The 55120-nt window shown below is 63.6% G+C and carries 59 protein-coding genes and 1 other RNA gene (1 of these 60 cut by a window edge); 49 read left to right on the forward strand and 11 right to left on the reverse strand.

Annotated features, from left to right (window positions below; translation table 11 throughout):
- Nucleotides 1-94: 94 nt before the first annotated feature.
- The gene (locus tag AB6B38_RS00515; RefSeq protein WP_371393675.1) at nucleotides 95-607 is read left to right on the forward strand and encodes a hypothetical protein; all 513 of its coding nucleotides are present in this window, start codon (nucleotides 95-97) and stop codon (nucleotides 605-607) included.
- Nucleotides 608-609: 2 nt separating this feature from the next.
- Here the strand turns inward: AB6B38_RS00515 and AB6B38_RS00520 are convergent, their stop codons facing one another.
- Nucleotides 610-1434, reverse strand: coding sequence for a tetratricopeptide repeat protein (locus AB6B38_RS00520; RefSeq protein WP_371393677.1), 825 nt, complete (start codon nucleotides 1432-1434; stop codon nucleotides 610-612).
- Nucleotides 1435-1556: 122 nt separating this feature from the next.
- Between AB6B38_RS00520 and AB6B38_RS00525 the strand changes: the two genes are divergently transcribed.
- Both AB6B38_RS00525 and AB6B38_RS00530 read left to right on the forward strand, forming a co-directional pair.
- On the forward strand, nucleotides 1557-2927 hold the full coding sequence (locus tag AB6B38_RS00525; RefSeq protein ID WP_371393679.1) for a M17 family metallopeptidase: 1371 nt from the start codon (nucleotides 1557-1559) through the stop codon (nucleotides 2925-2927).
- Nucleotides 2920-3702: a C40 family peptidase gene (locus AB6B38_RS00530; protein WP_371393680.1), complete on the forward strand. Its 783-nt coding sequence runs from the start codon at nucleotides 2920-2922 to the stop codon at nucleotides 3700-3702. Before AB6B38_RS00525 ends, AB6B38_RS00530 begins: the two co-directional genes overlap by 8 nt.
- Nucleotides 3703-3775: 73 nt before the next feature.
- On the opposite strand, the gene AB6B38_RS00535 is transcribed toward AB6B38_RS00530, so the two are convergent.
- Nucleotides 3776-4513: a cytochrome c family protein gene (locus AB6B38_RS00535; RefSeq protein WP_371393682.1), complete on the reverse strand. Its 738-nt coding sequence runs from the start codon at nucleotides 4511-4513 to the stop codon at nucleotides 3776-3778.
- A 170-nt stretch (nucleotides 4514-4683) separates the two neighbouring features.
- Complete coding sequence (gene nudC, locus AB6B38_RS00540; RefSeq protein WP_371393683.1) at nucleotides 4684-5550, reverse strand: NAD(+) diphosphatase; 867 nt, start codon at nucleotides 5548-5550, stop codon at nucleotides 4684-4686.
- A 300-nt stretch (nucleotides 5551-5850) separates the two neighbouring features.
- On the opposite strand from nudC, the gene AB6B38_RS00545 reads away from it, so the two are divergent.
- From AB6B38_RS00545 to AB6B38_RS00565, 5 genes are all read left to right on the forward strand, one after another.
- Nucleotides 5851-6369, forward strand: coding sequence for a porin family protein (locus AB6B38_RS00545; protein WP_371393684.1), 519 nt, complete (start codon nucleotides 5851-5853; stop codon nucleotides 6367-6369).
- Between the two features lie 143 nt (nucleotides 6370-6512).
- Complete coding sequence (locus tag AB6B38_RS00550; protein ID WP_371393685.1) at nucleotides 6513-6743, forward strand: hypothetical protein; 231 nt, start codon at nucleotides 6513-6515, stop codon at nucleotides 6741-6743.
- A 45-nt stretch (nucleotides 6744-6788) separates the two neighbouring features.
- Nucleotides 6789-6887: signal recognition particle sRNA small type (ffs, locus tag AB6B38_RS00555), an RNA gene on the forward strand.
- Between the two features lie 87 nt (nucleotides 6888-6974).
- Complete coding sequence (locus AB6B38_RS00560) at nucleotides 6975-8753, forward strand: DNA polymerase III subunit gamma/tau (RefSeq protein WP_371393686.1); 1779 nt, start codon at nucleotides 6975-6977, stop codon at nucleotides 8751-8753.
- A complete protein-coding gene (locus AB6B38_RS00565) occupies nucleotides 8750-9085 on the forward strand; it encodes a YbaB/EbfC family nucleoid-associated protein (RefSeq protein ID WP_371393687.1) in 336 nt (111 codons plus the stop codon). Before AB6B38_RS00560 ends, AB6B38_RS00565 begins: the two co-directional genes overlap by 4 nt.
- Here the strand turns inward: AB6B38_RS00565 and AB6B38_RS00570 are convergent.
- On the reverse strand, nucleotides 9082-10242 hold the full coding sequence (locus tag AB6B38_RS00570; protein ID WP_371393688.1) for a Fic family protein: 1161 nt from the start codon (nucleotides 10240-10242) through the stop codon (nucleotides 9082-9084). The genes AB6B38_RS00565 and AB6B38_RS00570 overlap by 4 nt on opposite strands.
- Before the next feature lie 100 nt (nucleotides 10243-10342).
- Here AB6B38_RS00570 and recR point away from each other — a divergent pair, with 100 nt between their 5' ends.
- The gene (recR, locus tag AB6B38_RS00575; protein WP_371393689.1) at nucleotides 10343-10945 is read left to right on the forward strand and encodes a recombination mediator RecR; all 603 of its coding nucleotides are present in this window, start codon (nucleotides 10343-10345) and stop codon (nucleotides 10943-10945) included.
- Nucleotides 10946-10954: 9 nt separating this feature from the next.
- Here the strand turns inward: recR and AB6B38_RS00580 are convergent, their stop codons facing one another.
- A complete protein-coding gene (locus AB6B38_RS00580; RefSeq protein ID WP_371393690.1) occupies nucleotides 10955-12100 on the reverse strand; it encodes a PQQ-dependent sugar dehydrogenase in 1146 nt (381 codons plus the stop codon).
- A 185-nt stretch (nucleotides 12101-12285) separates the two neighbouring features.
- On the opposite strand from AB6B38_RS00580, the gene rmuC reads away from it, so the two are divergent.
- Genes rmuC through AB6B38_RS00595 form a run of 3 tightly spaced genes read left to right on the forward strand, consistent with a single transcriptional unit; the run spans nucleotide 12286 to nucleotide 14972 of the window.
- The gene (rmuC, locus tag AB6B38_RS00585; protein ID WP_371393691.1) at nucleotides 12286-13647 is read left to right on the forward strand and encodes a DNA recombination protein RmuC; all 1362 of its coding nucleotides are present in this window, start codon (nucleotides 12286-12288) and stop codon (nucleotides 13645-13647) included.
- A gap of 39 nt (nucleotides 13648-13686) precedes the next feature.
- A complete protein-coding gene (gene def / locus AB6B38_RS00590; protein WP_371393692.1) occupies nucleotides 13687-14205 on the forward strand; it encodes a peptide deformylase in 519 nt (172 codons plus the stop codon).
- On the forward strand, nucleotides 14202-14972 hold the full coding sequence (locus AB6B38_RS00595; RefSeq protein ID WP_371393693.1) for a hypothetical protein: 771 nt from the start codon (nucleotides 14202-14204) through the stop codon (nucleotides 14970-14972). Before def ends, AB6B38_RS00595 begins: the two co-directional genes overlap by 4 nt.
- Nucleotides 14973-15054: 82 nt before the next feature.
- On the opposite strand, the gene AB6B38_RS00600 is transcribed toward AB6B38_RS00595, so the two are convergent.
- The 3 genes from AB6B38_RS00600 to AB6B38_RS00610 form a co-directional block, all read right to left on the reverse strand.
- Complete coding sequence (locus AB6B38_RS00600; RefSeq protein ID WP_371393694.1) at nucleotides 15055-16200, reverse strand: GNAT family N-acetyltransferase; 1146 nt, start codon at nucleotides 16198-16200, stop codon at nucleotides 15055-15057.
- A 104-nt stretch (nucleotides 16201-16304) separates the two neighbouring features.
- Entirely contained in the window at nucleotides 16305-17174 is an 870-nt protein-coding gene (locus AB6B38_RS00605; RefSeq protein ID WP_371393696.1) for an SDR family NAD(P)-dependent oxidoreductase, read from the reverse strand.
- A gap of 100 nt (nucleotides 17175-17274) precedes the next feature.
- Complete coding sequence (locus AB6B38_RS00610) at nucleotides 17275-18225, reverse strand: hypothetical protein (RefSeq protein ID WP_371393697.1); 951 nt, start codon at nucleotides 18223-18225, stop codon at nucleotides 17275-17277.
- Between the two features lie 269 nt (nucleotides 18226-18494).
- Between AB6B38_RS00610 and guaB the strand changes: the two genes are divergently transcribed.
- Genes guaB through AB6B38_RS00630 form a run of 4 tightly spaced genes read left to right on the forward strand, consistent with a single transcriptional unit; the run spans nucleotide 18495 to nucleotide 22349 of the window.
- A complete protein-coding gene (gene guaB, locus AB6B38_RS00615) occupies nucleotides 18495-19985 on the forward strand; it encodes an IMP dehydrogenase (protein ID WP_371393699.1) in 1491 nt (496 codons plus the stop codon).
- A complete protein-coding gene (locus AB6B38_RS00620) occupies nucleotides 19985-21298 on the forward strand; it encodes an RsmB/NOP family class I SAM-dependent RNA methyltransferase (protein ID WP_371393700.1) in 1314 nt (437 codons plus the stop codon). Before guaB ends, AB6B38_RS00620 begins: the two co-directional genes overlap by 1 nt.
- Nucleotides 21299-21307: 9 nt before the next feature.
- Nucleotides 21308-22078 (forward strand): abortive infection family protein, encoded by a 771-nt coding sequence (locus AB6B38_RS00625; protein ID WP_371393701.1) that lies wholly within the window; start codon nucleotides 21308-21310, stop codon nucleotides 22076-22078.
- Nucleotide 22079: 1 nt separating this feature from the next.
- Nucleotides 22080-22349 carry a DUF2442 domain-containing protein gene (locus AB6B38_RS00630; RefSeq protein ID WP_371393702.1) on the forward strand — a complete coding sequence of 90 codons (270 nt, stop codon included), beginning with the start codon at nucleotides 22080-22082 and terminating at the stop codon, nucleotides 22347-22349.
- 3 nt (nucleotides 22350-22352) lie between these two features.
- On the opposite strand, the gene AB6B38_RS00635 is transcribed toward AB6B38_RS00630, so the two are convergent.
- Nucleotides 22353-22682, reverse strand: a complete 330-nt coding sequence (locus AB6B38_RS00635) for a metalloregulator ArsR/SmtB family transcription factor (RefSeq protein WP_217980066.1) — start codon at nucleotides 22680-22682, stop codon at nucleotides 22353-22355.
- 4 nt (nucleotides 22683-22686) lie between these two features.
- Entirely contained in the window at nucleotides 22687-23325 is a 639-nt protein-coding gene (locus AB6B38_RS00640) for an SRPBCC family protein (RefSeq protein WP_371393703.1), read from the reverse strand.
- Between the two features lie 223 nt (nucleotides 23326-23548).
- Between AB6B38_RS00640 and AB6B38_RS00645 the strand changes: the two genes are divergently transcribed.
- The 4 genes from AB6B38_RS00645 (at nucleotide 23549) to AB6B38_RS00660 (ending at nucleotide 27019) form a co-directional block, all read left to right on the forward strand.
- Nucleotides 23549-24250: a hypothetical protein gene (locus tag AB6B38_RS00645; protein WP_371393704.1), complete on the forward strand. Its 702-nt coding sequence runs from the start codon at nucleotides 23549-23551 to the stop codon at nucleotides 24248-24250.
- Between the two features lie 49 nt (nucleotides 24251-24299).
- The gene (gene guaA / locus AB6B38_RS00650; protein WP_371393706.1) at nucleotides 24300-25865 is read left to right on the forward strand and encodes a glutamine-hydrolyzing GMP synthase; all 1566 of its coding nucleotides are present in this window, start codon (nucleotides 24300-24302) and stop codon (nucleotides 25863-25865) included.
- A gap of 75 nt (nucleotides 25866-25940) precedes the next feature.
- A complete protein-coding gene (locus AB6B38_RS00655) occupies nucleotides 25941-26372 on the forward strand; it encodes a RusA family crossover junction endodeoxyribonuclease (RefSeq protein ID WP_371393707.1) in 432 nt (143 codons plus the stop codon).
- Entirely contained in the window at nucleotides 26372-27019 is a 648-nt protein-coding gene (locus AB6B38_RS00660) for a hypothetical protein (protein ID WP_371393709.1), read from the forward strand. The genes AB6B38_RS00655 and AB6B38_RS00660 overlap by 1 nt, the downstream gene beginning before the upstream one ends.
- A 90-nt stretch (nucleotides 27020-27109) precedes the next feature.
- Here the strand turns inward: AB6B38_RS00660 and AB6B38_RS00665 are convergent, their stop codons facing one another.
- Nucleotides 27110-27700, reverse strand: a complete 591-nt coding sequence (locus tag AB6B38_RS00665; RefSeq protein ID WP_371393710.1) for an NADPH-dependent FMN reductase — start codon at nucleotides 27698-27700, stop codon at nucleotides 27110-27112.
- 168 nt (nucleotides 27701-27868) lie between these two features.
- On the opposite strand from AB6B38_RS00665, the gene AB6B38_RS00670 reads away from it, so the two are divergent.
- From AB6B38_RS00670 to AB6B38_RS00810, 29 genes are all read left to right on the forward strand, one after another.
- A complete protein-coding gene (locus AB6B38_RS00670) occupies nucleotides 27869-28387 on the forward strand; it encodes an A24 family peptidase (RefSeq protein WP_371393711.1) in 519 nt (172 codons plus the stop codon).
- Nucleotides 28388-28397: 10 nt separating this feature from the next.
- Nucleotides 28398-28781 carry a PadR family transcriptional regulator gene (locus tag AB6B38_RS00675; protein WP_371393712.1) on the forward strand — a complete coding sequence of 128 codons (384 nt, stop codon included), beginning with the start codon at nucleotides 28398-28400 and terminating at the stop codon, nucleotides 28779-28781.
- Complete coding sequence (locus tag AB6B38_RS00680) at nucleotides 28744-29289, forward strand: hypothetical protein (protein ID WP_371393713.1); 546 nt, start codon at nucleotides 28744-28746, stop codon at nucleotides 29287-29289. Before AB6B38_RS00675 ends, AB6B38_RS00680 begins: the two co-directional genes overlap by 38 nt.
- 232 nt (nucleotides 29290-29521) lie before the next feature.
- Nucleotides 29522-32290 carry a hypothetical protein gene (locus AB6B38_RS00685; RefSeq protein ID WP_371393714.1) on the forward strand — a complete coding sequence of 923 codons (2769 nt, stop codon included), beginning with the start codon at nucleotides 29522-29524 and terminating at the stop codon, nucleotides 32288-32290.
- 80 nt (nucleotides 32291-32370) lie between these two features.
- Nucleotides 32371-34953, forward strand: coding sequence for a TonB-dependent receptor domain-containing protein (locus AB6B38_RS00690; protein WP_371393715.1), 2583 nt, complete (start codon nucleotides 32371-32373; stop codon nucleotides 34951-34953).
- A 158-nt stretch (nucleotides 34954-35111) separates the two neighbouring features.
- Complete coding sequence (locus AB6B38_RS00695; RefSeq protein WP_371393716.1) at nucleotides 35112-35927, forward strand: type II secretion system protein N; 816 nt, start codon at nucleotides 35112-35114, stop codon at nucleotides 35925-35927.
- Nucleotides 35924-37852 (forward strand): type II secretion system secretin GspD, encoded by a 1929-nt coding sequence (gene gspD, locus AB6B38_RS00700; RefSeq protein WP_371393717.1) that lies wholly within the window; start codon nucleotides 35924-35926, stop codon nucleotides 37850-37852. The genes AB6B38_RS00695 and gspD overlap by 4 nt, the downstream gene beginning before the upstream one ends.
- 8 nt (nucleotides 37853-37860) lie before the next feature.
- A complete protein-coding gene (gene gspE / locus AB6B38_RS00705; RefSeq protein ID WP_371393718.1) occupies nucleotides 37861-39336 on the forward strand; it encodes a type II secretion system ATPase GspE in 1476 nt (491 codons plus the stop codon).
- The gene (gspF, locus tag AB6B38_RS00710) at nucleotides 39323-40555 is read left to right on the forward strand and encodes a type II secretion system inner membrane protein GspF (RefSeq protein WP_371393719.1); all 1233 of its coding nucleotides are present in this window, start codon (nucleotides 39323-39325) and stop codon (nucleotides 40553-40555) included. Before gspE ends, gspF begins: the two co-directional genes overlap by 14 nt.
- Nucleotides 40556-40573: 18 nt before the next feature.
- Nucleotides 40574-41020, forward strand: a complete 447-nt coding sequence (gene gspG, locus AB6B38_RS00715; RefSeq protein ID WP_371393720.1) for a type II secretion system major pseudopilin GspG — start codon at nucleotides 40574-40576, stop codon at nucleotides 41018-41020.
- Entirely contained in the window at nucleotides 41017-41523 is a 507-nt protein-coding gene (locus AB6B38_RS00720) for a GspH/FimT family protein (RefSeq protein WP_371393721.1), read from the forward strand. Before gspG ends, AB6B38_RS00720 begins: the two co-directional genes overlap by 4 nt.
- Complete coding sequence (gspI, locus tag AB6B38_RS00725) at nucleotides 41513-41881, forward strand: type II secretion system minor pseudopilin GspI (protein ID WP_371393722.1); 369 nt, start codon at nucleotides 41513-41515, stop codon at nucleotides 41879-41881. The genes AB6B38_RS00720 and gspI overlap by 11 nt, the downstream gene beginning before the upstream one ends.
- Nucleotides 41878-42516, forward strand: a complete 639-nt coding sequence (gene gspJ / locus AB6B38_RS00730) for a type II secretion system minor pseudopilin GspJ (RefSeq protein ID WP_371393723.1) — start codon at nucleotides 41878-41880, stop codon at nucleotides 42514-42516. The genes gspI and gspJ overlap by 4 nt, the downstream gene beginning before the upstream one ends.
- Nucleotides 42513-43499: a type II secretion system minor pseudopilin GspK gene (gspK, locus tag AB6B38_RS00735; protein ID WP_371393724.1), complete on the forward strand. Its 987-nt coding sequence runs from the start codon at nucleotides 42513-42515 to the stop codon at nucleotides 43497-43499. Before gspJ ends, gspK begins: the two co-directional genes overlap by 4 nt.
- The gene (gene gspL, locus AB6B38_RS00740) at nucleotides 43496-44716 is read left to right on the forward strand and encodes a type II secretion system protein GspL (protein ID WP_371393725.1); all 1221 of its coding nucleotides are present in this window, start codon (nucleotides 43496-43498) and stop codon (nucleotides 44714-44716) included. Before gspK ends, gspL begins: the two co-directional genes overlap by 4 nt.
- A complete protein-coding gene (gene gspM / locus AB6B38_RS00745; RefSeq protein ID WP_371393726.1) occupies nucleotides 44713-45204 on the forward strand; it encodes a type II secretion system protein GspM in 492 nt (163 codons plus the stop codon). The genes gspL and gspM overlap by 4 nt, the downstream gene beginning before the upstream one ends.
- Nucleotides 45201-45944 (forward strand): type II secretion system protein N, encoded by a 744-nt coding sequence (gene gspN, locus AB6B38_RS00750; RefSeq protein WP_371393727.1) that lies wholly within the window; start codon nucleotides 45201-45203, stop codon nucleotides 45942-45944. The genes gspM and gspN overlap by 4 nt, the downstream gene beginning before the upstream one ends.
- A gap of 62 nt (nucleotides 45945-46006) precedes the next feature.
- Nucleotides 46007-46210 carry a SlyX family protein gene (locus AB6B38_RS00755; RefSeq protein ID WP_371393729.1) on the forward strand — a complete coding sequence of 68 codons (204 nt, stop codon included), beginning with the start codon at nucleotides 46007-46009 and terminating at the stop codon, nucleotides 46208-46210.
- 84 nt (nucleotides 46211-46294) lie between these two features.
- Complete coding sequence (locus tag AB6B38_RS00760) at nucleotides 46295-48217, forward strand: AsmA family protein (RefSeq protein WP_371393731.1); 1923 nt, start codon at nucleotides 46295-46297, stop codon at nucleotides 48215-48217.
- 89 nt (nucleotides 48218-48306) lie between these two features.
- Complete coding sequence (locus tag AB6B38_RS00765; protein WP_371393733.1) at nucleotides 48307-49992, forward strand: FAD-dependent oxidoreductase; 1686 nt, start codon at nucleotides 48307-48309, stop codon at nucleotides 49990-49992.
- A 135-nt stretch (nucleotides 49993-50127) separates the two neighbouring features.
- Nucleotides 50128-50457 carry a PadR family transcriptional regulator gene (locus AB6B38_RS00770; RefSeq protein WP_371393734.1) on the forward strand — a complete coding sequence of 110 codons (330 nt, stop codon included), beginning with the start codon at nucleotides 50128-50130 and terminating at the stop codon, nucleotides 50455-50457.
- Nucleotides 50454-51014 (forward strand): hypothetical protein, encoded by a 561-nt coding sequence (locus AB6B38_RS00775; protein WP_371393735.1) that lies wholly within the window; start codon nucleotides 50454-50456, stop codon nucleotides 51012-51014. Before AB6B38_RS00770 ends, AB6B38_RS00775 begins: the two co-directional genes overlap by 4 nt.
- A 70-nt stretch (nucleotides 51015-51084) precedes the next feature.
- Nucleotides 51085-51669 carry an NnrU family protein gene (locus AB6B38_RS00780; protein WP_371393736.1) on the forward strand — a complete coding sequence of 195 codons (585 nt, stop codon included), beginning with the start codon at nucleotides 51085-51087 and terminating at the stop codon, nucleotides 51667-51669.
- A gap of 47 nt (nucleotides 51670-51716) precedes the next feature.
- Complete coding sequence (locus AB6B38_RS00785) at nucleotides 51717-52118, forward strand: hypothetical protein (RefSeq protein ID WP_371393737.1); 402 nt, start codon at nucleotides 51717-51719, stop codon at nucleotides 52116-52118.
- 26 nt (nucleotides 52119-52144) lie between these two features.
- On the forward strand, nucleotides 52145-52687 hold the full coding sequence (locus tag AB6B38_RS00790; protein WP_371393738.1) for an RNA polymerase sigma factor: 543 nt from the start codon (nucleotides 52145-52147) through the stop codon (nucleotides 52685-52687).
- Nucleotides 52684-53022 (forward strand): hypothetical protein, encoded by a 339-nt coding sequence (locus AB6B38_RS00795; RefSeq protein WP_371393740.1) that lies wholly within the window; start codon nucleotides 52684-52686, stop codon nucleotides 53020-53022. Before AB6B38_RS00790 ends, AB6B38_RS00795 begins: the two co-directional genes overlap by 4 nt.
- Nucleotides 53023-53089: 67 nt before the next feature.
- Nucleotides 53090-53917 (forward strand): 3-methyl-2-oxobutanoate hydroxymethyltransferase, encoded by an 828-nt coding sequence (gene panB / locus AB6B38_RS00800; RefSeq protein WP_371393742.1) that lies wholly within the window; start codon nucleotides 53090-53092, stop codon nucleotides 53915-53917.
- Between the two features lie 83 nt (nucleotides 53918-54000).
- Nucleotides 54001-54759 (forward strand): tetratricopeptide repeat protein, encoded by a 759-nt coding sequence (locus AB6B38_RS00805; protein ID WP_371393744.1) that lies wholly within the window; start codon nucleotides 54001-54003, stop codon nucleotides 54757-54759.
- Nucleotides 54756-55120, forward strand: the 5' portion of a protein-coding gene (locus AB6B38_RS00810; RefSeq protein ID WP_371393745.1) for a PQQ-binding-like beta-propeller repeat protein. The gene runs 1051 nt beyond the window's last position; the window shows 365 of its 1416 coding nt (coding positions 1-365); the start codon lies at nucleotides 54756-54758; its stop codon lies beyond the right edge, outside the window. Before AB6B38_RS00805 ends, AB6B38_RS00810 begins: the two co-directional genes overlap by 4 nt.

The raw sequence follows: 55120 nt of genomic DNA on the forward strand, positions 1-55120 counted from the left end.
TCCGGGGCGTGCTGGCAGCGCGGGGTGCTGAAGGCTTCTTCTGCGTGGCGGCATGCTATAGGCTGGAGAGTTCCAGCCATCAGGGGCTAAAGTCATGTTTGGTGGACGCAAGGCTGAGGAACGCCGGCGCGACGAGATCCGTCTGGCCAGGTCAGCGTGTGACAACGCGCTGGCGGCCCTGCGTGCCGATGATATTGCCAAGGCGCGCGCCGAGCTGGCGGTTGTCCCCAAGAAGATCGATTTTGCCGATGTTGGCTGGAAGGTGGAGCTGACCGCCTCCATGCTCGATCTGGCGGCTGGACGGCGCAAGCCGGCCATAACCCGCCTCACCATTATCTGCTCACGGCTCGACGAGACCGACCTGTCGCGCGATGACAAGGGCTATCTGCGCCTGTTTGCGCTCTATCGCGCCATCGAAGCGTCTAAGGACGGCAAGGCCCCGCAGGAATTGCGGGATCTGGTGGAGGATTTCCGCTTCGATCACACACTTGTTTCGCCCGAGCTGAAGGTCGGTTTCCCTCTGAAAAAGACCGAGGAAGCCGTTGCTGCGCCGCCGCCGATGGCGCGGCCGGCCAGCGCGGGCGCGGATGATCCCTTCGAGGGGTGAGATCAGTTATGGCTTCCGCGCAAGGCCGCCTCATTGAGGCTGTCCCAGCGGCGCGGGCTGGTAATCATGGCACGTACATAGGCCATGTTGGCGGCTGCCATTTCCGGTGTGGAATCGATCATGGCAATGCGCTCGGCCTCATCGAACCGACCCTGCAGGGCCAGTACGAGTGCAAGGTTCTGGCGCACCTGCGCAGAGGCCAGATCATTGTCCATGGCCCGGCGCAGGAGAGGTTCAGCCTGTTCCGGTTCACCGGCCAGGGCGTGTGACAGCGCCAGATTGGACAGGACTGAGGGCTCTTCCGGCGCCAGCCTCATTGCTTCCTGAAAGCGGGCGCGCGCTGCCGGAGTGCGCCCTGCCTGCTCCAGCGACACGCCCAGAGCGTTTATCACACGCCAATTGCCGGGATCGGCCTGCGCAGCGCGGGTAAGCGGCTCTATGGCCTGCTGGCCGCGGCCTTCGGCGGCCAGCGCCAGCCCGTAGGCCGCCAGCAGCGCAGAATCGTCGGGGAAGAGCGCGAGTGCCTGCCGGGCGACTTCAATGGCTCTCGGCGTGCTGCCCAGCAGGCGCAGAACGCGCGCCAGCTCGGTTGCCGCTTCGCGGTCGGCCGGGTTCATCTCGTAGGCTTCGGCCCAGAAGGCGGCCTGGGTGAGTAGGTCCTGATTGGCGATGGACTCGCGCTCGGCGCGGGTGGCCGGAACGATCGAGCGCGATTCCAGTTGGAGCGCGAGGGCCGCTTCCTGCGGGCTTGGCGGCGCTGCCGTCGTGGCGCATGCGCCAAGCGCCAGCGCGCCGGCGGCGGTGAAGGCTGCAGCGGACAAACGCATGGACATGATCTAACCCTGTTAACGCGGACGTGTATGGTCCCTATCTTTCTGCCGGGCCGGTCAAGAAGCCGTTAACGCTTCTCCGCCTCCGGCGTGCCTTCGTGAGTTATCTGGAGAGTTTGATGAGTTTTGCATTCACCGACGCCGCCCACATCGCCCGCACCGTTCATCTGACGGCGCGCGCTGATCTTGATTCGGTGTTGTCAGGTGTCGGGGAAGAGGCAGCGCGTCACGCCCGTGCTTCCGGGTTTTCCGGAAAGGCCGGAGAGCTGGTTGTCCTGCCGGGAGATGGCGATGCGCTCTACGGTGTGGGTGAGGCATTATCGCCGTTTGAAGCGGGCAGTGCGCCGCTGGCCTTGCCCGAGGGTGACTGGCGGGTGGGCGGTATGCCGGGAAGCTGGGACCCGACCGTGCTGGCGACCGCGCTGGGTCTTGGCAGCTACCAGTTCACGCGCTATCGCGCCGCGCCGCGCGAACCGGCGCGTTTCCAGCTGCCTGCTGGCGCTGATGAGGCGGAAGCCTTGCGCATTATTGCGGGCGTCACCGTATGCCGCGATCTCATCAACACGCCGGCAGGCGACATGCTGCCCAGCCATCTGGAAGAGGCGGCGCGCACCATCGCCGAGCCCTTTGGCGCGACGGTGACGAGTATTGTGGGCGATGACCTGCTCAAACAGAACTACCCGATGATCCACGCGGTCGGCCGGGCGTCCACAGATGCGCCGCGCCTGATCGAGCTGGTCTGGGGTGATCCCTCCCATCCGCGCATTGCGCTGGTGGGCAAGGGCGTGTGTTTTGATTCCGGCGGCCTCAACATCAAGGGCGGCAGCAATATGCTGCTGATGAAGAAGGATATGGGCGGCGCGGCCAACGTGCTCGGCCTTGCTGCGATGATAATGGATGCCGGGCTGCCGGTTTGCCTTCACGTGCTGGTGCCTGCCGTCGAAAATGCCATTTCCGGCAATGCTTTCCGGCCAGGCGATATCCTGCCATCACGAAAGGGCCTGACGGTCGAGATCGGCAATACCGACGCTGAAGGGCGGCTGGTGCTGGGCGATGCACTGACGCGCGCGTGCGAGGACAAGCCGGAGCTGGTGATCGATATGGCCACGCTGACCGGTGCGGCGCGTATCGCACTCGGCCCGGAGTTGGCGCCGGTTTACACCGATGACGACGCGCTTGCTGCAGACATTGAGACGGCGGCCCGCCAGGTGGATGACCCGGTCTGGCGCATGCCGCTCTGGAGCGGGTATGACAGCCAGATTGACGGTGAGATATCCGATCTTTCCAATACCGGTTCCGGTCCGATGGCGGGGTCCATCACCGCGGCCCTGTTCCTGCGCCGGTTTGTCGACACGAAAGCCTGGGTGCATCTCGATATTTATGGCTGGAACCCGAAATCGCGGCCGGGCCGCCCGCTGGGTGGTGAAATGCTGGCTGCACGCGCGCTCTACCAGGTTCTGAAAGTACGCTACGGGGTGAAACATGGCTGAAGATTTTCAGGTAACAGCGGGCGTTACCGCCATTCGCCGCGAACCGCGTGATGACGCGATGATGGACAGCCAGCTTCTCGCCGGCGAGGTGTTCAGCGTTGAGCAGGAAACGAATGGCTGGGCCAGAGGCGTGTCGCGCCATGACGGGTATCAGGGTTATGTCGACATGGCAGCGCTCGCTGCGCCGGTGCTGATTCCGACCCATCGGGTGAGCGCGGTGCGCACCTATGTGTTCTCAGAGCCGGACCTGAAATCGCCACCGCGCTTTCTGGTATCGCTCAATGCGAAGATTGCGGCAGGCCGCCGCGAGGGCAAGTTTACCGAGAGCCAGCGGCAGGGCTGGATTTTCACCGGGCATCTTACAGCGCTTGATGCCAGCGAGCCGGACTGGGTGGCCGTGGCCGAGCGGTTTTTGCATTCGCCCTATCTGTGGGGCGGCAAGGAAAGCCTGGGGTTGGACTGCTCCGGTCTGGTGCAGGTGAGCATGGAAGCGGCAGGCATCCGCATTCCGCGCGATAGCGGCGATCAGGAAAGCTGGGCGCGGGCGCGCTGGAGCGCCGTGCCGGCAACCGATTCGCTCGCCGGGCTCCAGCGGGGCGATCTGGTCTTCTGGCCGGGTCATGTCGGCATAATGACCGATGCGGTGCACCTGCTGCATGCCAATGCGTTCCATATGGCAACTGCGCTTGAACCGCTCAATCTTGCGGCAGCCCGGATTGCGCGTCATCACGCGCCGATGAGCGGCGTTTTCCGCGCTCCCAACGCCAGAAGCTAGGCGCTGCAGGCACGGCAAAGAAAAAGGGCGCTTCGATCGAAGCGCCCTTTTCCATGTCTGCAGTATGTGTGGCTTATTCGCCGTCTTCGAGAATTTCTTCGAGTTCCCCGGCGAGCTCCTCATCGGGCAGCACGTCGCCCGGCTGGGCCAGTTCGCCCATATCGTCGGCAGATTCTGCGGCCGTTGCAGGTGCGTCCGGGGTTTCGGTCGCAGCCACTTGCGGCTCTTCGCCCTCTTCCTCGATGGCCGGCTCTTCGGGAAGCGGCTCGGGGAAGGGAAGCCCGGAGCTGCCCATGGCGTGCATGTAGGCGATCAGGTTGATGCGGTCTTCCTGGCTGCGCAGGCCCGCGAAGGCCATCGACGTGCCCGGCACATAGCGGCGCGGCGATTCCAGATAGTCATACATGTTCTGGTAGAGCCATTGCGTGCCGTCAGCGCCGTATTCACGCATCGCGCTGGAATAGTTGAAGCCGGATACGCTGGCGACGGCGCGGCCAAGCACGCCCCACATGTTCGGGCCGGTACCGTTGGCACCGCCTTGCTCAAACGTGTGGCAGGCGACGCAGCGGCGTGCGACACGCTCGCCGGCATCGACGCTGGCGGTCGCCAGCAAGGCACCGAAATCAACCGGTCCGGATTCTTCCTCGGTCGCGCCGGCAGGCCCTTCGAGCAAAGCCGGGTCCACCGGGAAGCCCAGTGTTTCAGGCCCGCGCGCGTCGAAGGCGATGTCGCCAATCTCGCGCAAACCCATGACGATAAGCAGGATGGCCAGAACCGCGCCCGCTACCTTGTTCCAGAACAGATCGCCCATCGACGTCCTCTCGACCAGACATGACTGTAATTGCGCCGGTGTTTGGCATGCTCCGACGCCCTGTGCAACCGCTTGGAGCGATTACCCGGCCCGCAAATAGCAGGCAGGCACATCAAAATCCCTAACAGGACAGGTCCGGCATGCCCATGGGGCAGGTCGTCGCGCTTGCCCTAGCCACCCTTCAGCCAGGTCTCGATCAGAAGGCGTGACACCGAGTAATGCGGCGGCCCCCATCGCATCATCGGCCCTTCATAGAGTTCGCGCACTTCGTCGCGTGTGAACCAGCGTGCTTCCTCGATATCATCGGCTGCCACCGGCTCGCCCGGTTCGATCTCCGCCAGCAGGCCGATCATCAGCGTGGAGGGGAAGGGCCAGGGCTGGCTGGCGATATATCGCGACGAGACGACTTTCAGCCCGGTCTCCTCTGCCACCTCGCGCGCGCAAGCCTCCTCTATCGTCTCGCCCGGCTCCATGAAGCCGGCGAGGGTGGCGAACAGGCCCGGTGGCCAGGCGGGCTGGCGGCCCATGACGCAGCGGTCCCCGCTATAGGGCAGCATGATGACGGACGGGTCTGTGCGCGGGAAATGCTCGGTACCGCAGGCGGGGCAGACAAGCTTCGTGCCGCCTTCGGCCGGAGCGTTCTCAGCGCCGCAATTGGAGCAGTAATGCCTGCGTCCATGCCAGGTCAGTATGGCGCGCGCCCGGCCCAAAATCGCTGCCATATCCGGTTCGGCGACCATGGTGGCCCGGCGAAAATCCAGACCCGGAGCTACGGTGCCGGGCTGCACGCTGGCAGCAAACCACGGCATTTCCCCCTCCAGCCCCAGAAACACGAGACCGGGAGCGTCAAGTGGCAGGTCCACAGCCTGCGCCGGGTGCAGAACTTGCGGCTCGCCCTCTGGCGACAGCATGACATCGCCGCGCGTGAGCAGAACCGTTCTGGCCATGGGGTGACGCAGACAGGCGTCGATAAAGGCGGGATCGGTCCGCTGCGGCCCGGCATGGTTCAGCGGCGTTCGGGTAAAGGTCAGATGCATGAGCGATGGCCCCTTCCTGCCCGCGTATTGCGCCCTGATGCGGCGGGCGTTGCAAGGGGGGCAGGCTTTCGCACTTGCGAACATTGCCGCCAGATTACCGGAACATGGATAAACGTATGGAGTTGAGGCGCTTTTGCCCCAATTGCCTTGTTTACGCCTTAGTCCGTGTCCGGAAAGTCACAGCGGTGTATTGCACTGCGGCATTAACGGCTGACGGCATCTTGCGCAGCGGGAAGGGACGGCCCCATCTCTCGTCGCACGGGGCCCGGGGGTCCCAAAAAAGACGAAAGGTCGAAAGAAATGAAATCTCTCCTTATTGCCGCTTCCGCTATTGCTGTTCTCGCTGGCGCTGCTTCCGCTCAGGAAGGCCCGTTCCGCCTGGGCGTTGGCACCCAGCACATCGACACCGATGGCGCCACCTTTGACACGCTCGCCCTGCGTGCCAGCTATGACTTCAATCAGTACTTTGCTGTTGAAGGCGATCTGCTGATCGGGCTGGGTGACGAGAGCGTCACTGTCGGTGGCACCACGTTCAACTCGTCCATCGATTACGGTGTGGGCGTATACGGCGTGGCCCAATACCCGCTGACCGAGCAGTTCACCGTGTTTGCTCGCGGCGGCTACATCTATGCTGACGTGGAAGGCTCCATCGGCGGTCTGACAGTCACCACTGATGTCGACGGCTGGGCGTTCGGTGCTGGCGCGGAGTGGGCCTTTGCCGGCCCGAACGCGGTCCGCGTTGACTACACCCGCTATGACTTCGTGAACGGCAACGGCAATGCTGACGCGTTCGGCATTTCCTACGTGCGCCGCTTCTAGTCTGACGCTGTAAATCTCTCCCGCTCCGGCGGGTAAAAAAGCCCCCGCGGTCATTTCGCCGCGGGGGCTTTTTTCATGTCCGGCGATTGACGCGAATGAGAATGACTCGCAAGTTTGGCAAAAACCATGGAGAGAGTCGCGCCATGAAACGTGCCGTTTGCGAGATCATCAGCCATGACCGCCTGCGTGTCGACAGCCAGCGTGAGGGCGTGCCGGGCGGCGCCCTGGAACCGCGCGTACGCGACTGGCTGGCGACGCAGTCTGTCATAGTGGAAGACTGGCTGAACCAGCTGGTTGCAGCCAATGGCGATGAACGCCTGGTCGGAGTTTTGTGCCAGCACGCCGCCTTCCTGCGCGAGGCAGCGGGCGACTGACACCGCGCTTGCGAAACCCGTCCGCGATCCCGATACTAGGAGACAGGAAGGCCGGCGGCGGACGAGCCCCTCGCCAACCCGGTCAGGTCCGGAAGGAAGCAGCCGTAACGAGTTTCGGCTCGGGTCGCCGTCCGGTCTTCCGCCGCCTTCCAACTGATTTCGCCTGAAAGGCACGGGCGCGCCATGCGGGCGTGCTGGCCAGCCCGCCGCAAGAAGGGGTCTTGCCCGTCCATGGATGACCAGGATCCAGACAGCGGCGCGCTTGCGCTGAGTGAAGATGAGCCGGGGCCGGCCCTGCCGGGCTTTGAGCCGCCGCCTGCCAGCTCCGCCTATCAGGTTCTTGCCCGCAAATACCGCCCGCAACGCTTTTCCGATCTGATCGGGCAGGACGCCATGGTGCGTACGCTGTCCCATGCCTTCCAGTCGGGCCGCATCGCGCAAGCCTATATGCTGACCGGGGTGCGCGGGGTGGGCAAAACAACAACCGCGCGCCTTATCGCCCGCGCACTGAACTACGAATCGGACGAGCGCTCCGGCCCCAGCGTGGATATTGATCCGCCCGGCCGCCATTGCGATGCCATCGCCCGCTCGGCCCATGTCGACGTGCTGGAGATGGACGCGGCGTCGCGCACCGGCGTCGGCGATATCCGTGAAATCCTCGATGGTGTGCGCTATGCGCCGGTGTCGGCCCCTTACAAGGTCTACATTATCGACGAAGTTCACATGCTGTCGAACAATGCGTTCAATGCATTGCTCAAAACGCTTGAAGAGCCGCCGCCGCATGTGAAGTTCATCTTCGCGACGACCGAGATACGCAAAGTGCCGGTCACGGTCCTTAGCCGTTGTCAGCGCTTTGATCTGCGCCGCGTGCCGCGCGATGCGCTGAGTGCGCATCTGAAGAATATCTGCGATCAGGAAGGCGCCGAGGTTGAGGCTGACGGCCTTGACGCGATTGCCCGTGCCGCCGAAGGCTCTGTGCGCGACGCGCTCTCCCTGCTCGATCAGGCCATAGTTCAGGGCAGTGAGACCGGCCCGGTTCCGGCTTCGCAGGTGCGTGAAATGCTGGGCCTGGTGGACCGTTCGCGCGTGCTCGATCTGCTGGATGCCGCCCTGACAGGCAAGGGCGAAGCGGCGCTCTCCGAGCTGGAAAGCCAGTATGCAGCAGGCGCTGATCCGCAGGTGCTGATGCGGGACCTGCTGGATTACCTGCATGCCATGAACCGGGTGAAGGCGACAGGCGGCAAGGCAGACGTCGCCGAAGCGCCGGAGACCGCCGCGCGCCTGCGCGAGTTGGCCGATACACATTCGCTTGCGAGCCTCACCCGTCTATGGAAGACGGCGCTGTCCGGACTTGATGATGTGCGCTCCGCGCCCGATCCGATGGCGGCCGTAGAGATGAGCGTGATACGCCTGATGGCGGCTGCCAGCCTGCCGGGGCCGGAAGATGCGGCTCGCCTGATCGCGGCGCTGGAGGCGGGTGCGCCCCTGCCTGCCCAGACATCGCAGGCTGGCGCAGACAGCAATGCACCCTCCGCGCAGGCAGACACTCCAGATGGTCCTGAAGAGTCTGAGCCGGCCATCAGTTCCGATCCGTCGAGCCTTGAGGATGTACTGGCGCTGCTGGACCGCGAGCGCGAAGTGCTGCTGCGCGATCAGGTGGAGCGCTATGTGCGCCTTGTGTCCATCGGGCAGGGCAAGCTGGTGTTTGAAGCGGCAAAGGGTGCGCCGGACGATCTGGCCAGCCGCCTTGCCGGTTTCCTGCATGCCCAGACCGGCGCGCGCTGGCTGGTGGATAGTCAGGGCCGGGCACCGGGCGGAGAGACGATGCGCGAGCGCCGCCGCCGAGAGGCCGAGGCGCTTCGTGAGCAGGCATTGCGTGATCCGGCCATTGTCCGCGCGATGACGCTCTTTCCTGGCGCGGAACTGGAATCGGTTACAGCGGTTGAGCCAGATCCTTCTCCTACCCAGATGTCGGACGCAGAAACCCAGCGTCAGGAGCGCAAACCATGAAAGACCTCGCCGGCCTGATGAAGCAGGCCCAGGAAATGCAGAAGAAAATGGGCGAGGCGCAGGCCCGGCTGGACGCTGTGGAGGTGACCGGCGAGGCTGGTGCCGGTCTGGTGAAGATCACCACCACCGCCAAGGGCGAACCGCGTAAAGTGTCCATCGACCCGTCACTCATAGACCCGTCAGAGCCGGAAATCCTCGAAGACCTCATGCTGGCGGCGCTGTCCGATGCCAAGCGCAAGGCCGACGAGGCGCAGGCTAATGTGCTGCGCGATGCCGCAGGCGGGCTCGGCCTGCCGCCAGGCTTCGACATGCCGTTCGGGGTGAAGTCCTAAATTTTCTCTTGATGTCCGGAGATGATGTCGAGCACCAGCGGGCTGATATACAGCTTCGGGCGGTGAAGCTTGAGTTCGCGAACCAGATCCTTCTCGACCAACCAGCCCAGATTGTTCCTGACGGTCTGGTCAGACTGTCCGATACGGTGCGCGATCTGTGCAACGGACAGGACTGGGTTTGAAAGCAACAGGTCCATGATCTGCACAAGAACAGCTGAGCGACCTCGGCCTGCCATTATCTGCTGCCGGAAAAACTCACTGCAATTTATCAATTGCTTGGTTGTTGCAATCGCAGAGCGCGAAGATTCCTCCACGCCGTTCAGGAAGAATTTTATCCAAGAAATCCAACCGTTAGAGCTGCTAACTCCATACATCAGGTCGATGTAATCATCTTTATGGCGTTCAAAATACTCACTCATATACAAATATGGGCCATCAATAATGCCGGTTGCCTGCAGGTAAACCGGGATGAGTATGCGGCCAACGCGTCCATTGCCGTCCGGAAATGGGTGTATAGTTTCAAATTGATAGTGGATGAGCGCCGCATCAATAAGCTCAAGGCCGCGGCGGTGCGGCCGGTTAATGAATGTTTCGAGTTCACCTAACGCCTTGACGGCCTCGGCGGGCGGTGGAGGCACAAAGCGAGGGCTTTTCGGCGTACCTCCAATGAAGTTTTGATGCTTCTTGAGAAAGCCGGGTTCGACAGCCGCTCCTCTGGCCTTCTTTGTTACGTTCGACAGCAGAATTTTATGCAGCTCGGTTATCAACCTGCCGCAAACGGGAAGCTCCTGCATCAGCCTGTCTGCGTGTCGGAGCGCCTTCACATAATTGTGGACTTCAACCGTATCCTGCTGCGGGTCAGAGGGGCCGCCTGCGTCGAATACCAGCAGATCGGTAAAGGTCGTGAACGTCCCCTCCATGTTGGATGAGCTAACCGCCTCACGAAGCTGCATGGGGCGGATGACCAGCTCCGGGTTGGCCAAGGGGCTTATTGCGCCCTTCAGCTCACCGAGAGCCAGGGTGGCAGCCTGCAGGTCTGGAACCAGATCGGCGACATCAATTTCTGGAGGCAGGACATCAGGAACAAATGCCTGCAGTCCGTTGACCGTAGGCACCAGCGTACCGGGTGAATCCGCGCTAAAGTCAGCCAAACGCATTTTGATTCTCCGCCTTCAATCCAAAAAAGTGGCCCTATTTTTTGGATTCTGCAATCGGTATCAAAATTTGTTTGGTTTTGGCAGCGCGGAGCATCACCCCATGGCAGGCACGGCAGGCCCGGAAATCGAGAGGCTTATACAGCTTCTGGCCAAGCTGCCGGGGCTGGGGCCGCGTTCTGCGCGCCGGGCTGCGCTGCATCTGATGAAGAAGCGTGAGGCGCTGATGGAGCCTCTGGCCGCCGCCATGGCCGAGGCAGCCGAGAAAATCCGCCCCTGCAGTATTTGCGGCAATCTGGACGTATCAGACCCGTGCACGGTCTGCCGCGATCCCAAGCGGGGCGACAGCGTGATCTGCGTGGTCGAGACGGTGGGCGATCTGTGGGCGCTGGAGCGGGCAGGGGCGTTTGCCGGCAAATACCACGTGCTGGGCGGCGTTCTGTCTGCGCTGGATGGCGTGGGGCCCGATGATCTCAATCTTGCCAGCCTGATAGAACGCGCGGGCAATGGCTCGGTCAGCGAGGTGATACTGGCGCTCAACGCCACGGTGGATGGCCAGACGACGGCCCATGTCATCGCGGACAGGCTCGCCCATACCGGCGTATCGGTCACCTCGCTGGCGCGCGGCGTGCCGGTGGGCGGAGAGCTTGACTATCTTGATGATGGCACGCTGGCCGCCGCGTTCCGGTCACGGCGGCCAACGTAGCATTCAAGCCTATTCGGCCGGCACGAGCCGTAATACGCGGCCCTCATCGCTGTCAGTGGTGATGTAGAGGAAGCCGTCCGGGCCGGTGCGGACATCGCGGATACGCTCTTCCAGGTCTTCCAGAAGACGCTCCTGACCGATCACACGGTCACCATCGGTTTCCAGCCGGGCGACATGCATGCCGGCCAGCGCGCCGACGAACAGGTCGTTCTGCCAGTGCGGGAAGGCATCGCCGGTGTAGAAGGCTGCGCCCGAATTGGCGATGGATGGCGTCCAGTACCAGATGGGCTGCTCCAGGCCGTCACGCTCGCGTTCCTCGGTGATGATCGAGCCATCATAATTGATGCCGTAGGTAATCTCCGGCCAGCCATAATTGAGGCCACCCTCGAGGTGGATATTGACCTCGTCACCGCCGCGCGGCCCGTGCTCATGACTCCAGATCGTGCCGGTCTCGGGGTGCTGGACCAGGCCCTGGATGTTGCGGTGGCCATAGCTCCACACTTCAGGCGCACCGCCATTGCCATCGGCGAAGGGGTTATCTGCAGGAACCGAGCCATCATCATTGAGGCGGATCAGCGTGCCGATATGATTGGACGGCTCTTGTGCCTCGTCCATATGGTCGCCGCCATCACCCAGCGACAGCCAGAGATAACCGTCCCGGTCAAACAGGATCTTCCCGCCATGGTGGCGGTTGGTGGCGATGTCGAAATCGACGGCAAACAGTTCTTCCACATTCTCCAGAGCGGTCAGGTTATCGCTCAGCCGTGCGCGGATCAGCGCAGTGCGGTGCGCCTCGCGGGTGCCTTGGGCGTAAGAGATGTAGACGAGGCGGTTCTGCGCAAAGTCCGGGTGGGGAATGGCATCAAACAGTCCGCCCTGGCGATTGACCACCACGTCTTGCGGCATGCCGGTCACCGGTTCGGCGCGCAGATTGCCGTCCGCGTCAATGATGCGCAGGCCCTGCGAGCCGCCATCGCGTTCGGTGACCAGCATCTCGCCAGATGGCAGAAAGCCGATGGACCACGGGATGTTAAGCCCTTCGGCGACGGTCTCGATGCGGAAATTGGCCTGCTCGGTCTCGTAAACCTCCTGCGCGGCAAATGCGCCTGCGCTGACACTGACCAGAAGGCTGGCGGCAAGAGTGGTGCGGATCATTTCAACGTCTCCCCAGGTCGATTTTCGATAGCGTGCACACGCTCACATAGGGATGGCAACGCGTATGGCCAGCCAGGGTTGCCTTGCTGACATAGATGTGAACGGTCACAGATCGCCGGAGGGCAAGTGCGGCGCGCTGGTCTAGGCTGCGTTATCGATTCGCGCGTACGCCGGGAGGGCTTCCCATGGAGATGCTCAATATCGTCCTGATTGCCGGGGGCGGTGCCATTGCTGGCATGGTGCTGACCTGGCTGTTCATGCGCAGCGCCGGTGCCGGCGCGGCCGCCCTGCAGGAACGTCTCGCCGATACCGAGCGCCGTTTCGATGCAGAGCGTGTGCAGCGCCAGGCGGAGCTGGAGGGCGAGCGTGTGGCCCGGCGCGAGGCCGAGCAGGCCGCCGCTGCCCTTAAAGCGAGGATCGATACCGAGGCCGAGGCGGTGAAGCGCGAGCGCGAGAGCCTGACCCAGCTGTCAAACGCCGTGCAGGAAAAGTTCCAGCTGCTCGCAAACGAGGCGCTGGACAAATCCCAGAAAGCCTTCCTTGAGCGCGCTGCCGAGACCTTCAAGCTCAACCAGGAAAAGGCCGAAGGCAGTGTGAAGGAGCTGGTGACGCCGATCCGCGAGAAGCTCGACCAGTTCAAGGCGACGGTTGACCATATCGAGAAAGAGCGCGCGGCCCATCGCGGCGAGCTGGGCGAGCAGATCAACGCCCTGCGCCAGGGCCTCGCCGGTCAGCAGCAGGAGACCTCAAAGCTCGTCAATGCGCTGCAGCGCTCGTCCACGACGCGCGGCCAGTGGGGCGAGCGCACGGTGGAGAATGTGCTGGAGCTGGCCGGGCTCTCCAAGGGTATCGACTATGAAAGCCAGTATCAGGCGCGCGATAGTGAAGGCGCCTCGCTCAGGCCCGACTTTGTGGTGAAGCTGCCGGGCGGCGGGCGGTTCGTGATCGATTCCAAGGTGGCGCTGACGGCCTATCTCGATGCTGTCGAGGCGCCCGATGATGCCAGCCGCAAGCAGCATTTGCGCCGCCACGCCCAGCAGGTGCGAACCCATGTGCGCCAGCTGGCGAGCAAGGAGTATGCAAAGTCGGTCGAGGGCGCGATTGATTTTGTCGCGCTCTTCATCCCCGGCGAAAGCTTCTATTCAGCCGCGATGGAAGAAGAGCCGGGCCTGTTTGACGAGGCGATTGCGAGCGATGTCATCATCGTCACGCCCTCCACCCTGCTCGCACTGGCGAAGGCGGTCGCCTATGGCTGGCGCCAGCAGGCGCTGGAGGACAATGCCCGCAAAATCGCCGCGCTGGGCGCCGAGATACATGACCGGTTGCATACCTTCACCGACCATCTGGGTCGCGTGGGAACCGGGCTGAGGACCGCAACAGGCAATTACAACAGGGCGGTAGCCTCCCTGGAAGGCCGGGTTCTGGTGTCTGCCCGCAAGATGGCCGAGCTGAACGCCGCTGCTGGTGCCAAGGCCCTGGAAGCGCCCGGTCAGGTGGAGGAAGCGCCGCGGGCGCTGACCGGGCCGGACGATGGCGAGAGCGCGTAGAGCTTGAACGAAATCCCTTTGCCCATTAGGTCTAGGCCCATGGCTGTACACCCTATACTCACGGTTCCCGACCCCCGCCTGAAACTGGTTTCAAAGCCGGTGGAGCGGGTTGATGATGATTTGCGCACGCTGATGGATGACATGGTGGAGACCATGTACGAGGCCGACGGCATTGGCCTTGCCGCTATCCAGATCGGCGTCGACAAGCGCGTGATCGTCATGGACCTTTCGGAGACGCGCGATAGCCCGCGCTATTTCGTCAATCCGGTTGTCACGCCGCTGACCGAGGAAACAAAGCCTTATAGCGAGGGCTGCCTGTCGATTCCCGATGTTTACGATGAGGTGGAACGGCCAGCACGCGTCAGCGTTAAGTATCTCGACTATGATGGGAACGAACGCGAAGAGATCGCAGAGGATCTGTTCGCGGTGTGCATCCAGCACGAAATGGACCATCTCGAAGGGGTGCTCTTCATCGATTACCTCTCGCGCCTGAAACGCGACCGGGCGGTGAAAAAGGTCCAGAAGCTTGTAAAGTCGCGAATGGAGGCTGCCGAATGACCCTGTCCCGCTATGCCACTCTGGGGGGCTCAGTCGCGCTGGCTGCGCTGCTCGCCGCTTGTGACCCTGCCGATACGGTTCCAGACCCGCAGCCGGAGCCGGTACCGGCCCCGGAACAGATGCCGGAACCGGAAACGGACGCTGACGATGTGTCAGCTGACCTTGCCGGAGAAGCGGAACCGGTCATGGACGCTGCCGCCAACGGCACGGCCGATGCCGGGGTGGATGCCCAGCCGGAAGCGGTTATGGAAGCTGGCCTGATCGAAAGCCTGTCTGAGTATTGCGGTCAGGCGTTTGAAGGCGAGATCACCAGCCCGCCGGTGGAGCTGGACGAAGCCTTTGCCGGACGCCGCCTTGTCATGCATGTGCGTGAGTGCTTCGAGGACGAAGTGCGTGTGCCTTTCCATGTAGGCGATGACCATTCGCGCACCTGGCTCATCACGCGTCTCGATGATGGCCGTCTGCGCCTGAAGCACGATCACCGCCACGAAGATGGTTCCGAAGACACGCTGACCCAGTATGGCGGCGAGAGCATTGTCCCGCCGATCTCCGCGCGCGTGGAATTCCCGGCTGACCAGTTCTCCAAAGATCTGTTCGAGCGCGAGGGCATTCCGGTGTCCATGGACAATATCTGGATCATGGAAGTCACCGACACGAGTTTCGTTTACACGCTGACGCGCCCGAACCGTCTGTTCGAGGTGACGTTTGATCTGACCAATCCGGTCGATACGCCGCCCACGCCCTGGGGCTGGGAGGACGAGGACTAGGTCCTCATTTTGCCGATCTGAGTGCGGTAAAGGCGCGTCCCTTGAAGGGGCGCGCCTTTTTCGTTGTTGCGCCGGGCGCCTGTCAGGCGCTGCGCTGCTGGCCTGACAGGATGGCGCCAGCTGCCCGTGTCAGCCCGGCCCAGCGCCCTGCCGCGCTGGTTTCTGCTGCCGCAATATGGTCGATACGGCTGTGCATCCGCCTGCCCAGATCACGCACGCGGTTACCGCACAGCGTGAGGGTTGCCATGGCCAGCTTGGTTGCGGCTTCACGCATGCGTTCTTCGAAATGGGGCGCACGCGCCAGCCCGCTGTAAAGGGCGGAACGGTGATTGGTGAAGTATTTCTTGTAGTCCTCGTGGCCGGTGCCCATCTCGTAGCGTGTCAGGCCAAACTCTTCCATCCGCGACAGGAGCAGGTAGACCAGAAGGTGACCTGGCGAATACGCCGACATTTCGGGGTCATAGGCCGCAAGCCAGGGGTGGAAGGTGCCATGACCTTCCGGGCCATATTCTGCCGCGATCAGCCGGCCACCTGCCCGCAGGGTGTAGAGCCGTCCGCGTACAGCGCCTTCCCGTCGGGAGAACAGGGCGTGCATCAGTCTGGTCGTCCAGCGCGGGGCCAGCACGTCATGGCGGCCGGTCTGGCGGTATTGCAGGCGTTTCCAGCCTATCAGCTCGTCAAGGGTTGCCGGATCGCTCGACACAGCAAGCTGTACCTCGCCATGCTCGGTTTCCAGCTTGCGCAGGCGGCGGCGGAAATCCTTGAAGCGTTTCGGGTGCTCGGCCTGCAGTTCGGCGATGAGGGCATTGGCAGTGGACCGCCTTACCGCTGCGCGCGAGGGGCCGACCGGCTCCAGCCCGGCAGCCGGTGGCTTGTCAGGCGTGAAGAGGGCAGCAAAGCGGGCGCGCGACAGGCCGGCCAGGGCCAGCAATTCCTCGTCACGCGCTTCCACGTCCGGCCGGCGCAAAATGGCATGAATGTCGGAGAAGGCAGAGCCGATGGGCCGGGCAAAGCCGCCGGGCCGGCGATGGTAGGCGAACACGGCCGCCAGCCCTTTCGCGTCGCGGAAAAGCGCGATTTCCACATCATTACGGGTGGCCGAAACGGCTTGTGCAAATTCGGGATGCAGCAGGGGCGAGGCGAGGCCGGTGGCCAGCGCCATTGCCGTCCACGCATGCTGATCCTGCGCGGTCAGGGCGACAGTCTTGATTGTCTCACAGCGCAACATGACATGGCCTCCACGTTCAGTTCGGGCTGAGACTCGCATTTATCGTGCCAGAGGCGAGCGGCTGGAGGCCGGTTTACCTGCAGGGTTAGCGAAAAGTTAATGTGTCAGCCAATGCCGTGTTCAGCCCGCCAGGCCGCCAGATCGACGCCGAGAATATCGGTGATGATCGCGGCTGTGCCGCCATTGGGGTCTGGCACTGTGCCGGTGGTAAGCCCGCCATCGACCACCAGTGCCTGTCCGGTCACGAAGCGCGCCTCGTCGCTGGCGAGATACACGGCCGCATTGGCGATATCGAGCGGATTGCCGCCGACGGGCAAAGGCTGGGCGAAGGCTCCCAGTTCTTCCAGCTTGGGCTGGGCGGCTTCGGCTGCGTCCTGATCGAGGCCGAAGGCGCGTCCGAACACGGCCGTCGCGATGAGGCCGGGATTGATGCAGTTCACCCGGATCTTGTGCGGTGCCATCCGCACCGAAACGGTCTTCGTCATGTGGATAAGGGCCGCCTTGGCGATGGAGTAGAGCAAAGGCCCGTAATTCACGCCTATCCCGGCGACGCTGGAGGTGGAGATGATCGATCCCCCTCCGGCGGCCTGCATGTGCGGTGAAGCGTGCTTGATGCCGAACAGGGCGGCGCGCAAATGCAGGTGCATGACATGGTCGAATGCGCCAGCTTCTATCTTTTCAACCGGATAGTCCGGCTCGGCGGAGCCCGCATTATTGAACAATATGTCCAGCCGCCCGTGACGCTCGATGGCCAGATCAATCAGTGCCTTGATGTCGGCTTCGTTCTTCACGTCGGTGGTGCGGAAGGCAAGCTTTGGCCCATGGAACTGCGCCATGGCCTCGCCGCGCGCGGTTTCGAGATCACCCATCACGACATGCGCGCCTTCTGCGATGAAACGCTCCACGCTCGCCTTGCCGATACCGCTCGCCCCGCCTGTGATTACTGCCACCTTGCCGTCCAGCCGTCCGCCCATATTCGCTGTGTCCCCTGTCAGTGAAATCAGGGCGTACACTGAGGCGCATTCGGCTATCGCGGCAAGCCCTTTGCCTGAGGGTCTCGAAAGCGCTTGTGGCTTACGCGCCCTCGTCCCCGCACTGGGCGAGTCTTCCAAGAGCACGTTCGACAATGGGCCGGGCTTCGTCCAGGGTGAGCTTCGCAAGGTCGGCGAGCGGCATCTCGTGCGCCGCTTCGCGCGCTACCAGCTTACCCACATAATAGCCAAAGCGTGGCGGCAGCCTTTCGTTCAGGCGGTTATTGCTGAAGAGCGCGCCATGGTCTTCCGATGCTTGCGAGTTGAACCTTTCAGCCACGGCACAGGCAGCTTCGGCCAGATTGGCGTCAACGTCCTCGCGGATGGGTTCGGGCCAATCCAGCAACAACTCCGTGTCATTGGCGCCGGGGTTCAGTGTCGCGGCGACATAGGTCGCAAGACCCTCAATCCACAAAAAGCACCACATCTCCGGACAGCCCATGAAGGATTGCTGGAAGTGATAGACGTGGAACAGCTCGTGATGGAAGAAGGCGGTCCAGTCGGTTATCGGGCTGGTCGTCATCCGGTCGGCGCCAAACACCAGCATGATGCGTTCATCGATATAGCGCGTTCCGCCGTCCATCTCCCCCAGACTGTGAAGAATATAGATATCGCCAATGGGTTCGAGGTCTGGAAATGCTTCGACGAAACTGGCATGGGCGGGAGCCAGCATATCGGCAAATTCTCGTGCCGTATGGCGATAGTCTCCGCGAATATCAGCGAAATTCTCAAGGGACCGCGCTATCCATGCGCGATAGCGGTCGTTGGATACCCCTATGCTGTTCATGCGGGCGGTGTCGTAAAAACCCGGAAAGGCTTCGTGGAGGCCCGCTTGGGTGCGCGCTATCCGCTCCTCCTCCGGCATATCTGCTGTCTGGTCGTAAATGCGGGCATAATCATCCGTGATATCAACCAGTGTATATGGCGGTGACATTTCGTCCGCCGAGCCAATACTGAGCGATGACATGGCAGTTAGTACTATGAAAAACGTCATGTGAGACCTCTTGGATAATTTGAAACTATCTAAAATTCGTGAACCTGGCACAAGGTCAGCGATATTAATTAAAGCTCATTTCGACTTTCTCTAGACCCCGATTTTCTACGCTGCGGCCTTGCCCGGCCTGCCGGACGGTGGGGGCGGGCTTCGCGGCGCGCGTTTCCAGATGCCGCCCGGTGGTAGATGTCCTCGGCTGGACACCGCCCCTTGCCTCGCAGCGGTTTCGGCGTTAGAGCGACCCCGCAAGAGAAAAGGAGGTCTCCGCCATGGAGATACGTGAAGGTCTTACCTTCGACGATGTGCTCTTGCAGCCCGGCGCATCCGAGATAATCCCCGCTGACGCAGATGTGCGCACGCGTGTGACGCGTGATGTCGGCCTGAACATTCCGATCCTGTCGGCGGCGATGGATACCGTCACCGAAGCGCCGCTGGCGATTGCCATGGCGCAGGCGGGCGGGCTTGGCGTCATTCACCGCAATCTGGAAATACCTGAGCAGGCCGAAGAAGTGCGCCGCGTGAAGCGCTATGAGAGCGGCATGGTGGTCAACCCGGTCACGATCGGCCCGGATGCGACGCTGGCGGACCTCAAAGCCCTGATGGACCATCACCGTATCTCCGGCATTCCGGTCGTTGAGGGCGGTGGCAAGGGCGGCGCAGCCGGCGCCAAGCCCGGCAAGCTTATCGGTATCATCACCAACCGGGATGTGCGCTTTGCCGACGATCTGAACGCCGCTGTGTCCAGCCTGATGACCAGGGATCACCTGGTCACCGTGCGCCCCGGCGCTGACCAGGCAGAAGCGCGCCGTCTCCTGCACAAGCACCGGATCGAGCGCCTGCTGGTCGTCGACGAGGATGGCTATTGCGTCGGCCTGATGACCGTCAAGGACATGGAGAAGGCGCAAGCCTATCCCAACGCCGCCAAGGACGCGCATGGACGCTTGCGCGTCGCTGCGGCGACCACGACCGGCGATGCCGGTTTTGAGCGCGCCGAGGCGCTGATGGATGCGGGCGTGGACGTCGTCGTGATCGACACTGCCCACGGCATGAGCGCCGCCGTGCTGGAGCAGGTGCGCCGTATCAAGCGCGCCTCCAACACCACCCAGATCGTGGCCGGCAATGTAGCGACCTATGATGGCGCGCGCGGCCTGTTTGATGCGGGCGCAGACTGCGTGAAGGTGGGGATCGGGCCGGGTTCGATCTGCACCACGCGCATCGTTGCCGGTGTCGGTGTGCCGCAGCTGACCGCCATCATGGAAGCGCGCCGCGCGGCGCAAGGCTTTGAAGGCACTGTCATCGCCGATGGCGGGATCAAGTATTCCGGCGACGTGGCGAAAGCCATCGCGGCCGGCGCGGACTGCGTGATGATGGGCTCCATGCTGGCCGGGACGGAAGAAGCGCCCGGCGAGGTCTTCCTGTACAAGGGCCGCTCCTACAAATCCTATCGCGGTATGGGCAGTGTCGGCGCGATGGCGCGCGGCTCGGCCGACCGGTATTTTCAAAAAGAGGTCACCGACCGCATGAAGCTGGTGCCTGAAGGCATTGAAGGCCAAGTGCCCTATAAGGGCCCGGTCGGCCCGATCCTGCATCAGATGGTGGGCGGGCTTCGCGCCGCGATGGGCTATACCGGCGCGAAGACGATTGCCGACTTCCAGAAGAACGCCGTCTTCGTGCGCATCACCAATGCCGGGCTTCGCGAAAGCCATGTGCATGACGTGACGATCACCCGCGAAGCGCCCAACTATCCCAGCCCGAGCTGATGCGGGATGCAGGGCGTATCGCCGCCGCCATCGAGGTGCTGGACACCATTTTGAACCGGCATCAGCCGGTCAAGGAAGCCATGCGCGACTGGGGCAAGGCCAACCGCTATGCGGGCTCTGGCGATAGGGCGTGGATTTCCGGCCTCGTGCTGGACAGTCTGCGGCGCAGGGGCTCTGTCTCATACCTGATGGGTGCCGACAGCCCCCGCGCCCTGGTGCTGGGCACGCTCGCCCATGAATGGGAGATGGGCCCCGATGCGATTGCCGCGACTTTCGAAGGCGATGAGCACGCGCCCGATCCTCTGACCGATGCCGAACGGGCGGGGATGCTGGCAAAGCTCTCCGGCGACGCGCCGCTGCACGCGCGCGCGGAAATCCCGGAATGGCTGGAGCCGAGCTTTAAGCGCGGCTTTGGCGACGACGCGGCGCTGGAAGGGGCGAGCATGGCCAGCCGCGCAGCCGTAGATCTGCGCGTCAACACGCTCAAAACCGACCCCGAAAAGGCAATTCATGCCGTGCGCGCGCAGCTCAATGCTGACCCGTCCACGCTGATCACAACCGGCATTCGCGTGCCCGGCCATGACCCGCGCGCCAAATCCCCGCCCGCTGACGCCATCCCCGCTTACGGGAAAGGCTGGGTGGAGGTGCAGGACATTGGCAGCCAGATCGCCGCGCTCGCCGCCGCGCCGGTGGAAGGGCTGCAAGTGCTCGATTTCTGCGCAGGCGCGGGCGGCAAGACGCTCTCTCTGGCTGCTTTGATGAATAATACCGGCCAGCTTTACGCCTGGGATTATGACTGGCGGCGCCTGCGCGCCATCTGGCCGCGTCTGGAGCGGGCAGGCGTGCGCAATGTTCAGGTGCGTTCGGGCAAGGAAGCAGAAGCGCTGGGCGATCTGGAAGGCAAGATGGACCTGGTCTTCATCGACGCGCCCTGCACAGGCTCTGGCACCTGGCGGCGCAGGCCGGATACCAAATGGCGCCTGAAGGACAAGGCGCTCGCCACACGCATCAGTCAGCAGGACGAGGTGCTGGCCAAGGCCGCGAAATACGTGCGTCCCGGCGGGCGGATGGTCTATGTGACCTGCTCTGTCCTGCCGGAAGAAAACGGCGACCGGATCGATGTGTTCCTCGCCGCCAATCCCGATTTTCGCGCCGTGCCGGTTATGGACGCGCTCCAACGCTCCGGCCAGCTCACCGAAGAGGGCGCGCTTACCCTTGCCGCGTGCGCTGGCGCGCACGGCGCCCTCCAGCTCACCCCCGCCCGCACCGGCACGGACGGATTTTACGTGTGCGGACTGGCGAGGGTGGGGTAATTTGGGTGTATGTTTGATTGTGATGATATCCCGGACGCACCGGCTGAGCGCGCTATGCTGCTCGAAAATATCCTAGTTGAATCCGCGACCGGTGGCGTCAGACAGGAAGATGTGTATCGCGAACTTCGCCGGTATTTTATGCAAAATGATAGATGGAAGGTCCTTCTCCCGGATTTTGTTAGGACCCATCGAAGCCTTTCATCTTTTTGGCCATATATTAAAAATCAAGCTCCCACTTACGCTGAACGGCGTGAGATTATTGGAGCGGCTCTTACGCCTCTTGTTGATTTCTTGGAGGACACACAAAGACTTCCTCTAGATGGCGAAACCTCAACTCTCCTCAAGACATTCGACTCCGATGGCGTTCATGAGGTTTGGGAAAGAGCTTTGGAACGTCGGCTTAGCGATCCTCAAGGAGCAATCACCTTGGCTAGGACTTTGCTTGAAGCGGTAATTAAAAAAATTCTTGATGAGATGGCTGTTTCTTACTCCAACACAGACGACCTCCCAAAGCTTTATGGCTTGGTTGCAGTTCATCTGAAGCTTGCGCCCAACGCCCACTCTGAAGTGCCTATCAAGTCGATCCTTGGCGGCGCACATACTGTCGTAAATGGATTAGGTACGCTGCGAAACCGGCTATCTGATGCGCACGCGCCGGGAGCCCGCCTTCGTGCAAAACCGTCTCCTCGTCATGCTGCCCTGGCGGTCAACATGGCAGGCGCGATGGCCACTTTTCTCGTGGAGACTTGGAAAGCCTCCCTAGACCCGTTGGACGCGTAGAATGATCAAAGTCATCCATATCAAGGCCACTTCCCCGGCCATGCTGCACCTGACCTTCTCGGATGGTCAGGCGGGCGAGCTGGACCTGTCGGCTCTCATCGCCCGGCCGGGCGCGATGGTGGAGCCTTTGCGTGATCCCGCCTATTTCGCCCGCGTATTCCTTGAGGAAGGCGCGCCGACCTGGCCGAACGGTTTCGATCTTGCGCCGTGGGCACTGCACAAGGACATGACAGCGCAAGACCTGCTCAAGCCTGCGGGCCGCGCGGCCTGACCCTTATTCCCCCCGCTCTTTCTTCCCCCGTGCCACTTCGGTGGCCAGCGCCTCCAGCTTGTGCGTCCAGAAGCCCTTGAAGCGGGAGAGCCAGTCATCGACCTGCTGCAGCGGGGCGGGTTCGAGCCGGTAGATGCGGCGCGCCCCGTCCACGCGGGAGGTGGCAAACCCCGCATCGCGCAGCACTTTGAGATGCTGGGAGACGCCGGCCTGGCTGATCCCGAACTCCGCGTGGATGACCTCGACGATCTCGCCAGAGCGCAGCTCGTTTTCGGCCAGCAATTCCAGTATGCGCCGGCGCACCGGGTCTCCAAGGACGTCAAAGGCGTGCATGGGGCTATTGCTCCTCCCCCTTGAAGAAGGCGGCGGTGCGGGCCGCTGCCGCGCGGGCCTCGTCTGCTGGCGCGCCGGAGGCTGCATGCGCCTCGCCCCAGGCTTTGGCGGTGGCATCGACCAGATCGCGATAATTCTGCGAGGCGAACCATTCGCCACTTGCTTCCACCGGGGCCGTCACCTCGCCGCTGACATGCAGCGCCAGCCCGGCAAGGCCCAGATCCCAGCCGACACCGCCCGCGCCGGGGCCGTATTTTTCTTCCCAGTCAGGATCGACCACATAGAGATGGGTCAGTTCCAGGCGCGCATGCCCGTTCCCGGCATTGTGGAGCCGCACGCTTACCCAGCTGATCTGTTCGGAGAATTCCCAGGTGATGTCCAGCGTGCGCGGCGGCTCGCAGACGCCAATTTCGCCAGCCGCATTATTCTCGATCTGGAACCGGCCACCGGGACGGAATTCACCCGACACGGGCGAGAACCAGCGCGCGAGGCGCTCTTTCGTGGTCACCGCCTCCCACAAATCCTCGATACGGGTGGCGTAGGTGCGGCTCGCCACAATCGCTACGGCGGGTTTGCCGTCCCGCTCCAGATTGCGCACCTCGCGGGCCGTGGCCCCGATGGCCGCTGCAATGTCGATCTGCATGCCTGTCTCCCATAATTTCGATACTACTTGTATAAGCAACAAATTATATGAGAGTCAAATGAGGGAAGGGGGTGAAAGGGAAGCGGGAGGGATGTGGCTTGCTGCTATGGCCGCGCAGGAAGCAGCTGTGGCCAACGGATTTTACGTGTGCGGACTGGAGAAGGCGGGGTAGGGTTGCAGGAATCGCCACTGCACCTGATGCATAGCCTGCCGGAGATAGACTATGGACGAGGAACAGAGCCCGTTGTGGCGGCGGCCCCGCGACCTCCTGAAATTCCTCGGAATATATGTGCTGTGTATCGCCTTTGGTCTGCTTGTCAGCATGGGCCTGGGGCGCGAGGAGGGCCAAAGCTGGGTGGAGGCGATCTTTTCCCCCGGTAGAGTGTTGGCGCTGGTCATCATGGCGGCGCTTGGCATTTTGTTCATAACTATCAGAAATCCCAAAGGCTTTTCAAACGTCGAGCCGGCCGGGGCGGGCTGGCACGCGATAGGACCACCAAGATATGAAAAGTATCTCGGCTGGGCCTATGGCCTGCTTTCCGTCACATCGATTATCGGCGGGCTTTTTGCTCTGCTGATCGTTTTCATTGCTGACCGAGGGCCGAGCGGGTGGGACGCGGTGCTTTTACCTGCCGTTGGAGTTCTCGTCCTGCTCTTCGGCGCCGTGATGGCGATGAAGTTCTACAGCATCTATTTCGTGAAGATCAGGTGGAATGAGGAGCAGATTGAAATCTCTCATCCGCTTGCTGGCAGGCGGGCCGTAAAATTCAAGGACATTGAAGCCGCCGGTAGTGCCGGGCTGCTGGGCTATTACTGGATAAGGCCCAAGTCCGGCCGCCTGATAAGGTTGAAAGATATTGATGATGGCGCTGAAGAGCTGATGTTCCACCTGCGCACGGTCGTGCCGGGACGAATCATTGCCTGATTCCACCCACCCCCTCGCCACGGACGAGAATCTCGGCTAATCGCTCACCATGAGCACTGCAGCCGAACACGAACGCGCCCTGATTGTCGATTTCGGCAGTCAGGTGACCCAGCTTATCGCACGGCGCCTGCGCGAGAGCGGCGTCTATTGCGAGGTCCATCCCTATAACCGCGCCACTGCGGATTTTGTGAAGGATTACGGCCCCAGGGCCATCATCCTGTCCGGCTCTCCGCATTCGACGAGCTGGGAGGACAGCCCGCGCGCTGATCCTTACATCTTCGAGGCAGGCGTGCCGGTCTTGGGCATCTGCTATGGCGAGCAGACCATGTGCGCGCAGCTCGGCGGGCGGGTGGAAACATCCGACCATCGCGAGTTCGGCCGCGCCGATATCCAGATCGTGGCCGAAAGCCCGCTGCTGAAAGGTCTCGGCGAGATTGGCGATACCGAGCGCGTGTGGATGAGCCATGGCGACCGCGTGATGGCCGCGCCCGAAGGCTTTCACGTTATCGCTACGAGCCCCGGCGCGCCCTTTGCGGCGATTGCCGATGAAGCCCGGCGCTTTTACGGCGTGCAGTTCCACCCGGAAGTGGTTCACACGCCGCGCGGCGCGCTGCTTCTGAAGAACTTCACCCACGAGATTGCGGGCATGAAGGGCGACTGGACCATGGCCGCCTTCAAGGATGAGGCGATTGCCCGCATCCGCGAACAGGTGGGTTCCGGCCGGGTGATCTGCGGGCTATCGGGCGGGGTGGACTCCGCCGTTGCCGCCGTGCTGATCCACGAGGCGATTGGCGATCAGCTAACTTGCGTCTTCGTCGATACCGGCCTGATGCGCCATGGCGAGGCCGAAGAGGTCGTCACCCTCTTCCGCGAGCATTACAATATCCCGCTGGTCGCCGCCGATGAGGGCGAACGCTTCCTCTCCGCTCTGGACGGCATCGACGACCCGGAAAAGAAACGCAAGACCATCGGCAAGCTCTTCATCGATGTGTTCGAGGAGAAGGCCAAGCTCGCTGGCGGGGCGGACTTTCTGGCCCAGGGCACGCTCTACCCGGACGTGATCGAGAGCGTCAGCTTTGATGGCGGCCCGTCCGTCACCATCAAGTCTCACCATAATGTCGGCGGCCTGCCCGCGCGCATGAACATGAAGCTGGTGGAGCCGCTTCGCGAGCTCTTCAAGGACGAGGTGAGGGCGCTGGGGCGCGAGCTTGGCCTGCCCGAAGCTTTCGTCGGCCGCCACCCCTTTCCGGGGCCGGGCCTTGGCATCCGTATTCCGGGCGCCGTCACGAAGGAAAAGGCCGATATCCTGCGCGCCGCCGACCGCATCTATATCGAGGAGATCAAGAAGGAAGGTCTCTACGACGTGATCTGGCAGGCCTTCGCGGTGCTGCTGCCCGTGCGCACCGTCGGCGTGATGGGCGATGAGCGCACCTATGACAGCGTTCTGGCCTTACGCGCCGTGACGAGCGTGGACGGCATGACGGCGGACTATTTCCCCTTCGATCACGACTTCCTGGGCCGGGTCGCCACGCGCATCATCAATGAAGTGCGCGGCGTCAATCGCGTGGTCTATGACGTGACCAGCAAACCGCCGGGGACCATTGAGTGGGAGTAGGGGGGCAACCGCGCGAAGGGGCTACCCGAGGGCACAGCATCTGATAGATTATCGCCCGCTTGACGGGGGAGGTGGATGGCAGGCGTTGGGGACTTTTTTCCGCTTGAGGTATTGATACCGGGAGTACCGGTTTCGCATCAGGCCAGACCGGCAGGTAGAGCAGCTTGGCAAGAAAAGGTTCGCGGGGCCGCGACCGAGCGCCGGAATCATACGTCCGAGCTTGGCTGGTCTGACGCGCGCCCAGTCTCCGTATTGATATATTACTTCGCAGATGCGCTGATGCAGGGCGACGTCGATAACATCGTGAAGCCAATACTCGATGGGCTTGAGACTGTCTGTTACCTAGACGATAACCAGGTTGAGCGGGTCACAGTTCAGAAATTTGAACCAACGGTCGAGCGGGAATTTTTGTCGCTGTCGGATCAACTCGCTGCTGCGTTGGATGCCGAGCCGCCCTTAGTGTATATTCGCATTGATGATGACCTTGGTTGGAGAACCATCTCGTAATGGCGGTTTCGGATACAAGCCTAGGCGAACATGAGGCCGCTGTTTTAGAGCGCTTGAGAGAGCGTTACACTTCGGCAGGCTATACGTTTGCCACCTCAATTGATGAGATGCAGCTTCCGGTAGAGTTCGGCGGTTATGTCCCGGATGCGGTAGCGAGCCGCGGCGACCAACACGTCGCAATTGAAGTGAAGATCGCCCGCCGGCCCAGCTTCCAATTCATGCCGCTGACGAGACTGCGGGAAATTGTGGAACAGCATCCAGGGTGGACATTCTCCGTTGCTTACACCAACGCAGATGATTTGGAAGCCGGTGGAGTTGCTCCGGCCAGTTCACAATCGATCAATAAACGGTTGGCCGAAATAGAGAAGCTCAGCAAGACAGGTTTCCTGCGTGCCGCCTTTGTTATGGCTTGGCCGCTTTTGGAGGCTATTGCACACGGGCCGCTCGACCAAAGCGATATTCGCCCGCTGAAGCCGGGAACCGTAGTCCAGTCGCTGATTATGGAAGGTCACCTAACTGCTTCCGATGGTGCGCGCTTACGCGACCTGATTAAGCTCAGAAATCAAATCGTTCACGGGAACCTCGATGTGGAACCCAGCCAAGAAGACGTAGAATTTATGTTGCAGACAATCCGGAGCATTGCCTAAAGTTTGTATGGGCGCACCTGAGCCTACGTAATCACGACTTCCACGGCGGCGTCGCCACGCGCATCATCGATGAAGTGCGGGACGCGCCCTTCAATACGGTGTTCCGCGTTTTTCGCGTTGAGCCTTGGCCGCCTCGGTCCACCATGCAAGATCGGCGGCAAAGCGTGGAAAAGCCTTCTCCAGCGGGGCTCCGCCCTCGCCGGTAGGCTTCGCGTTGTCATCAAGCGCGTGGCGAATTCCGCCCACGGCAAGCGAACTTGAGATGACGACCATCCCCATTTCCGACAGCGTCCCGTGCCAGGTAAGCGCGGCACGCACGCCGGCCAGCCGGCCGGCCGAATAGCTGGCAATGGCCGCGGGCCGCCAGAACCATTCCTCCAGAAAATGGTCGGTCAGGTTTTTCAGGCCCGGCTGGATGCCCCAGTTATATTCGCCAGTGACGAAGACGAACGCATCGGCCTTGCGGATCTTTCCGGCCAGCTCTTCCAGCCCGGCAGGTGCCTCGCCGGCAGCGTACTCCTTATACATGCGGTCCAGCATGGGCAGGTTGATGGCCTTGGCGTCGATCAGCTCGGCCTCGTTACCAAGCTCTCTAAGCTCTCTCACGAGATAACGCGCCAGCCGGATTCCCTGCCGGTCGGCGCGGTAGGAGCCGTAGAGGACGAGGATATGGTGGGTCATGTATTTCCCTTTCCCGGACGGCCCTGCTTTATGCGTGATCGGCAATGTTAGGTCGAAGCTTTTGATAATGCCAGATTGTCCAGGGGGGGGGCTCCTGGACCCTCCTCGCCTCGTGGGCAGACGCTGGCGGCTGGCGCGCAGGCCCGGCGCGCGATATTACCAAGGGCGATGTGGCCTGTAGACATTATCCTCAGTTCGGCAGTTTTGCTGGGCGGCCTGCTTGCGCTGTCCGTCATCGATATCTGCAGCTTCCGGCTGCCCGACTGGCTGACCCTGCCCTTGATACCCGCAGGCCTCCTGGCTGCCTGGTGGCTGGGTGACGGCATCCTGTGGCATCTGGCGGGTGCGATTATCGGCTATGCCGGTCTTGTCGCGCTGGAGCTTGCCTACCGGTCGGTGCGCGGGCGCGACGGGCTGGGCCGGGGTGATGCCAAGCTGCTTGCTGTGGGCGGTGCCTGGTGCGGGGCTGCGCTCCTTCCCGTCATTCTTCTGGTGGCCAGTATTGCTGGCCTCGTCTGGGCGCTGGCGCTGAGGCTGATGGCCGGCGGGAGGTCGGCCCTGATACCGCGCTTCCATTCGGCCCGTTCCTGGCTGCTGGAATTGCCGCAGCCTGGCTGCTGTTGCGGGCTGGACTATGGGTGCAGGCCTAGACGATCAGGGCGAGACAACCTGCTGCGAACACAGTAATAATCTTTCGATGACGTCAGATCGACTGGATATCGGGGGCTGGAAGGCGCAGCTGCGCAAGGGCGCGGCTGAATTTGCCGTTCTAAGCCTGTTGGCCCGCAAGGAAATGTATGGAATCGAGCTGCTGGATGCTCTGTCAGGAGCTCAGGGGCTCGGCATATCTGACGGCACAATTTACCCGCTGTTGAAAAGATTGCAGCTGGAGGGCCGGATTCATGCCCGCTGGCAGCCGAGTGTCACAGGACCGCCACGCAAATATTATAACCTCACGGCTGAGGGCAAACTCGCCGTGTCGGCCATGAGCCAGGCATGGATAGAGTTTCGCTCGCAGTTGGACAGACTTGCGGGACAGGCCGGTGAACTCAACGCCTCAGATAGAGACCTATCTTCGTGAACTCGCGCGTGCGCTGACCAGGCTTTCTGCGCATGAGCGCGAGGACATACTGGCCGAAACCCATAGCCACCTGGCCGAACGCTGCGCGCTGCTTGGCGAGGCCGAGGCTCTGCGCCTCATGGGACCACCGCGTGCGCTGGCAAACAGCTATTTGGCGGCTACCGGCCACGCGAATCCATCGGCGGGTCATCGTTTGGCGCGGCTGCTTCCTGTCACCATGGCAGTCGGTGCCGTGCTGCTGTGGGTGTGTATGTTTGTATCTGTCACCTTGCTGCTGGCAGAACTGGCAGAACCCACTCTGGTGAGCATCTGGCTGAATGCCAGCACGGGGAGCGTATTTGTCGGGGCTGCCAATCCCGACATGGTCTCGCTGCTGACCGATCTGGCTGGCCCATGGTTCCTGCCTTTGGCAGGCATCCTAGCCGTGCTGGCCGGCGTCAGCGGATTTGCGATGATACGCGCCGCCTGGCGTGAGTTCCGCTCACCGCGCGGACTGGCTATTCACTAAACGCCTGATTCGCCTATCCGGTTTCTTGATTGCCGGGCACGGCGTGCTGTCACCGGCCGGCAAGCATGTCCGCCAGATCTCGCCAATTCCAGAAACTTGCAATGCATGTCACCGGTCTGACATGAATCTTGTATAACAGGATACCCTGTCGAGATGGGATCACACCTGTCTCGCTGCGAGCTGAAACATTTGCAGGTGACGCGCGCCACGCGCGTCCGCAGAGGGGACGATCATGTCGTTGAAGAAATACGCAGCCATACTTGCGCTCGGCCTGGCTGCCGCATCATGCGGTCAGGGCTCCAATATCTCGTCGCCCGGTGCGACCAATCCCGGTACCCCGCCAGGTGGCGGTGGTGGTGGTGGGGGTGGTGGCGGCGGCGGCGGTGGCGGCGCCACCTGCCCCAGCGGCTTCACCACTGGTGCTGATGTCGGCGGCCTGACAAGCTGTGTCCTGTCTGGCGACATTCTCAACAATCTGACCCTCCCCTACGTGGATGGTGTGGCTTATCGCATTGATGGCCGCGTGAATGTGGGTGTCGATGTCGGTGCCGACGGTAACGCTGCAGGCGGCGTGTCTGCCCGCCTCACCATCGAGCCGGGCGTCACCATTTTCGGTCAGGGCGGCGCGGACTATCTGGTCATCAACCGCGGCTCGCAGATCGAGGCCAACGGCACAGCGGCATCGCCGATCACCATGACCTCTGACGAGGACCTGATCCGCCGCGCAGCCAATCCGCAGGACTTTGGCGGTGACAATATTGGCGAGTGGGGCGGTATCGTCGTGCTCGGCCGTGCGCCGATCAATCGCTGCCGCGATGCCGCGACGCCAGGTACTGTGGACTGCGAAAACCTCGTCGAGGGCGTCACCAATCCTGATGCGCTTTATGGTGGCAATAACCCGCAGGATAATTCCGGCATCATGCGCTATGTGCGCGTCCTGTTCGCCGGCTTTGAAATCGCGCCCGGCAATGAGCTGAACGGCATCACGCTGGCCGGTGTCGGTTCGGGCACGACCTTCGAGTACATCCAGGTCCATAACGGCTCGGACGATGGCATTGAATGGTTCGGCGGTACGGTAAATGGCCGCTATCTGGTCGTGACCGGCGCTGACGACGACTCGCTCGACACCGACAACGGCTATAATGGCTTCAACCAGTATGTGATCGCGATCCAGCGCGCCAATGGCGGCGACAATATCGTCGAGGCTTCGAGCTCAGCTCCGGGCGTAACCCCGCTGTCCAATGCAACGTTCGCCAACTTCACCTTCGTGGGTAACCGCACCAATGCTTTCCGCCTGAACACCGGCACGGTCGGCCGCTATGTGAATGGCGTCGTTGATTACGGTCAGGAATGCATGCGCTGGGAAAGCTCTGCGGGCAACGGCACGGCTGGCTATCAGGGCGCCGGTGTTGATCCGAGCTTCAACTCGGTCCTGTTTGACTGCGAAGGCGGTCTCTCGACGGCCAATTCCGATCAGGCTGCGGCTGCGGCCGCTGTTGCGGCTGACGCGAACAATGCACAGGCAGAAAGCTCGCTCGCGTCACGCCTCTTCCCGGGGCCGGTTGAACAGGGCGTAACGGCGTTCGACGCGACGACCCTCGACAGCTTTTTCCAGGCAGCAGACTATATCGGCGCCTTTGGCCCGACCGAGACGGAAACGAGCAACTGGGCGGCTGGCTGGACCTTCGGCCTGTTCCCGGAACCTGATTGCCCCACGGGCACGACGGACACCGGCTTCCAGCGTCAGGGCCAGAATGTGTGCCGCCTTTCTGGCGTCATCACGTCCGACATCCGTCTGACCCGCGGCAATATCTACGAACTGGAAGGCGATGTCCGCGTTGGCCGCGATGTCGGTGCGGACGGCAATGCTGCCAATGGTCTGGCGGCGTCGATCACCATCGAATCGGGCGTAACGCTCTACGGCCGTTCGGGTGCTGACTACCTGCTCATCAATCGCGGCTCGCAGATCTTTGCCAACGGCACGCGTCAGAACCCGGTCATCATGACCTCGGAAAACGACGTCACCAATACCGGCAATCGCGAAGATGCCATCGGTGAGTGGGGCGGTCTTGTGATCCTGGGCCGTGCGCCGACCAATCGCTGCCGTGACGCGGCTGCTCCGGGCACCATCGATTGCGAAAACCTGATCGAGGGTGTGACCAATCCGGACGGCCTCTATGGCGGTATTGAAGAAGATGACAGCTCGGGCTCGCTGACCTTCGTGCAAGTCAAGTTCGCCGGCTTTGAAATCGCGCCGGGTAACGAGCTGAACGGCATCACGCTGGGCGGTGTTGGCCGCGGCACGGTGTTCGAATACATCCAGGTCCATAACGGCTCGGATGACGGTATCGAGTGGTTCGGCGGCACTGTGAACGGCAAATACCTTGTCGTGACCGGCGCTGACGATGACTCCTTCGACACCGATAATGGCTGGAACGGCAATGTGCAGTTCCTGCTGGGCATTCAGCGTGCCGGTGGCGGCGACAATATCGTCGAAGCCTCCAGCTCGGCTCCGGGTGTAACCCCGCTGTCCAATGCCACTTTCTCCAACTTCACCTTCATCGGTAACCGCACCAACGCCTTCCGCCTGAACACAGGTACGGTTGGCCGGTATGTGAACGGTGTTGTGAGCTACGGTCCTGAGTGCTTCCGCTGGGAAACCTCAGCCGGTAACGGCGTTGCTGGCTACCAGGGCGTGGACGTCGATCCGAGCTTCGACTCGGTGCTGTTCGACTGCGCGGGCGGCCTGTCCACGGCGGCTTCCGATCAGGCAGCAGCTTCGGCGGCGGTCTCGGGTGGTTCGAACAACACCACGGGCACGGCCAGTACGCTGACCAACACCTTCGTGAATGGTGCCAATGAGAATGCCCGTCAGGCATTCGACGTCACCACGCTCGATCCGTACTTCGACGATGTCGACTATATCGGCGCTGTGCGTGACTCGAGTGATCGCTGGTGGGCTGACTGGACCTGCGGTCTGGAAGCCGGAAGCACCTGCTAGGCGATGAGCCAGACGCGCCGGGCCAATGCCCGGCGCGTCCCTGCCTGCTCTCCATCCCATACAATGAAGGTTGCGAACCCATGAAACCGCTTTACCTGTTCAGCGCGGCATTGCTGACGAGCTCGGCCCTCCTGGCCCCGTCAGCCCTTGCCCGCCAGGCCGAGGAGGCAGCAAGCGCCTCCGAACCCGTCGAGACCATCTCGGTGCGCGGCCAGTTCATCCCTGAGCCCCAGCGCCGTACCGCGCAGGTGGCGAGCTTTGTGTCTGCCGAAGATCTTGCACGCGCAGGCGATTCCAACGCCGCCATCGCTCTGACCCGCCTGAGCGGTCTGAGCATTGTCGGTGGCCGGTTTGCCTATGTGCGCGGTCTAGGCGACCGTTATGCAGCAGCGCTTCTGAACGGCTCTCCCCTGCCGAGCCCGGAACCGCTTCGCCGGATCGTTCCGCTCGACCTCTTCCCGTCCGAAGTGCTTGACGGCGTTGACGTCCAGAAAACCTATTCGGCCAATTATAGCGGCGAGTTCGGCGGTGGCCTTATCACCCTGCGCACGCTGCGCCGTCCGGTTGAACCCTTCTTCAACGTCTCCGGCAGCATTGGCTATAACACCGTAACCACGGGTGAAAACGGCCTTACTCATCGCGGCTCCAACGCCGATTGGCGCGGTTTCTCCGACCGGGTCCGTGACATTCCAGGCCCGCTGGCCGAGGTGCTGCGCAACAACCAGACGCTGGGTAGCCTTAGCCCGGCAGAGCTTGAAGCGGTCAGCGAAAGCGTGGTGATTCCGAACCTGCTGGTCCTCCAGTCCATGGACCTGCACCCGGATTATTCGGTGTCGGCTAATGGCGGCTATGCGTTCACGCTGGGCGGCTTCGATATGGGCCTGGTAGGCGCGGCCGGTTTTGATGCCGGCTGGAGCATTGAAAATGCCCAGCGTCAGCGGGTGCGGGGCGATGTTCTCGGTACCAATCTGACGTCGAACCTGACCTCCTATGAGGCCAACACGAACACGCTGGTATCGCTCTCTGCCGAGCGCGGCGATCATGCACTGGGCGCGACGCTGTTCTATGTGCACTCCTCGCGCAAGGACACGCAGCTTACGCGCGGTGAAGACTTCAACGCGCAAGGCGGCCGCCCGATCTACCGGGAGAGCACCGGCTGGTTCGAGCGCGAGCTGACCATGTTCCAGCTCACCGGTGATCACAGCTTTGGCAATCTGGAAGCGCGCTGGCGCGGTTCCGTTGCACGGGCAACCCGCGAGACGCCGTTCCTGCAGGAGCTGACCCGTCTGGAGCAGGCCAATGGTGATATCGCGTTTACCTCGGCGGCCCGCTACGAAATCCAGTTCACCGACCTCACCGATGATCTGACCAATTTCGGCGGCGAGCTGCTCTACACCTTCAACCTGCCCGGCTCGCGCGAGCTGGTCCTGACGGTGGGCGGTGACACGACGCGCACCGAGCGGGAATACAACACGCTTTTCTTCCGCATGGCGGGCGGCAACTCGCTTCCGGCTGACACGCAGATCGCCCGGCCGGACTTCCTGTTCTCGCCGGACAATATCGGTCCGTCGCGTTTCCAGCTGACCGAGGTGCAGAACACCCAGTCCAACTATACCGGTGAGCTGGATGTGGACTCGGTATTCGCGCAGGCCGATTTCGACATAACGAGCTTCATCCGCGCGACCGTGGGTGTGCGTTATGAAGATGCGGTGCAGACCGTCCAGACGTTCAGCCGGTTCGGCCAGCTGGGACGCGGGGCCACGCTGGACAATGATTATGTCCTGCCGGCGGCGACTGTGACCTGGAACTTCGCCAATGACCTGCAGCTGCGCCTTGGCTATTCGCAGACGATTGCCCGTCCGCAGTTCCGCGAATTTGCCAATTCGGGCTTCTTCGACCCTGAAAGCCAGCGCAGCTTCCGCGGCTTTGACGGTCTCGTTGATTCCGAGCTGACCAATTATGACGCGCGTCTGGAATACTATCTCGGCCGCGACCAGTTCATCACCGCGGCGGTGTTCTACAAGGAAATCACCAACCCGATCGAGGAGGTCCAGTTCGAGACCGCTTCCTTCGTGTCCGAGACGACCTTCCTGAACTCGCCCAAAGCCGAGCTACAGGGCGTAGAGCTGGAATACCGTCAGTACTTCCAGTTCCCGCTGGATATCGGCTGGTTCCGCGAGCGCGACTGGCGCTTTGCTGTCAACTACACCTACACCCAGTCGGAGATCATCGCTCCGGCCGGTACGCAGGTGCTCGACCCGATCAGCAACACTTTGCGCGATGCCTCCTTCTTCAATCTTGATGGTTCGAACCTTCAGGGCACGCCGGAAAATATCGTCAATGTGCAGTTCGGGTGGGAAGGTGACCGTGACCAGTTCACCATCCTGGCGAACTGGGTGGACGAGCGGATCCTGCAGCGCGGCTTCAACTCGCCGTCGGGCGTTCTGCCAGACGTTATCGAAGAGCCGGGCGTCCAGCTGGACTTCCAGTACCGCCGCCGGTTCGAGGCGCTGGGCCGGGAGTTCTCGCTGGGCTTCTCGGGCCGCAACCTGCTCGATGAGCAGCACCGTGAATACCAGCGTAACGAGACGATCGGTGAGACCGAGTTCAATACCTATGATCGCGGCCGCACCTTCTCCCTGAGCCTGTCAACCAGCTTCTAGGCCAAAGCTGACAGGCATTGTGAAGCGCCCGGAGTCCCCTGCTCCGGGCGCTTTTCGTCCTGCTAGCCGCCATTGCCAGTATATGGCTTTGCAAGACTGTCACGAAAGTGCGCTACACGGACGATCTGACAGCGGGTGGGCAGCGTGATCCAATGAGCATGACCGGGCGCAGCCTTGTGGGGGAGGGCGCCAGACATTCTTCAGGGCCAAACGGATCGGTGTCCGGGCTTCCGGCGCTGGTATTGGTGGCGGAGCTTGCCGGTGCCGCGCTCACCGGCGCTGCTGCGGCTGCGCTGATGTGGACAATCCTGTTTGGCAGTTACCAGACCAATATTCCGGCTTCGGCTTCCACGCCGGGCGAGACGGCTTCCGGCGTGATGCGCCCAGAAGCACGCGGATCGGCGGCGCAGCTTTTCAGGCCACGCCTGCAGCCAGCTGCAGGTCAGGTCGAGATGCTCCCCGAGTCCCGCCTCGGCTATGCCCTGTTCGGGGTGCGCACCGGTACTCGCCCGGAGACCGGCAGCGCCATCATCGAGGCCGGGGCTGGCGGCCAGCGCAGCTATGCCGTTGGAAGCGAACTTCAGGACGGCGTCACCCTGGAAGCGGTGCATGACGACCGGGTCGTACTGCGCAGGCAGGGCACCCGCGAGGTGTTGTTCCTCACCGAGCGCGCGCGTGCGCGCCGTAACGAACCCGCAGAGCCGTTGCAGGCGGTGACGCTCGCAGGCGTGTCGCTGACACCGCAGCCGCTCACGTCAGGCGGTGAGGGGCTGAGGATTGAAAGCGCGCCGCCCGCCCTTGCCGCGCTCGGTCTGCAGGCCGGTGACACCATCGCGACCATTGATGGCGAGCCGGTCACGGCCGCCCGCATTTCTGCCCTCGGCCAGCAGCTTGCCGGCGGGGCGCTGCCCGCAAGCCTGTCGCTCGAACGTAATGGCGAGCGGCTCTCACTTCAGACAAGGCCCATGCCATGATGTACCGTATTGCCGCCTTCATCGCGGGATTTGTCCTGCTTGCCGGGGTTAGCGCCGCGCAGAGCGAGGAACGCACCACGCTCAATTTCCGCAATGCGGACATGACAGCCTTCATCGAGGATATGGCCGCGCTGACCGGCTATACATTCGTGGTCGATCCGCAGATACGCGGCGTTGTCACCATTACCTCGCAAGGGCCGGTTACGCGCGACGAGGCGTTTCAGGTTTTCCTCGCCACCTTGCGCGTGCATGGTTTCAGCGCTGTGCCGACAGCACCCGGTGTTTACCAGATCCGCGCAGAGCGCGAAGGCGCGCGTTCCGGCGCGCCTCTCGGGGGCGATGACGGCCTGTTCAATTCATCCGTCGTGCGCCTGCAATCGGCCAGTGCGCGCGAAGCGGTGCGCACGCTGGGGGCCATGTCGAGCGCGGTAGGTACGCTGACCGCGTTGGAAAGCGGCAATTCTGTCGTGATCGTCGACTATGCGTCCAATGTGGCCGCCATCGAGCAGGCCCTGCGCGCACTCGACCGCGACAGCACGGTCGTGGAAATGGTGTCGCTGGAAAACGTCTCGGCGGACGAGATGGCCCGCATTATCGAGCGCCTGCGCCAGCCTGCCTTCCAGGGCGAGGATAATCGCCGCTTCGCGCTCAATATCGCGCCTGTGCCGGCGTCCAACACGCTGCTGATCCGCGGCGAGATGAACGCTGTCCAGGACATTATTGCGCTCATCCGCCGTGTAGATGCGGTCAGCCGCTCCAATCAGAGCTTCCGCGTGATCGCCCTGAACCACGCTGATGGCGCGGCCCTCCTGCCAATCCTGGAACAGGTTTCGGTCAGCCTGACGCCGGCCGACAGTGAGGGCGGGGCGGCGCGCCGCGCCTCCATCGCCCATCACGCGCCCACCAACACGATTGTGGTCAATGCCGATCCTGATCAGCTGCGCGAGCTGGAACTGGTGATCCGTCAGCTTGATGTACGCCGCCCGCAAGTGCTGGTCGAAGCCATCATCGTGGAGATTTCAGACCAGACCGCGCGCGATCTCGGCCTGCAACTTCTTCTGTCCGGCAATGCGGGCAGCTCCACGCCCTTCCTGACGACACGCTATGGCGCTTCGCCCGACATTCTCGCGGTCGCGGGCGGGCTCACTGCACGCGGCGATGATGACGCATCTGACAGCTTGCGCGAGACGGCGATCCAGTCGCTGCTGCGCTCCAGTGGCGCGCTGATCGGGGTGGGTGGGCAGAACTCGAACGGGGCGATCTTTGGCGCGATCCTGAATGCGCTGGAGGCCGATACCAGCTCGAATATCCTCTCCAAGCCTTCGATCCTCACGCTCGACAATGAAGAAGCCTCCATCATCGTCGGCCAGCAGATCCCGATCACGACCGGCGAGGTGCTGGGGTCGAACAATTCCAACCCGTTCCGCACCATCGAGCGGCAGGATGTGGGCGTACAGCTGCGCGTCCAGCCGCAGATTTCCGATGGCGACACCATCCGGCTGCATCTGCGTCAGGAAGTGTCATCCGTTGCCGGGCCCGTCAGCCAGACCTTTGCCGAGCTGGTCACCAATAACCGCGCGATCGAGACCACGGTGCTGGCCGATAATGGCGAGATCATCGTGCTGGGCGGACTGATCGAGCGCGATGAACAGGTCGCCGATAGCGGCGTACCGGGCCTGCGCCGGATACCGGTTCTGGGACGCGCTTTTCGCAATGAGGGCCGCTCGGACCGGCGGACCAATCTGGTCGTCTTCATTCGCCCCACCATTGTCCGCAGCGCCGCCGACATGCGCGCGCTGGCGCTGGAAGCCTACGCGAGCGCGTCCGAAGAACAGCGCCGGGCCACGAACGGGCGCGGGTCGAGCCTTGAGGACGTGGTGCGGATGATGATGGACGCGCCGTCTGCTCCGGCGGACGGTCAATAGGGGCAGGCATGGCACCGGGCCTTCTCACATACGCCTTTGCCCGCGAGAACGGCATCGCCTTCCAGCCCGGCGAGACGCCGGGATTCCTGATGCGTCAGGGCGCCAATGTGCTCGCCCTTGGTGAAGCGGTCAGGGCGGCGGGGATCATCGCGCCCGTGCATACCCTCACCGACTCTGCCTTTGACCGGGCCCTGTCTGAAATCTACGCCGCCAACGCGGTTAGCGCCTCGCGCGAGGAAGCCGGGCAGGGCGATAGCCTCTCCCGGCTGATCGAGGACATGCCGCAGGCTGAAGACCTGCTGGCGTCGGATTCCGAAGCGCCGGTGATCCGCCTCATCAACGGTCTTGTGGCCGATGCCATTAGGGCAGGGGCGTCCGACATCCATGTCGAGCCGTTCGAGGACCGGGTATCGGTCCGTTTCCGCCTTGATGGCGTGCTGGAAGAACGTGTCAGCCTGCCGCCGCATCTGGCGCCGACGCTCGTCTCCCGCCTGAAGGTGATGGCCCGCCTCGACATTGCCGAGCGGCGCGTGCCGCAGGATGGGCGGGTGACACTCAGCCTTGCCGGGCGGGGCGTTGATGTGCGCGTCTCCACCCTGCCATCGCGCCATGGCGAACGGGTGGTGATGCGCCTTCTGGAGAAGAATAGCGCCCTGATGGCGATTGATGCGCTTGGCATGCCGGCGGGCGTCGCTGCCGGTTATCGCCGCGCGCTGGATCAGCCCAATGGCATTATCCTCGTCACCGGCCCGACTGGGTCGGGCAAGACGACCACGCTCTATGCCGGCCTGACCGCCCTTAACGACCAGACGCGCAACATCCTAACCATCGAGGATCCGGTGGAATATGCCGTGGACGGCATCGGCCAGACGCAGGTGAACACCCGCGTCGGGATGACGTTTGCTGCCGGATTGCGCGCCATATTGCGCCAGGACCCGGACGTGGTCATGGTCGGCGAGATACGCGATGGCGAGACGGCCCGCATCGCCGTGCAGGCGAGCCTGACAGGCCACCTCGTCCTCTCCACCGTCCACACCAATTCGGCGGCTGCCGCGATTGCGCGCCTGCGCGATATGGGCATTGAAAGCTATCTGCTCGCCAGCACGCTAAGCGCGGTGCTGGCCCAGCGTCTTGTGCGCCGCCTCTGCCCGCACTGCCATGAGCCCTATGAGGCCAGCGAGCGCGAAAAGGCGCTGGCAGGCGTCTCCGGTCCGTTGACGCTTTATGCGCCGCGCGGGTGCGAAGCCTGCCACCATACCGGCTATGCCGGGCGGCAGGGCGTCTATGAGATCATCATGGCCGATGAGGGCCTGCGCAGCCTGATCCACGATAATGCCCGCGAGGCAGAGCTCGCCCGCCATGCCTTTGCGCGCGGGGGCGGCCTGTTCGAGGCAGGGCTGGAGCTGGCGCGCGCCGGCGCAACGACACTGGCTGAAGTGCTGCGGGTCTGCCGTGAGGAGGGCGAACGCGATGCCCGCCTTTGAATACAGCGCGCTGGACGCAAGCGGGCGCAAGACGCGCGGCGTGATTTCCGCAGCTTCCGGGGTGGCTGCCCGTGCCGAGTTGCGCCGACGCCAGCTCGCCCCGCTGAGCGTCGACCGCGCTGATGAGGCACGCCGTGCAGGCGAGAAAGCTTTCAGCCTCTCAGCGTTCAGGCGCGCGCCGTCCATGCCCGCGTCTGCGCGCCTGTTGATGACGCGCCAGCTCGCCACGCTGGTGGAGGCGGGCCTGCCGCTGGCAGAAGCCTTGCAGGTGGTATCCGCCCAGACCGGGCATCTGGCCTCGCGCCGCATATTGATTGCCCTGCGCGAGCGCGTGCTGGAGGGGGAGCGCCTGTCGGCGGCGATGGCAGGCTTTCCGGCGAGCTTCCCGCCCGTCTACCGCGCCATGGTGGCCGCTGGCGAAAGTTCCGGCGCGCTTGGGCAGGTGCTCGACCGGCTGGTCACGCATCTGGAAAAGTCTGCCGCCCTGTCGCGCAAGGTGATGACGGCCCTCATCTATCCGTGTGCGCTCGCGGTTACGGCATGCGCGGTGATCTGTGTGCTGATGGTCGCCATCGTGCCGCGCCTTGCCGCCCAGTTCGACACGATGAGCACCACGCTTCCAGCTCTCACGCGCGCCGTGATCGCCCTGTCGGAATTCCTGCAGGCCGGATGGCTGTTCCTGCTCATCGCGCTGGCGCTCGCTGTAGTGGCCGTCAGGCTGCTTCTCCGCCGTCCGGCCATTCGCGCCCGGCTGGACCGGGCAAGCCTCTCCTTGCCGCTTCTGGGCGGGTTTCTGCGCAAGCTGGAGGCAGCACGCTTCGCCCGGACCTTGAGCGTGCTTCTGGCGGCGGGAACAGTGCTGCCCGATGCTCTTCGGGCGGCCCGCAAGGCCACTACCAACACCCATATCGGCGCGGCGCTGGATGCGGTCACGGCAGAGGTGGAGACCGGCCGCACGCTCTCGTCTTCGCTGGAAAGCGCGCGCTTTCTGCCCGCCCTGACCCTGCACATGATCGCTGCCGGAGAGCGTTCCGCCGCCCTGGAAACCATGTTGCCGCGCGCCGCCGACCAGCTGGAAGGCGAGCTGGAAGCGGCGAGCTCCACCGCGCTCAGCCTGCTTGAGCCTGCCATCATCATCGTCATGGGCGCGATCGTCGCACTGATCGTGCTCTCCATTCTCCTGCCCATCCTCCAGCTCAACACGCTGGCGCTCAACTGATCCTGAAGGAGGTCCGACATGCGCTTGCCGACACGCTCAAAAGATACCGAAGCCGGCTTCACGCTGGTCGAGATCATGGTTGTGGTCGTGATTATCGGCCTGCTGGCGACGGTGGTGGTGCTGAACGTGCTGCCGAGCCAGGACCGCGCCCGCATGGAGAAGGCGCGTGCAGATATTGGCCGCATCGAGCAGGCGATCGAGATGTTCCGCCTCGACATGGGCCGTTATCCCACAACCGATGAAGGTCTGGAGGTGCTGGTGACCGCGCCCGCCGATCCGCGCCTTGCCGCGCGCTTTCCCGAAGGCGGCTATATCAACCGCCTGCCTGAAGACCCGTGGGGCGGGCAGTACCAGTACATGTCGCCCGGCGAACATGGCCGGTTTGATGTCTGGTCGCTGGGCGCCGATGCCCGGCCCGGCGGGGAAGGCAATAACGCCGATATCGGCAACTGGACGTCGCGATGAGCACAGCCCGCCGGCAGCGCCATGAAAGCGGATTTTCGCTTGTCGAGGTGATGGTGGTCATCGCGGTGATCGCGCTTGTCTCGGTGGTGGCGGTGACGCAGATCACGCCGCCGCGCAGCGCCGCTGAAACGGAGGCGGGGCAGCTCGCCCTGCGCCTTGAAATGGCGCGCCGGCACGTGCTGGCGACGGGTAGCCTGATCGGTGTGTCGGTGGACGCCGATGGCGGGGGCTATGCCTTCATGGACCTGCATCGCGAGGGCTGGCGGGTGCGCCACGGTGACCGCACGCTTGGCCCGGTACGGCTCGCAGAGGGCGTCCGGCTTACCCTGGCAGGCGGGCAGAGCGCTAATGCTGCGACAGGCGATGCCTTGCCGGTTCCCGATTTCTGGTTCGATCCGCTGGGCAGCGAGCCGCCCGTAGTACTCGAACTCAGAGGCGCAGGCCGGGATTATCGCCTGACCGTCTCTGCCTTGCGCCCGGTGGAGGTGAGCGATGCGCGCTGATGCAGGTTTTTCGCTTGTGGAAATGCTCGCTGCCCTGGTCGTGCTGGCGATAGCCGGGCTCGCTTTGGTGCAGGCTCTCACCCAGTCGGCGCGCGCGGCGACGCTTGCCGAGGACCGCGCACTGTCAGCTTTGGCAGCAGAGAATGTGATGGCCGGCTGGCGGCTGGAGCGGGCCGGGCCGCCGCGCGATGCCTCCGGCCAGTACGCGTTTGCCGGGCGCGATTATGAATGGCGCATCGAGATTGCCCCGACGCCCGAAGCCGGGCTGGTTGCGGTCAACTTCGAGGTCTCGCCCGCAGGCCGTTTCACCCGCGCGCCGGGCTTCACGCTGACCCATTTCGAGCGGGCAGAGCGATGACACGCGACGCCGGTTTCACGCTTGTCGAGGTCATGGTGGCCTTAAGCGTATTCGCGCTGATCGGTACGATGTCGACAGGACTTCTCGTTACCACAATCGATGCTCGCGAGCGGCAGGAAGCAGCGATTGAACGCCTGTCGGAGCTGCAGCAGGTCCGCGCGCTGTGGCGCGATGAGGCGGCCCACATGCTGATGCGCCCGCACCGCACGGAAGAGGGCGGCTATAGCGGCGCGGCGCTCTCCGGCCCGTCCGGCAGCGTTTTCGCGTTTGATGGCGACCAGGGTCATCTGGCGGCCTTCACCCGGCGCGGCAGGGCCAATCCGGGCGAGGCGGCAGACCGCTCCAGCCTGGTGCGCGTCATCTGGCGCATTGAGGACGGCGCGCTGCTGCGCGAGATATGGCTGTCTGCCGATATGCCCCCCGCCTCGCGTCCGCAGACCATGGTACTGGCCGAGGGGCTTGAGGACGTTTCCGTCAGCTTCCGCTATGGCCGCAACTGGCTGGACGCGCCCGTGCGCCCAGGACCTTCCGGCGAAGCGCCGATGCCCGACGCCCTCCGGCTGATCTATATCGACGCGCTCGGCCGCGAGATCGAACATATCGCGCTGACCGTCGCCGCAGGAGCCGCCTCATGACCGCACGGCGCGAGGAGAATGAACGCGGTGCGGCGCTTATCACGGCGCTGATGGTGGTCGCCTTCATGGCGGCGGTCAGCGTGTCGCTGGTGGAGATGATGCGCGGCCATCTGCAGCGCACGGGCGCGATTGAAGACCGTCTGCAGGCCGCGGCCTATCTCGACGGAGCGGTGAGTTATGGCGAGCTGTTGATCGCGCGTTTTGCCGGTGATGCAGACCAGCGTTTCACCCCGGCAGGGCCGTGGGACGGGGAAACCCGCCTCTTCCCGCTCGATAATGGCGAGATGGCCGCCCGCGTGCGCGACCGCAATAACTGCCTGAATATCAATGCGCTGCACACACAAGGCGGCGATGGTGAGGCGGACCGGCTGGCGGCCGCCCGCATGCGCGCGCTTCTAGCGGCGCTGGGCGTGCCGCCCGGCGATATCGAAAGCCTGATCGCGCAGGCCGCTGACTGGATTGATGTTGACCGCACGCCCCGCCCCGGCGGCGCCGAGGACGACACCTATCTGGCGCGATCCGAGCCGTTGCGCGCCGCCAATCAGCCCTTTGCCGAACTGGCCGAGCTGCGCCTGCTGCCGATGATGAACCGCGCGCTCTACATGCGGATTGCCCCGTATCTGTGCGCCCTGCCGACGTCCACTCAGCCGACGCTGAACGTCAATACGCTGCGCCGGGAGGAGGCTGTGCTCATCACCGCGATCACCGAAGGCACAGTGAGTATTCAGGCTGCCGAGCAGGCCCTGTTCCGCAGGCCGACAACCGGATTTGAAAGCCTTGACGCGTTCTGGGCAGACCCCGCCTTCGCGCCGTTGAGCGCGGAGGAACGCCCGGCAAGCGCGGTGGCGCTGCGCTCGGAATGGTTTGAGTTGCAGGTGGAGGTGCGGCTGGGCGAAGCGCGCCTGTCGCGCATCCAGACCGTGCGCATGGACCGGGCCGGGCGGTTTTCGCGCCTGACGCCCGTGCAGGGAGCGGTTCTGTGAGCGCGCGCCTCATCATAAGCCTGCCCGCCGAGGCAGACGGCGCGATCCGCTGGGCGCTATGCAGCGCCTTTGGCGATGTGCTGGCCTCCGGCGAGGGGCTGGAGACGTTCAGCTTGCCCGCAGGTGTGACCGTCTCAGCCACAGTCGCGATCATTCCGGCGGGCCATGTCCATGTGCGCCGCCTTGTGATGCCTGCGCGCAGTGACAATGCCGCCCGGCAGGCCGCGCCCTTCGCGCTTGAGGAATATCTCGCCAGCCCGCTGGACACACAGCGCATCACCTGCGGCGCGGCGGATGACACGGGCGCACGCTGGGTCGCCGCGCTCGATACAAGTCTCGCCGAGCGCTGGCAGAACGCTCTGGAGGCGCTGGCCATCCGCCCGGTCTTTGCGATCAGCGAAGCCTTGCTGCTTGATCCGGCGGTGGGCGAACTTGCGCTCGCGGTGCATGGAGCCAGCCTGCTCTGGCGCTATCGGGCGGGCGCTGAAGACGCAGCGGGCAGCATCCCCGAAGCGCTGGCAGACATGGTGGTCCCGGCGCTGATCGCCAGCCATCAGCCTGCGCGCATCACGCTGGCGGGCGGGGAGAGCGCTGAACGTCTTGAGCTGGGGCAAACCTCCCTCCATCGTTCCGGACCGCTGGATATCGTACAGGCGGCGGCCAGTCTCGATATGGCGCAATTGCAGCTCATGCCGGCCCTCTTTGGCGCGCGCCTTGCCGCCTCGCTGGACTGGTCTTCCCTGCTGAAACCCTGGCGGCGTGTGGCTGTGCTGGCCGTTGCTGCGGGCGCGCTGGCGCTGGCCGGTGTGACCACCGAGGCCGCCTGGCTGTCGCGGCAGGCTGAACTCTATCAGACGGCTTCAATGGAGCTGTTTGCCGGGGCCTTCCCTGACACCCGCCGCATCGTCAATCCGCGCGCCCAGCTGGCCCGGCGCCTGCGTGAGCTGGAGGCCATGGATGCTGGCGGCGCTGGCTTCCTGCCTCTGGCGGGCGCACTGGCCGAAGCAACGCAAGACCTGCCCGGCATCCAGATCGTGGCCGTACGGTTTGAGGCCGGGCAGGCAGCCCTCTCGGTGTCCGCCCGGTATGGCAGCTTCGACGATTTCGAGGCACTGCGCGGTGCCGGTGAGACGGCAGGTCTGGACATTGCCGATGCCGGAGCGCGTCAGAGCGCGGACGGGGTCAGTGGTGAGTTTGTCGTGAGGTGGCGCGAATGAACGAAGCACTTCAATCGCGCTGGCAACGCCTGAGCGTGCGCGAGCAGGGCCTCCTCATTATTGCCGCGGCGCTGGTGACGGCCTGTCTTGTCTGGCTTGCCGCGTTTCAGCCGGTTCTGAACTGGCGTGACAGCGCCCGCGCTGCCTATACCGCCGCGGCTGATGACTACCGGCAGATTGGCGCTGGCGCCGCCCGCCTCGCCGCACTGACAGCTTCCGGCGAAGACACGGCTTTGGAACGTGAACCGGTGCGCAGCGTGGTGGCCGGTTCTGCCAGCCGTGCCGGGATAGTGCTGTCGCGTGTGCTGCCCGACGACGCCGGCCGGTTGAATGTCTGGATTGACGGTGTGGATGGCCCGCGCCTGATGGGCTGGCTGGAAACCCTGTCACGCGATCATGGCGTGATTGTCGTGCGCGCTGGCATTGAGCAGGCCGGTCAGGGCGCGCAAGTGCGCGCCCAGCTGCTCCTGGCGAGGAGCGGAGCATGAGACGCGCTATCGTGCTGGTCATCGCCGGTCTCACCGCATTTTCTGCAGCGGCCGTCGCCCTGATGCCTGCCAGCGTTTTTCACGCGCTGTTTCTCCAGCCTCGCGGCGTTCAGGCGGCACAGATAACCGGCACGATCTGGAGCGGGCAATGGCACGCGGTGCAGGTTCGCTCCGTGCGTCTGGCACATGTGGACGGCGCACTGGACGCCTTTTCATTGTTGCAGGGCCGCCCCGCCCTGCAGGTGGAGATTTCAGATCCGCGCGCGCGGGGCGAGGGACGCGTTATACTGGGCAATGGCAGCGTGGAGCTGCACGGCGTATCCGGGCGCATTCTGCCTGCTGACCTTGTCCCCCTAACCGGGCCTGGCCGGGCGGCGCTTGGTGAACCCTTGATGTTCTCCGACGTCCAGGCCCGGTTTGGTGCGCGTGGCTGTGAAACCGCGTCCGGCGCGATCCGCTTTGGCGGGCTCATGGCCCTAGATACCGGCGGCGCTGCCAGCCTGCCGGTTCTGAATGGTCAGCTGGAGTGTGCGGGTAGCCTGCCCGCCATACGGTTTGCGGGCGAAACGGCGGATGTCCGCATTGACGGCCATGTCCGGTTCGGACCGGAGACGGCGAGCTGGTCGCTGGCCGCGACACCCCGGACCGGCACGATAGCAATGGTCTTGCGCTCCATCGGATTTGATGGCAGCGGTGACGTCTTGCGCAGCGAAGGCCAGACTGGCTGGGATGTGCGCTGACCTGCTGCCAACGGCCCGTCAATCCACAATCCAGCCTGTGCGAAGACAAGCGAGCTGCCCCCATGACCGACAACACCCGCCTCGAAGCGCTGGAAATCCATATCGCCCAGCAGCAGCGCATGATCGATGAACTCTCTGAGGCTCTGGCCCTGCAACAGAAAGATATCGAGCGGCTCAAAGCCCAGCTCCACCGCTCTGATGACCGCATTGCGGAGCTGGAGGCCGGCCTGCCGGCCGCCGCGCCTGAAAAGCCGCCGCATTACTGAACGTCCTGCACGGGCTGACGCCGCAGCGGAACCGCGCGCCGTCTTGCGCGCTTAGTTCATACGTGTCCGCTGTTCGGTTCCGTCATGTTCGTGCGCATCCTTGCCGGCCTTGTGGCCCTTGTCTTCGCGGCGTGCCTCGCCCTGGTTCTTGTGATCCAGCTGGCGGGGTGGGATTGGCTGCGCGGTCCGGTTGAGAGGCGGGTGTCCGAAGCGCTCGACCGGCAGGTGACGATAGCGGAGCCGCTGGCGGTGCGGTGGCGGTGGAATTTCGTGCCGCGTGTCCGCTTTGAAGGCGTCACCATTTCCGATGAGGACTGGACCGGCGATGAGCACTTCATCACGCTGGAGCGCGCGGTAGCGGACGTCGCCCTGCTCGACCTCCTGCGCGGGCGGGTGAATTTGCGTGAAGCGTGGATCAGAGGCATGGAGCTGCGCCTCAGCGTGGACGATGAGGGCCGCAATAACTGGGGTCTTGGCCGCGAGGACGGGCAGGGCCGGGTGCCGATCGTTGGCGGGCTGCATCTGGTCGACAGCCAGGTGATTTACCGCAACGCGGCGCGCGAGGTGTCCTTCACCGCTGATCTGGACACGGTAGTTGCCGAGGATGAAGGCGGCGCAGACCGCACCGCCATCTCCGGGGAGGGTGAAATGCGCGGACGCCCCTTGACCTTCACCGGCGAAGGCGACGGCGTGATGCGCCTGCGCGATCCTGATCAAAGCTTTGCGTTCCGCCTCGACATCGAGGGCGGCGAGACGCGTTTCGTGTTTGACGGGCAGCTGGGCCCGCGTGGCAGTTTCCGCGAGATCGCAGGCGCGCTGGCGCTGCAGGGTGAAAATCTGCGCGAAGTGTATGATTTCACCGGTATTCCGGTTCCCGATACGCCGCCCTACGATCTGACGCTTGATCTGGCGCGCGTGGACGATGTCTGGCAGGCGCGCAATATCGAGGGCGTAGTGGGCGATAGCGATCTCTCTGGCCAGCTTGATTACGATACCGGCCGGGAGCGGCCCTTTGTGGATGCCGAACTGACTTCGGATGCACTCGATTTCAACGATATCGGCATGCTGATCGGCGCACCGGCCATCGACCCGGACGATATGAGCGAGAGCCAGCTGGCGCGCGCGCAGGCGCGAGCCCTGCGCGAAGAGGGCCGCATCTTCCCGCGCGCCCCGCTGGATGTGGAGCGGATTTCAGGCGTGGACGGGCGGCTGGTCTTCGAGGGGCGCGAGGTGACCGGCGCCGGTCGGGCCCTCACGGAAGTTTCCACCACCATCACGCTGGATGACCGTGTGCTGCTCTTTGAGCCGCTGGAGTTCGGTTTCCGGGGCGGGCGGCTGGAATCGCGGGTGGAAATCAACGCGCGCGGTGAGGACACCATCACCTCGGCTGATGGCACGTTCTCGGGCATCCGCCTGGAAGACTTCATCCCCAATGAGCGTATCGCGGGTACGTTTTCGGGCGAGATCAGCCTCGTCGGGACGGGTGACAGCATTCGCCGCGCCATGGCCAGCTCGAACGGCCGCATCCGCGCGCTGGTCGATGAAGGTGGCATCTCGCGGCGGACGCTGGAACTGATCGGGCTCGATCTGCTCAACTACATCTTTGCCAATGATGAAACGGTCGCCACCTCGTGCGGGGTGGCCGACATCGCGGTGACAGATGGCACAGGCCGGGCCGAAACGCTGTTGATCGTCACGCCAGACAGCCAGATCCATGGCGAGGGCGCGTTCGACTTCCGCCGCGAGCGTTTTGACCTGCAGGTGCAGGCCCGCGATACCAGCCCGAATATCGGCTCGCTGGGTGGGCCGATCAATATCACCGGCAGGTTCCGTGATCCGCAGATTTCCCCAGCAGAGGAAACCTTTGTCCGCGGCGCGGCTGCGGTCGCGCTAGGCGTGTTTCTAACCCCGCTTGCAGGGCTTTTGGGCACGGTCCAGCTCGATACTGTCGATGGCGGGGTGTGCGAGCGCCTGCTGGATCAGGCGGATGCGCCGGAGGGTGAGTGAGGGGCGCCGCCCGTCACAAATCTGAGGCTTGCGGGGGTTTGGGGCTGCGCTAGGCTGAAGCGCTCTGACCATTTCTCTGGAGATTCCGCTTGAGCACCGCGACCGCCAGCAGCCCGCCTGCTGATGTGAACTACACGTTTTCCGACGCCGAGCTGGCGGCCCTCATGCCCTATGGCGAGGCACGCTGGCACGAGGAAGGCGAGGTGCTGGTGGCTGAGGGCGAGCGGGGCGGCGATTGCCTCATCACCCTGTCGGGCGAGACGCATATCTTCATCGACGACATGGACGGCCCGGTGCGGCTCGGCTGGATGGAGCGCGGTCAGTTCTCCGGCGATATCGGCGTGCTGACGGGGCAGGCGGCGCTGGCGCGCACCATCATGGGCAAGGCGGGCGAGGTGCTGCACATTCCCTTCGCCGCCTTCCAGCGCCTGCTGGTGGAAAACTCCGCCCTGTCCGATGTGTTCGTGCGTACGCTCTCGGCGCGCCGGGCCTTTGCGCTGGCACGTGAAGGCTATTCGGTGATCGTGATCGGCTCCGCGCTTGACCGGACGGTCTTTGCCTTGCGTGATTTTCTTACCCGCCACGGCCTGCCGCATGCCTGGCTGGACCCGGACAGCAATCCGCTCGCCGGGCCGATCATGGAGGCCAAAGGGCTCGCCCGTGATGACCTGCCTGCCGTGGTACTGAGCGCATCGCGGGTGATGACCCAGCCGACGGTCGGCGCGCTGGCTGAATATTTCGGCTCGGACCTTCTGCCTGATGGCGCAGCGGCGGATGTCATTGTGGTCGGTGCCGGGCCTGCAGGGCTGGCAACTGCGGTGTATGCGGCGTCCGAAGGGCTAACCGTGGTGACATTGGACGCCGAGGCGCCGGGAGGGCAGGCGGGCTCCAGCTCCAAGATCGAGAATTATCTCGGCTTTCCCATGGGCGTGTCGGGCCGGGAACTGGCAGACCGCGCCGCCATTCAGGCGCAGAAATTCGGCGTACGCCTTGCTGCGCCGGTAAAGGCATGTGAGCTGGAGCGGCTGGAGAGCGGTTGCTACTGCCTCAGCACGCTCGATGGCCGCAAGCTGGAGGCGCGCGCGGTGGTGATCGCCTCCGGCGCGCAATATCAGCGCCTGCCGGTGGAAGACGCGGAGAGCTATGAGGGCGGGGGGCTCTATTACGGAGCCTCGCCGCTGGAGGCACAATTGTGCGCCGGGGCGGATGTGGTGATTGTCGGGGCGGGCAATTCGGCAGGCCAAGGCGCGGTCTTCCTCGCCCGCACCGCGCGCCACGTCCATGTGATGTACCGGCGCGCCGATATCCGCGACACGATGAGCGAATATCTCGTCCGCCGCCTTGAGGAGCAGCCCAATATAACCCTGCATCCGCAGACGGAAATCTCCGGTCTTGCCGGTGTCGGCGAGGGCGATGACCGGCGGCTGCGGGCGCTGAAAGTCAGAACCCCGAAAGGCGAGGCCGAGATCGAGGCGGGCTTCGTGTTTCTGTTCATTGGCGCAGCGCCCTTTACAGACTGGCTGCCAGCCGGACTGGCCCGTGACGCAAAAGGCTTTGTGAAGACAGGCTCCCAGATCGAGCCGCGTGAGCTGGTGCGCGGTGGCTGGGCGCTCGACCGGATGCCATCAGCCTACGAGACCAGCCTTGAGCGGGTCTATGCGGTGGGCGATGTGCGCTCGGCCTCGGTGAAACGCGTGGCCAGCGCGGTCGGTGAGGGCTCGGTGGTAGTCAGCGCCATCCACGCCGCGCTCGCCGGGTTTGGAAAGCCCGGATAGCCCGGCTGCGGTCAAATGCGGGGACGTGTCCGGTATGCAATGATTGCTGGCGCTGGCCGGGCGGCTGGGCGATTGCCTTTATGGCGCACTCGCCGCTAGATAGCCGGGTTGGGCGCTTAAACTTTCGGACGGCTGATGAATCTCGATTCCTGGAAGTCCCAGATGCGCAAGGGCGCGGCGGAGTTTGCCGTATTGTCCGCTCTGCGTGATGGCGAACTTTATGGCGTTGAACTGGTGGCGCGCCTTACCGGCGCGGACAGTGTCGGTCTGTCGGAGGGCACGGTTTATCCGCTATTGCGCAGGCTGCAATCGGACGGGCGTCTGAGCGCACGATGGGAAGTCAATGACAATGCGCCCCCGCGCAAATATTATTCACTCACCAAAACGGGCCGGGAAGCCGTCGAGGGTATGGCCGCGTTCTGGAGCGAATTCGAAGCGCAACTCAATCTGATTGTGAGGGCATGATGGCCAAGCTGGAGCACGAGATTTCCGCCTATACCGGCGCGCTGCACGCCGCACTCAGGGCGCTGCCCCATGCGGAGCGTGCCGATATCGTTCAGGAAGCGCGCACTCATCTGGAAGCCAGCGCCCAGGCGGGGCGGCTTGCGGTGACGCTGGCGGCGTTCGGTCCGCCGGATGCCTATGCCCGTCAGTTCCTCGACGGTCAGGGCATGCACGCGGTGGCTGACGAGCGCGACATCTGGACGGCCGCGGGCAATGTTCTGGGCAGCATGTTCATGGCTTTGCTGGCCGTGATGTTCGTGACGGTGGCGGTGATCGACATGCTGGTGCCGGCCTTTGGCATATGGGTCAATCCCGCGTCCGGTGCGGTCTATTTCGGACATGCCGGCATGACAACGCGTGCGCAGGAGCTGGCAGGCGTATGGCTGCCTGTGGGCGCGCTGCTGGCCGCGAGCGCGACAGCGCTGCTCAGCTATGCGTCGGCGCGCGCAGCGTGGCGCGAAGTGCGCCGTTACCTGAAAGCCTCAGCCGCGCCATTACCTGTCAGCGGCCAGCGATAATCCTGTGACCGGCGGGCGCCATTTGCCCTAAGGTTGAGCGGGCATGATTCACGTCGCAGGGAGCGGGTAGATGGAATTCCTGATTGTGGGGCTGGCACTCTTTCTGGGGGTTCATTCTGTCCGCCTTGTCGGGTTGCGCAGCCCGATGATCGCAGTCCTGGGGCAGGGCGCGTACTCGATTGTCTATTCGCTTGTCAGCGCCATCGGTCTTGCACTCATCGTGTACGGGCACATTCTTGCTCACCCGTCTGCAGCTGTGTGGGCCCCGCCTGAATGGACCCGCACGCTGGCCCTGGTGCTGGTGCCGCTCAGCATTGTCCTGATCGTGTCGGCCTATGTGCCGGGCCATATCCGCTCGACCGTGCGTCACCCCATGACGCTGGGTGTGCTGCTGTGGGCTGGCGCGCATCTGGTGGCCAATGGCGAGATCGCAAGCTTCATCCTGTTTGGCAGTTTTGCCGCGTGGGCGCTGCTCACCTTGATTGGTGCCTATGTGCGCGGCGGCAGCTTTGCCAGCGAAGGCAAATGGTCTGCCGATATCGTGGCGATCATTATCGGCCTTGTGGCTGCCGGGCTGCTGGCCTGGTTCCATATGCAATTGTTCGGCGTTGCCGTTGTCGAATTTGCATCCGATCCGTACGCATCCGGCATCTAGTCTTCATGGGTGACCGGCAGGCGGGCGCCCGACAGGAGACAGTATTCATGGAAGATGCCATCGCATCAGTCGGCTTTTTTCTCGCGGCGGTCGCCATCGTGATGATCGTTGTCGTTGCCGGTGTGGTGAACCGGTTCAACATGCACGAGACGGTGCGCGAGGCCCTGCGTCAGGGAAAGACGCTGGACGCCGAAGCCATCAAGGCGCTGGGTGCGCCCCGGCGCAAGTCTGGCAATAATGATCTCAAGGCCGGGCTGATCCTGCTCGCTGTGGCGGCAGGTCTGGTAGCGCTTGGTGCGCTCGTGGGAACGGCCCTCCCGGATGAACCGGATGTACCCCCGATGATGAACATGATGGCTGGCGTCGCCGCAATTCCGGCCTTTATCGGCCTGGTTCTGACCGGGTTTGGGGTGGTCAGTGCCCTGCGCCCGCCCAAGCAGGAAGACTGAGCGCACGCGCGGCTCAGGGGGCGCTGATGGCGCAGAGCGACGACGTGCTGGTAAGCCAGGTTCTGGCGACGGGTGACAGGCGCGCATTCAGTGCGCTTGTCGACCGTCATCAGCGCCTTGTACGCGGGCTTCTGGCCCGTCTGACCGGCAACAGGGCGGATGCCGACGACCTTGCGCAGGATACATTCGTGCAGGCATGGCAGCGCATTGCCACCTATCGCGGCGAGGGCAGCTTCAAGGCGTGGCTGTGCCAGATCGCCTATAGCCGTTTCCTGATGAGTGCGCGCAAGGCGAGGTCGCGCGGGCGGCTGATGGAGGGACTGCGCGCTGATCCACCCCTGCTGGACGAGGCGGCCGCGCAGCCGGGGCTCGCGCGCGATCTCGACCGGGCTCTGGTGGTGCTGGGGGATGAGGAGCGCGCCTGCATTGTGCTATGTTTTGCCTCCGGCCTCAGCCATGGTGAAACAGCTGAGGTGACGGGGTTGCCGCTGGGTACGGTGAAGTCTCACATCACCCGTGGACGGGCGAAACTGAAGACCTGGTTTGACCGGCAGGAGAGTTTGGCATGAGCGGACATGATGATGGATTTGATGCCCGCCTGACGGGTCTGTTCGAGGAGGCCGCCCCGCCCGCCGACCACGCGTTTACCAGCCGGGTGACGGGCGCCGTAGACCGTCTTGCATTCCTCCGTCCGCTCTTGCTGGTGATCGCTGCGCTTCTGGGCGTGGCCCTTGCCAGCTGGCAGTTTGGCGATCTGGCCGGTGTTCTTGGCACGGCGCTGTTCAGCATTGGCAGCGCAGCAGCCAATGCCGCCGGCCTGCAGGCCATCGCGATGGCGATTGCGGCGCTCGGGCTGAGTGCGCTGACCCTGATCGCCTTCAGGCATGGCGGGGCTGATCTGTGAGTTGCGCGATTTGTGCAATTGCGAACTTGGGCTAGCGTGCCGCCGTCTGCCAGGCACGGAGTAGCTCATGTCCGCACAAAGCCCCGCCCCCGCAAAGCGCATCGGCGTTCCGGATATCCGCGCGCGCAAGGGCGGCGAACCGCTGGTCTGTCTGACGGCTTATGATGCACCGACGGCGCGCCTTCTCGACCCGCATTGTGATCTTTTGCTGGTGGGCAACTCGGTGGGCATGGTTGTGCACGGGCTGCCTAACACGATCCCGGTGACGCTGGAGATGATGATCCTGCACGGCCAGGCGGTGATGCGCGGCGCCAGCCGGTCGATGGTCGTCGTCGACATGCCGTTTGGCAGCTATGAAGCCTCTCCGGAGCAGGCATTCTCCAATGCTGCGCGTATCCTGCGCGAAACCGGCGCGCAGGCGGTGAAGCTGGAGAGCGGTGTCTATATCGCCGACACCATCCGCTATCTTGCCGAGCGCGGTGTGCCGGTGATGGCCCATGTCGGCCTGCGCCCGCAGGCGGCCCTTGCCGAGGGCGGCTTCAAGGCCAAGGGGCGCAATGATGACGAGCGCGCCCGCGTGATAAGCGAGGCGCAGGCTGCTGATGCGGCTGGGGCGTTTGCGATCGTCATCGAAGGCGTTGCCGAAGACCTTGCCGCGGAGATTACAGGCGCGGTGGCTGCGCCCACTATCGGTATCGGCGCGTCGGCGAGCTGTGACGGGCAGATTCTCGTCACGCCGGACATGCTCGGCCTGTTCGACTGGACACCGCGCTTCGTCAAGCGCTACGCCGATCTGAAAGCGCTGACGGAGGGGGCCGTCAGGGCCTATGCCGACGATGTGCGCGCCCGGCGATTCCCCGGACCGGATCAGGTCTACCGCATTACACGCGCGTAACGCGGCTCGCGCGTATTGCGGCGGCCCTGCAGGGCCGCTAGGGTCCGCCGGACATTGAACTGGCATGAATTGCGAGGCGGACCTTGGTCGACGTTTTCGACGAAGTTGAAGAAGAACTGCGCAAAGAGCGCTATATGCAGATGCTGCGCAGCTGGGGCCCGTGGGTGCTCGGCGCGGCCGTCACGGTCATTGCGGGTGTGGCGGGCTATCAGGGCTGGCGTGCCTGGCAGGAAAACCAGAGCGCGCAAGCCTCTGCGCAGTTTGCCGATGCGCGCGCCCTGCACGAGGCCGGCCAGACGGACGCGGCTCTCGAAGCCTATGCCTTGCTGGCCAGCGAAGGCCCGCGCGGCTATGCAACCCTGTCGCTGCTTCACCAGGCTGCCCTTGCGAGCGAGGCGGGCGACAATGCCGAAGCGGCGCGCCTCTATGAGGAGGCTGGCCAGCGTTCGCCGGTCGCCCTCATCCGCGATCTCGCCCGCTATCAGTCTGCGGTAGCTGGTTTTGATACGCTCTCCAGCGATGATCTCGCGCTCCGGCTTGACCCGCTGGTGTCCGGCGGCGGCGGCTTTGCCCTGTTATCCCGCGAGTTGATTGGCGCGGCGGCCTTGCGCGACGAACGGTGGAGCGAAGCGCGCCGTCACTATGAATTTGTGCAATTGTCGATAGATGCATCGGAAGCCATGCGTTCGCGGGCGCGTGACGCTCTGGCCGTGATTATGCGTGAAGCACCCGAGGAGGTGCCGGCTGACGCTGCGGCCGATGAATTGCCGGATCTTGCCGATACCAATGCTGCGCCCGGTCCGGCAGAGACTGCCGCTGAGGAAGAGGATACTGTCGAATGACTTCTGCCCTTCGTATTGCCATGCTGGCAGCTCTGGCGAGCAGTTTCCTACTGGCCGGATGCAATGCCGGTGAGCAGATTTCCCGGCTCAATCCTTTCTCTGGCGGAGACCGCGAAGACCCTAATGCGCCGCCGCGCGATCAGCGCGTGCCGGTTCTGGGCGTGGGTGAAAGTCTGGAGATCAGTGGCGGTACGCGCGTCACCCTGCCGTCCGCCTATGTCAATGACCGCTGGCCCCAACCGGACGGGTTCCCGACCCACGCCATGCAGCACACGCAGGCGCGCGGCAGCCTGGAACGCATCTGGCGTGCCGATATCGGTGCGGGCTCCAACCGCGACCGCCGCATCAATGCGCGCCCGGT

The organism is Glycocaulis abyssi (genome assembly GCF_041429775.1).
Classification (GTDB): Bacteria; Pseudomonadota; Alphaproteobacteria; order Caulobacterales; family Maricaulaceae; genus Glycocaulis; species Glycocaulis abyssi.

Coding starts and splice junctions, on each gene's coding strand:
- AB6B38_RS00515 (WP_371393675.1), top strand. CDS start 95: ATGTTTGGTGGACGCAAGGCTGAGGAACGCCGGCGCGACGAGATCCGT.
- AB6B38_RS00520 (WP_371393677.1), bottom strand. CDS start 1,434: ATGCGTTTGTCCGCTGCAGCCTTCACCGCCGCCGGCGCGCTGGCGCTT.
- AB6B38_RS00525 (WP_371393679.1), top strand. CDS start 1,557: ATGAGTTTTGCATTCACCGACGCCGCCCACATCGCCCGCACCGTTCAT.
- AB6B38_RS00530 (WP_371393680.1), top strand. CDS start 2,920: ATGGCTGAAGATTTTCAGGTAACAGCGGGCGTTACCGCCATTCGCCGC.
- AB6B38_RS00535 (WP_371393682.1), bottom strand. CDS start 4,513: ATGGGCGATCTGTTCTGGAACAAGGTAGCGGGCGCGGTTCTGGCCATC.
- nudC (WP_371393683.1), bottom strand. CDS start 5,550: ATGCATCTGACCTTTACCCGAACGCCGCTGAACCATGCCGGGCCGCAG.
- AB6B38_RS00545 (WP_371393684.1), top strand. CDS start 5,851: ATGAAATCTCTCCTTATTGCCGCTTCCGCTATTGCTGTTCTCGCTGGC.
- AB6B38_RS00550 (WP_371393685.1), top strand. CDS start 6,513: ATGAAACGTGCCGTTTGCGAGATCATCAGCCATGACCGCCTGCGTGTC.
- AB6B38_RS00560 (WP_371393686.1), top strand. CDS start 6,975: ATGGATGACCAGGATCCAGACAGCGGCGCGCTTGCGCTGAGTGAAGAT.
- AB6B38_RS00565 (WP_371393687.1), top strand. CDS start 8,750: ATGAAAGACCTCGCCGGCCTGATGAAGCAGGCCCAGGAAATGCAGAAG.
- AB6B38_RS00570 (WP_371393688.1), bottom strand. CDS start 10,242: ATGCGTTTGGCTGACTTTAGCGCGGATTCACCCGGTACGCTGGTGCCT.
- recR (WP_371393689.1), top strand. CDS start 10,343: ATGGCAGGCACGGCAGGCCCGGAAATCGAGAGGCTTATACAGCTTCTG.
- AB6B38_RS00580 (WP_371393690.1), bottom strand. CDS start 12,100: ATGATCCGCACCACTCTTGCCGCCAGCCTTCTGGTCAGTGTCAGCGCA.
- rmuC (WP_371393691.1), top strand. CDS start 12,286: ATGGAGATGCTCAATATCGTCCTGATTGCCGGGGGCGGTGCCATTGCT.
- def (WP_371393692.1), top strand. CDS start 13,687: ATGGCTGTACACCCTATACTCACGGTTCCCGACCCCCGCCTGAAACTG.
- AB6B38_RS00595 (WP_371393693.1), top strand. CDS start 14,202: ATGACCCTGTCCCGCTATGCCACTCTGGGGGGCTCAGTCGCGCTGGCT.
- AB6B38_RS00600 (WP_371393694.1), bottom strand. CDS start 16,200: ATGTTGCGCTGTGAGACAATCAAGACTGTCGCCCTGACCGCGCAGGAT.
- AB6B38_RS00605 (WP_371393696.1), bottom strand. CDS start 17,174: ATGGGCGGACGGCTGGACGGCAAGGTGGCAGTAATCACAGGCGGGGCG.
- AB6B38_RS00610 (WP_371393697.1), bottom strand. CDS start 18,225: ATGACGTTTTTCATAGTACTAACTGCCATGTCATCGCTCAGTATTGGC.
- guaB (WP_371393699.1), top strand. CDS start 18,495: ATGGAGATACGTGAAGGTCTTACCTTCGACGATGTGCTCTTGCAGCCC.
- AB6B38_RS00620 (WP_371393700.1), top strand. CDS start 19,985: ATGCGGGATGCAGGGCGTATCGCCGCCGCCATCGAGGTGCTGGACACC.
- AB6B38_RS00625 (WP_371393701.1), top strand. CDS start 21,308: ATGTTTGATTGTGATGATATCCCGGACGCACCGGCTGAGCGCGCTATG.
- AB6B38_RS00630 (WP_371393702.1), top strand. CDS start 22,080: ATGATCAAAGTCATCCATATCAAGGCCACTTCCCCGGCCATGCTGCAC.
- AB6B38_RS00635 (WP_217980066.1), bottom strand. CDS start 22,682: ATGCACGCCTTTGACGTCCTTGGAGACCCGGTGCGCCGGCGCATACTG.
- AB6B38_RS00640 (WP_371393703.1), bottom strand. CDS start 23,325: ATGCAGATCGACATTGCAGCGGCCATCGGGGCCACGGCCCGCGAGGTG.
- AB6B38_RS00645 (WP_371393704.1), top strand. CDS start 23,549: ATGGACGAGGAACAGAGCCCGTTGTGGCGGCGGCCCCGCGACCTCCTG.
- guaA (WP_371393706.1), top strand. CDS start 24,300: ATGAGCACTGCAGCCGAACACGAACGCGCCCTGATTGTCGATTTCGGC.
- AB6B38_RS00655 (WP_371393707.1), top strand. CDS start 25,941: ATGGCAGGCGTTGGGGACTTTTTTCCGCTTGAGGTATTGATACCGGGA.
- AB6B38_RS00660 (WP_371393709.1), top strand. CDS start 26,372: ATGGCGGTTTCGGATACAAGCCTAGGCGAACATGAGGCCGCTGTTTTA.
- AB6B38_RS00665 (WP_371393710.1), bottom strand. CDS start 27,700: ATGACCCACCATATCCTCGTCCTCTACGGCTCCTACCGCGCCGACCGG.
- AB6B38_RS00670 (WP_371393711.1), top strand. CDS start 27,869: ATGTGGCCTGTAGACATTATCCTCAGTTCGGCAGTTTTGCTGGGCGGC.
- AB6B38_RS00675 (WP_371393712.1), top strand. CDS start 28,398: ATGACGTCAGATCGACTGGATATCGGGGGCTGGAAGGCGCAGCTGCGC.
- AB6B38_RS00685 (WP_371393714.1), top strand. CDS start 29,522: ATGTCGTTGAAGAAATACGCAGCCATACTTGCGCTCGGCCTGGCTGCC.
- AB6B38_RS00690 (WP_371393715.1), top strand. CDS start 32,371: ATGAAACCGCTTTACCTGTTCAGCGCGGCATTGCTGACGAGCTCGGCC.
- AB6B38_RS00695 (WP_371393716.1), top strand. CDS start 35,112: ATGACCGGGCGCAGCCTTGTGGGGGAGGGCGCCAGACATTCTTCAGGG.
- gspD (WP_371393717.1), top strand. CDS start 35,924: ATGATGTACCGTATTGCCGCCTTCATCGCGGGATTTGTCCTGCTTGCC.
- gspE (WP_371393718.1), top strand. CDS start 37,861: ATGGCACCGGGCCTTCTCACATACGCCTTTGCCCGCGAGAACGGCATC.
- gspF (WP_371393719.1), top strand. CDS start 39,323: ATGCCCGCCTTTGAATACAGCGCGCTGGACGCAAGCGGGCGCAAGACG.
- gspG (WP_371393720.1), top strand. CDS start 40,574: ATGCGCTTGCCGACACGCTCAAAAGATACCGAAGCCGGCTTCACGCTG.
- AB6B38_RS00720 (WP_371393721.1), top strand. CDS start 41,017: ATGAGCACAGCCCGCCGGCAGCGCCATGAAAGCGGATTTTCGCTTGTC.
- gspI (WP_371393722.1), top strand. CDS start 41,513: ATGCGCGCTGATGCAGGTTTTTCGCTTGTGGAAATGCTCGCTGCCCTG.
- gspJ (WP_371393723.1), top strand. CDS start 41,878: ATGACACGCGACGCCGGTTTCACGCTTGTCGAGGTCATGGTGGCCTTA.
- gspK (WP_371393724.1), top strand. CDS start 42,513: ATGACCGCACGGCGCGAGGAGAATGAACGCGGTGCGGCGCTTATCACG.
- gspM (WP_371393726.1), top strand. CDS start 44,713: ATGAACGAAGCACTTCAATCGCGCTGGCAACGCCTGAGCGTGCGCGAG.
- gspN (WP_371393727.1), top strand. CDS start 45,201: ATGAGACGCGCTATCGTGCTGGTCATCGCCGGTCTCACCGCATTTTCT.
- AB6B38_RS00755 (WP_371393729.1), top strand. CDS start 46,007: ATGACCGACAACACCCGCCTCGAAGCGCTGGAAATCCATATCGCCCAG.
- AB6B38_RS00760 (WP_371393731.1), top strand. CDS start 46,295: ATGTTCGTGCGCATCCTTGCCGGCCTTGTGGCCCTTGTCTTCGCGGCG.
- AB6B38_RS00770 (WP_371393734.1), top strand. CDS start 50,128: ATGAATCTCGATTCCTGGAAGTCCCAGATGCGCAAGGGCGCGGCGGAG.
- AB6B38_RS00775 (WP_371393735.1), top strand. CDS start 50,454: ATGATGGCCAAGCTGGAGCACGAGATTTCCGCCTATACCGGCGCGCTG.
- AB6B38_RS00780 (WP_371393736.1), top strand. CDS start 51,085: ATGGAATTCCTGATTGTGGGGCTGGCACTCTTTCTGGGGGTTCATTCT.
- AB6B38_RS00785 (WP_371393737.1), top strand. CDS start 51,717: ATGGAAGATGCCATCGCATCAGTCGGCTTTTTTCTCGCGGCGGTCGCC.
- AB6B38_RS00790 (WP_371393738.1), top strand. CDS start 52,145: ATGGCGCAGAGCGACGACGTGCTGGTAAGCCAGGTTCTGGCGACGGGT.
- AB6B38_RS00795 (WP_371393740.1), top strand. CDS start 52,684: ATGAGCGGACATGATGATGGATTTGATGCCCGCCTGACGGGTCTGTTC.
- panB (WP_371393742.1), top strand. CDS start 53,090: ATGTCCGCACAAAGCCCCGCCCCCGCAAAGCGCATCGGCGTTCCGGAT.